This is a genomic window from Burkholderia pyrrocinia, from assembly GCF_022809715.1.
GTDB classification, from domain to species: Bacteria; Pseudomonadota; Gammaproteobacteria; order Burkholderiales; family Burkholderiaceae; genus Burkholderia; species Burkholderia pyrrocinia_C.
Window position 1 is genome coordinate 3,537,268 of the sequence record NZ_CP094459.1, and the last position, 56,851, is coordinate 3,594,118.

General features: G+C 67.8%; 52 protein-coding genes and 1 tRNA gene (1 of these 53 cut by a window edge). 26 read left to right on the forward strand and 27 right to left on the reverse strand.

Annotated features, from left to right (window positions below):
* Positions 1-673: the 5' portion of a methionine adenosyltransferase gene (gene metK / locus MRS60_RS16395; protein WP_006482984.1), read on the reverse strand. It extends 515 nt beyond the left edge of the window; only the first 673 of its 1,188 coding nucleotides appear in the window; it begins with the start codon at positions 671-673; the stop codon falls past the left edge of the window.
* 265 nt (positions 674-938) lie between these two features.
* Here metK and lpxL point away from each other — a divergent pair, with 265 nt between their 5' ends.
* Positions 939-1,823, forward strand: a complete 885-nt coding sequence (gene lpxL / locus MRS60_RS16400) for a lauroyl acyltransferase LpxL (RefSeq protein WP_034179321.1) — start codon at positions 939-941, stop codon at positions 1,821-1,823.
* A gap of 30 nt (positions 1,824-1,853) precedes the next feature.
* On the opposite strand, the gene MRS60_RS16405 is transcribed toward lpxL, so the two are convergent.
* Together MRS60_RS16405 and MRS60_RS16410 are read right to left on the reverse strand one after the other, a co-directional pair.
* Positions 1,854-2,156, reverse strand: coding sequence for a HigA family addiction module antitoxin (locus MRS60_RS16405; protein ID WP_105389518.1), 303 nt, complete (start codon positions 2,154-2,156; stop codon positions 1,854-1,856).
* Between the two features lie 13 nt (positions 2,157-2,169).
* Positions 2,170-2,448, reverse strand: a complete 279-nt coding sequence (locus MRS60_RS16410) for a type II toxin-antitoxin system RelE/ParE family toxin (protein WP_034179323.1) — start codon at positions 2,446-2,448, stop codon at positions 2,170-2,172.
* Positions 2,449-2,865: 417 nt separating this feature from the next.
* On the opposite strand from MRS60_RS16410, the gene dapF reads away from it, so the two are divergent.
* The 8 genes from dapF (at position 2,866) to hslU (ending at position 11,043) form a co-directional block, all read left to right on the forward strand.
* Positions 2,866-3,735 (forward strand): diaminopimelate epimerase, encoded by an 870-nt coding sequence (gene dapF / locus MRS60_RS16415; protein ID WP_105389517.1) that lies wholly within the window; start codon positions 2,866-2,868, stop codon positions 3,733-3,735.
* Between the two features lie 37 nt (positions 3,736-3,772).
* A complete protein-coding gene (locus MRS60_RS16420) occupies positions 3,773-4,498 on the forward strand; it encodes a DUF484 family protein (protein WP_072437587.1) in 726 nt (241 codons plus the stop codon).
* 11 nt (positions 4,499-4,509) lie between these two features.
* A complete protein-coding gene (gene xerC / locus MRS60_RS16425) occupies positions 4,510-5,430 on the forward strand; it encodes a tyrosine recombinase XerC (RefSeq protein WP_034179326.1) in 921 nt (306 codons plus the stop codon).
* A gap of 76 nt (positions 5,431-5,506) precedes the next feature.
* Complete coding sequence (locus MRS60_RS16430) at positions 5,507-6,721, forward strand: class I SAM-dependent rRNA methyltransferase (RefSeq protein ID WP_174421409.1); 1,215 nt, start codon at positions 5,507-5,509, stop codon at positions 6,719-6,721.
* A gap of 97 nt (positions 6,722-6,818) precedes the next feature.
* Entirely contained in the window at positions 6,819-7,994 is a 1,176-nt protein-coding gene (locus tag MRS60_RS16435; protein ID WP_175749039.1) for a CobW family GTP-binding protein, read from the forward strand.
* 507 nt (positions 7,995-8,501) lie between these two features.
* Positions 8,502-8,918: an RNA polymerase-binding protein DksA gene (gene dksA / locus MRS60_RS16440; protein WP_006477498.1), complete on the forward strand. Its 417-nt coding sequence runs from the start codon at positions 8,502-8,504 to the stop codon at positions 8,916-8,918.
* 234 nt (positions 8,919-9,152) lie between these two features.
* A complete protein-coding gene (gene hslV / locus MRS60_RS16445; protein WP_006755256.1) occupies positions 9,153-9,689 on the forward strand; it encodes an ATP-dependent protease subunit HslV in 537 nt (178 codons plus the stop codon).
* 10 nt (positions 9,690-9,699) lie between these two features.
* Positions 9,700-11,043 carry an ATP-dependent protease ATPase subunit HslU gene (hslU, locus tag MRS60_RS16450; protein ID WP_034179328.1) on the forward strand — a complete coding sequence of 448 codons (1,344 nt, stop codon included), beginning with the start codon at positions 9,700-9,702 and terminating at the stop codon, positions 11,041-11,043.
* Positions 11,044-11,135: 92 nt separating this feature from the next.
* On the opposite strand, the gene MRS60_RS16455 is transcribed toward hslU, so the two are convergent.
* Complete coding sequence (locus tag MRS60_RS16455; RefSeq protein WP_243565002.1) at positions 11,136-13,205, reverse strand: hypothetical protein; 2,070 nt, start codon at positions 13,203-13,205, stop codon at positions 11,136-11,138.
* Between the two features lie 251 nt (positions 13,206-13,456).
* On the opposite strand from MRS60_RS16455, the gene MRS60_RS16460 reads away from it, so the two are divergent.
* Positions 13,457-14,575, forward strand: a complete 1,119-nt coding sequence (locus MRS60_RS16460; protein WP_131947194.1) for a helix-turn-helix transcriptional regulator — start codon at positions 13,457-13,459, stop codon at positions 14,573-14,575.
* 172 nt (positions 14,576-14,747) lie between these two features.
* On the opposite strand, the gene MRS60_RS16465 is transcribed toward MRS60_RS16460, so the two are convergent.
* The 3 genes from MRS60_RS16465 to MRS60_RS16475 all read right to left on the reverse strand — a co-directional run bounded on the left by MRS60_RS16465 (position 14,748) and on the right by MRS60_RS16475 (position 17,050).
* Complete coding sequence (locus MRS60_RS16465) at positions 14,748-15,290, reverse strand: response regulator transcription factor (protein WP_011546464.1); 543 nt, start codon at positions 15,288-15,290, stop codon at positions 14,748-14,750.
* Between the two features lie 13 nt (positions 15,291-15,303).
* The gene (locus MRS60_RS16470) at positions 15,304-16,734 is read right to left on the reverse strand and encodes an ATP-binding protein (RefSeq protein WP_034179331.1); all 1,431 of its coding nucleotides are present in this window, start codon (positions 16,732-16,734) and stop codon (positions 15,304-15,306) included.
* Positions 16,735-16,825: 91 nt separating this feature from the next.
* A complete protein-coding gene (locus MRS60_RS16475) occupies positions 16,826-17,050 on the reverse strand; it encodes a cysteine-rich CWC family protein (RefSeq protein WP_034179332.1) in 225 nt (74 codons plus the stop codon).
* A gap of 293 nt (positions 17,051-17,343) precedes the next feature.
* Between MRS60_RS16475 and argB the strand changes: the two genes are divergently transcribed.
* The 8 genes from argB to MRS60_RS16515 all read left to right on the forward strand — a co-directional run bounded on the left by argB (position 17,344) and on the right by MRS60_RS16515 (position 27,402).
* A complete protein-coding gene (gene argB / locus MRS60_RS16480; protein ID WP_006490510.1) occupies positions 17,344-18,243 on the forward strand; it encodes an acetylglutamate kinase in 900 nt (299 codons plus the stop codon).
* Entirely contained in the window at positions 18,240-19,031 is a 792-nt protein-coding gene (locus tag MRS60_RS16485) for a pyrimidine 5'-nucleotidase (protein WP_243565003.1), read from the forward strand. Before argB ends, MRS60_RS16485 begins: the two co-directional genes overlap by 4 nt.
* Positions 18,998-19,663, forward strand: coding sequence for a nucleoid occlusion factor SlmA (gene slmA, locus MRS60_RS16490; protein ID WP_034179334.1), 666 nt, complete (start codon positions 18,998-19,000; stop codon positions 19,661-19,663). The genes MRS60_RS16485 and slmA overlap by 34 nt, the downstream gene beginning before the upstream one ends.
* A 230-nt stretch (positions 19,664-19,893) precedes the next feature.
* The gene (locus MRS60_RS16495) at positions 19,894-22,830 is read left to right on the forward strand and encodes an autotransporter outer membrane beta-barrel domain-containing protein (RefSeq protein ID WP_243565004.1); all 2,937 of its coding nucleotides are present in this window, start codon (positions 19,894-19,896) and stop codon (positions 22,828-22,830) included.
* 261 nt (positions 22,831-23,091) lie between these two features.
* On the forward strand, positions 23,092-24,237 hold the full coding sequence (gene metX, locus MRS60_RS16500; protein WP_034179336.1) for a homoserine O-succinyltransferase MetX: 1,146 nt from the start codon (positions 23,092-23,094) through the stop codon (positions 24,235-24,237).
* Positions 24,234-24,842, forward strand: coding sequence for a methionine biosynthesis protein MetW (gene metW / locus MRS60_RS16505; protein ID WP_034179337.1), 609 nt, complete (start codon positions 24,234-24,236; stop codon positions 24,840-24,842). Before metX ends, metW begins: the two co-directional genes overlap by 4 nt.
* Positions 24,843-24,938: 96 nt before the next feature.
* Positions 24,939-26,360 carry an AmpG family muropeptide MFS transporter gene (locus MRS60_RS16510; RefSeq protein ID WP_105389508.1) on the forward strand — a complete coding sequence of 474 codons (1,422 nt, stop codon included), beginning with the start codon at positions 24,939-24,941 and terminating at the stop codon, positions 26,358-26,360.
* Positions 26,350-27,402 carry a M48 family metallopeptidase gene (locus MRS60_RS16515; protein ID WP_243565005.1) on the forward strand — a complete coding sequence of 351 codons (1,053 nt, stop codon included), beginning with the start codon at positions 26,350-26,352 and terminating at the stop codon, positions 27,400-27,402. The genes MRS60_RS16510 and MRS60_RS16515 overlap by 11 nt, the downstream gene beginning before the upstream one ends.
* 21 nt (positions 27,403-27,423) lie before the next feature.
* Here the strand turns inward: MRS60_RS16515 and MRS60_RS16520 are convergent, their stop codons facing one another.
* Positions 27,424-28,392, reverse strand: a complete 969-nt coding sequence (locus MRS60_RS16520) for an AraC family transcriptional regulator (protein WP_243565006.1) — start codon at positions 28,390-28,392, stop codon at positions 27,424-27,426.
* Positions 28,393-28,621: 229 nt separating this feature from the next.
* Here MRS60_RS16520 and MRS60_RS16525 point away from each other — a divergent pair, with 229 nt between their 5' ends.
* Positions 28,622-29,674, forward strand: a complete 1,053-nt coding sequence (locus MRS60_RS16525) for an NAD(P)-dependent alcohol dehydrogenase (protein ID WP_105389505.1) — start codon at positions 28,622-28,624, stop codon at positions 29,672-29,674.
* Between the two features lie 132 nt (positions 29,675-29,806).
* Here the strand turns inward: MRS60_RS16525 and MRS60_RS16530 are convergent, their stop codons facing one another.
* The 5 genes from MRS60_RS16530 to gatC all read right to left on the reverse strand — a co-directional run bounded on the left by MRS60_RS16530 (position 29,807) and on the right by gatC (position 34,909).
* Positions 29,807-30,580: an exodeoxyribonuclease III gene (locus MRS60_RS16530; protein ID WP_034179341.1), complete on the reverse strand. Its 774-nt coding sequence runs from the start codon at positions 30,578-30,580 to the stop codon at positions 29,807-29,809.
* A gap of 40 nt (positions 30,581-30,620) precedes the next feature.
* Positions 30,621-31,460 carry a polyphosphate kinase 2 family protein gene (locus MRS60_RS16535; RefSeq protein ID WP_034179342.1) on the reverse strand — a complete coding sequence of 280 codons (840 nt, stop codon included), beginning with the start codon at positions 31,458-31,460 and terminating at the stop codon, positions 30,621-30,623.
* A gap of 118 nt (positions 31,461-31,578) precedes the next feature.
* A complete protein-coding gene (gene gatB / locus MRS60_RS16540) occupies positions 31,579-33,051 on the reverse strand; it encodes an Asp-tRNA(Asn)/Glu-tRNA(Gln) amidotransferase subunit GatB (protein WP_034179343.1) in 1,473 nt (490 codons plus the stop codon).
* The gene (gene gatA, locus MRS60_RS16545) at positions 33,048-34,544 is read right to left on the reverse strand and encodes an Asp-tRNA(Asn)/Glu-tRNA(Gln) amidotransferase subunit GatA (RefSeq protein WP_034179344.1); all 1,497 of its coding nucleotides are present in this window, start codon (positions 34,542-34,544) and stop codon (positions 33,048-33,050) included. Before gatA ends, gatB begins: the two co-directional genes overlap by 4 nt.
* A 65-nt stretch (positions 34,545-34,609) precedes the next feature.
* Entirely contained in the window at positions 34,610-34,909 is a 300-nt protein-coding gene (gatC, locus tag MRS60_RS16550; protein WP_006477478.1) for an Asp-tRNA(Asn)/Glu-tRNA(Gln) amidotransferase subunit GatC, read from the reverse strand.
* Between the two features lie 368 nt (positions 34,910-35,277).
* Between gatC and MRS60_RS16555 the strand changes: the two genes are divergently transcribed.
* The 5 genes from MRS60_RS16555 to rodA all read left to right on the forward strand — a co-directional run bounded on the left by MRS60_RS16555 (position 35,278) and on the right by rodA (position 41,888).
* Positions 35,278-36,321 carry a rod shape-determining protein gene (locus MRS60_RS16555; RefSeq protein WP_004189550.1) on the forward strand — a complete coding sequence of 348 codons (1,044 nt, stop codon included), beginning with the start codon at positions 35,278-35,280 and terminating at the stop codon, positions 36,319-36,321.
* 436 nt (positions 36,322-36,757) lie between these two features.
* Entirely contained in the window at positions 36,758-37,837 is a 1,080-nt protein-coding gene (gene mreC / locus MRS60_RS16560) for a rod shape-determining protein MreC (RefSeq protein WP_243565007.1), read from the forward strand.
* Positions 37,834-38,346: a rod shape-determining protein MreD gene (mreD, locus tag MRS60_RS16565; RefSeq protein ID WP_006482567.1), complete on the forward strand. Its 513-nt coding sequence runs from the start codon at positions 37,834-37,836 to the stop codon at positions 38,344-38,346. The genes mreC and mreD overlap by 4 nt, the downstream gene beginning before the upstream one ends.
* A 102-nt stretch (positions 38,347-38,448) precedes the next feature.
* Positions 38,449-40,728 carry a penicillin-binding protein 2 gene (mrdA, locus tag MRS60_RS16570; RefSeq protein WP_034179346.1) on the forward strand — a complete coding sequence of 760 codons (2,280 nt, stop codon included), beginning with the start codon at positions 38,449-38,451 and terminating at the stop codon, positions 40,726-40,728.
* An 11-nt stretch (positions 40,729-40,739) separates the two neighbouring features.
* Positions 40,740-41,888 carry a rod shape-determining protein RodA gene (gene rodA / locus MRS60_RS16575; RefSeq protein WP_034179347.1) on the forward strand — a complete coding sequence of 383 codons (1,149 nt, stop codon included), beginning with the start codon at positions 40,740-40,742 and terminating at the stop codon, positions 41,886-41,888.
* Positions 41,889-41,979: 91 nt separating this feature from the next.
* Here the strand turns inward: rodA and MRS60_RS16580 are convergent, their stop codons facing one another.
* The 14 genes from MRS60_RS16580 to def all read right to left on the reverse strand — a co-directional run bounded on the left by MRS60_RS16580 (position 41,980) and on the right by def (position 54,790).
* The gene (locus tag MRS60_RS16580; RefSeq protein WP_243565008.1) at positions 41,980-42,756 is read right to left on the reverse strand and encodes a tetratricopeptide repeat protein; all 777 of its coding nucleotides are present in this window, start codon (positions 42,754-42,756) and stop codon (positions 41,980-41,982) included.
* Positions 42,753-43,538, reverse strand: a complete 786-nt coding sequence (locus MRS60_RS16585; RefSeq protein WP_034179349.1) for an HpcH/HpaI aldolase family protein — start codon at positions 43,536-43,538, stop codon at positions 42,753-42,755. The genes MRS60_RS16580 and MRS60_RS16585 overlap by 4 nt, the downstream gene beginning before the upstream one ends.
* Before the next feature lie 309 nt (positions 43,539-43,847).
* Positions 43,848-44,300 carry a 6-carboxytetrahydropterin synthase QueD gene (queD, locus tag MRS60_RS16590; RefSeq protein ID WP_006477472.1) on the reverse strand — a complete coding sequence of 151 codons (453 nt, stop codon included), beginning with the start codon at positions 44,298-44,300 and terminating at the stop codon, positions 43,848-43,850.
* An 18-nt stretch (positions 44,301-44,318) separates the two neighbouring features.
* On the reverse strand, positions 44,319-44,951 hold the full coding sequence (gene queE / locus MRS60_RS16595) for a 7-carboxy-7-deazaguanine synthase (RefSeq protein ID WP_072437609.1): 633 nt from the start codon (positions 44,949-44,951) through the stop codon (positions 44,319-44,321).
* A gap of 75 nt (positions 44,952-45,026) precedes the next feature.
* The gene (queC, locus tag MRS60_RS16600) at positions 45,027-45,761 is read right to left on the reverse strand and encodes a 7-cyano-7-deazaguanine synthase QueC (RefSeq protein ID WP_034179351.1); all 735 of its coding nucleotides are present in this window, start codon (positions 45,759-45,761) and stop codon (positions 45,027-45,029) included.
* Positions 45,762-46,112: 351 nt separating this feature from the next.
* Positions 46,113-46,188 (reverse strand) — tRNA-Phe (locus tag MRS60_RS16605).
* 61 nt (positions 46,189-46,249) lie between these two features.
* Positions 46,250-46,951, reverse strand: a complete 702-nt coding sequence (gene esaR, locus MRS60_RS16610; RefSeq protein WP_034179352.1) for a response regulator transcription factor EsaR — start codon at positions 46,949-46,951, stop codon at positions 46,250-46,252.
* Positions 46,952-49,366: a sensor histidine kinase EsaS gene (gene esaS, locus MRS60_RS16615; protein ID WP_034179353.1), complete on the reverse strand. Its 2,415-nt coding sequence runs from the start codon at positions 49,364-49,366 to the stop codon at positions 46,952-46,954.
* Positions 49,356-49,946, reverse strand: coding sequence for a DUF4390 domain-containing protein (locus MRS60_RS16620; RefSeq protein WP_034179354.1), 591 nt, complete (start codon positions 49,944-49,946; stop codon positions 49,356-49,358). The genes esaS and MRS60_RS16620 overlap by 11 nt, the downstream gene beginning before the upstream one ends.
* Positions 49,943-51,334, reverse strand: a complete 1,392-nt coding sequence (gene rsmB / locus MRS60_RS16625) for a 16S rRNA (cytosine(967)-C(5))-methyltransferase RsmB (protein ID WP_105389500.1) — start codon at positions 51,332-51,334, stop codon at positions 49,943-49,945. Before rsmB ends, MRS60_RS16620 begins: the two co-directional genes overlap by 4 nt.
* A 220-nt stretch (positions 51,335-51,554) precedes the next feature.
* Complete coding sequence (gene htpX / locus MRS60_RS16630; RefSeq protein ID WP_243565009.1) at positions 51,555-52,412, reverse strand: zinc metalloprotease HtpX; 858 nt, start codon at positions 52,410-52,412, stop codon at positions 51,555-51,557.
* Positions 52,413-52,512: 100 nt separating this feature from the next.
* Entirely contained in the window at positions 52,513-53,148 is a 636-nt protein-coding gene (locus MRS60_RS16635) for a LysE family translocator (protein WP_243565010.1), read from the reverse strand.
* Between the two features lie 120 nt (positions 53,149-53,268).
* Positions 53,269-54,252, reverse strand: coding sequence for a methionyl-tRNA formyltransferase (fmt, locus tag MRS60_RS16640; RefSeq protein WP_034179357.1), 984 nt, complete (start codon positions 54,250-54,252; stop codon positions 53,269-53,271).
* A 34-nt stretch (positions 54,253-54,286) separates the two neighbouring features.
* Entirely contained in the window at positions 54,287-54,790 is a 504-nt protein-coding gene (def, locus tag MRS60_RS16645; protein WP_034179358.1) for a peptide deformylase, read from the reverse strand.
* A gap of 71 nt (positions 54,791-54,861) precedes the next feature.
* Between def and dprA the strand changes: the two genes are divergently transcribed.
* Together dprA and MRS60_RS16655 are read left to right on the forward strand one after the other, a co-directional pair.
* Positions 54,862-56,304: a DNA-processing protein DprA gene (gene dprA / locus MRS60_RS16650; RefSeq protein ID WP_432207826.1), complete on the forward strand. Its 1,443-nt coding sequence runs from the start codon at positions 54,862-54,864 to the stop codon at positions 56,302-56,304.
* 36 nt (positions 56,305-56,340) lie between these two features.
* Complete coding sequence (locus MRS60_RS16655) at positions 56,341-56,721, forward strand: thioredoxin family protein (RefSeq protein WP_034179360.1); 381 nt, start codon at positions 56,341-56,343, stop codon at positions 56,719-56,721.
* Positions 56,722-56,851: the final 130 nt, after the last annotated feature.

Consider the following 56,851-nt stretch of genomic DNA (forward strand, 5'->3'; position numbering starts at 1 on the left):
TGATGTCGCCCTTGATCAGGTCGGCCGGCAGCGTCGGCTTGATGATTTCCTCGATCACGGCTTCGCGCAGCGCGGGCAGCTCGATGTCCGGTGCGTGCTGCGTCGACAGCACGACGGTGTCGATCGAATCGGGCTTGCCGTCGACGTAGCGGACCGTCACCTGCGACTTCGCGTCCGGGCGCAGCCACTGCAGGCGGCCGTCGCGGCGCAGGCTGGCCTGGCGCTCGACGAGACGGTGCGACAGGTAGATCGGCAGCGGCATCAGTTCCGGTGTTTCGTCGCACGCATAACCGAACATCAGGCCTTGGTCGCCCGCGCCCTGGTCGAGGTTGTCGTCGTGTGCACGATCGACGCCCTGGGCGATGTCCGGCGACTGCTTGTCGTACGCGACGAGCACCGCGCAACCCTTGTAGTCGATGCCGTAGTCGGTGTTGTCGTAGCCGATGCGCTTGATCGTGTCGCGCGCGATCTGGATGTAATCGATGTTGGCCGTGGTGGTGATTTCACCGGCCAGCACGACGAGACCCGTGTTGCACAGCGTTTCCGCCGCAACGCGCGAATATTTGTCCTGCTCGAGGATGGCGTCGAGAATCGCGTCCGAGATTTGGTCCGCGACTTTGTCCGGATGGCCTTCGGAGACGGATTCGGACGTGAAGAGATAATCGTTTGCCACTTTTTCAGGCTCCTGTGTGGTTACGGTTGGTTTCACGTAGCCAGCTTCGTTGGGCCTGAAGCGGCGACGCTTTAGCGGATTACCAGGACCGGGCAGCGCGCTTCGCGCCAGCCGGCTTCGCCCCGCAAGTTGTCAGTTAACTCGGCGAAGCCCGTATTATAGCGGCTTTCCTGAATTGTCACAGAGCGCTGCCCGTGCTGTTTCTTCCACTGTCTTACCACCCTGCTCGCAACGCGCCGGCCATCCGGCCCCACGGAGGTGCCGCATGCTAGGCCGCCTCGGCACGCATCTCGCCATCGGCTTCCTGAAGCTGCTCGCCCTGTTGCCGTACGGCCTGACCGCGCGGCTCGGCGACGGTCTCGGCTGGCTGCTGTACCAGATCCCCAGCCGGCGAAAACGCATCGTACACACCAACCTGAAACTCTGCTTCCCGGACTGGAGCGACGAACGGCGCGAGGAAGTGGCCGGCCTGCATTTCCGCCATGCGATCCGCAGCTACGTCGAGCGCAGCGTGCAATGGTTCGGCTCCGCGAAGAAGCTCGAGAAGCTGATCCAGGTCGACAGCGCGGTCGACCTCACCGATCCCGACCTGCCGCCGACGCTGTTCCTCGGCCTGCACTTCGTCGGCATCGAAGCCGGTTCGATCTGGCTCAACCGGTCGCTGCAGCGCCGCTGCGGATCGCTTTACCAGCCGTTCTCGAACGCGGTGCTCGAGGAAGAAGCGAAGAAGGCGCGCGGGCGCTTCGACGCCGAGATGGTCGGCCGCGCGGACAGCGCGCGCGTCGTGCTGCGCTGGCTGCGCGACCGCAAGCCCGTGATGCTCGGCGCCGACATGGACTACGGGCTGCGCAACTCGACGTTCGTTCCGTTCTTCGGCGTGCCGGCCTGCACGCTGACGGCCGTCGGCCGGCTCGCGAAGACGGGCCGCGCGCAGGTCGTGCCGTTCATCGGCGAGGTGCTGCCGAACTACAAGGGCTACCGGCTGAAGGTATTCAAGCCGTGGGATCGGTACCCGACCGGCGACGACGATCTCGACGCGCGGCGGATGAACGAATTCCTCGAGGAACAGATCCCGCTGATGCCCGAGCAGTACTACTGGGTCCACAAGCGCTTCAAGACGCGCCCGCCCGGCGAGCCGGGCCTGTACTGACCCTGCCGGGCGAAACCCGCGGGCGCGCCGTCATGCGCGCGCCTGCGCTCTCGCCACCTTCGGCGCGCCTTTCGCGCGCGCCTGCCAGAGATCGAACGCAGCCTGCTGTGCGAGCCATAGATCCGCACGGCCGCCGCTGTCCTCGCCCAGCCACGCTTCGAGACGCAGCGCCATTTCCGGCGAGATACCGGCATGGCCGTGCAGGATCCGCGACAGCGCCGCGCGCGTCACGCCGAGTTGCGCAGCGGCCTCGGTGACGGTCAGGCCGAGCGCCGGCAGCACGTCATCGCGCAGCGCTTCGCCCGGATGGGGCGGATTGAAGATGCGTGTCATGGCTTAAATCACCTCAGTGGTAATCCTGGTAATTGACCAGGACGACATCGGAGCCGTCGAACCGGAACGTCAGGCGCCAGTTACCGCTCACGCTCACCGCGTAGTAACCGTCCAGCCCGCCGGCAAGGCCATGGAAGCGCCAGCCCGGCACGTTCATGTCGAACGGCCGGCTCGCCACGTCGAGACGGGCAAGCTGGCGCCGCAGTCTTGGAGCATGGTCCGGCAGGATGCCCGCCTTGCTCCCGTTCATGAAAAACGCTTCCAGCCCCTTGTGCTGCCATGACTTGATCATGGACCTCCCACACTCAAGTCGCGATGTCGACAGCATGGCCTACAGATGTATAGCCACACTATACGAATCGCTTGATCACCTTGTCAATTTGACCCGTACGAAAACGCTCATCCGGGTCGTCCCGTGCTTTCACCGTGCATCGGGCACGCATCGCCAAGCCTCGCCTGCGCTGCGACAACGCCCGCCACACCGCGTCAATTTGTCCCCTCGCCACTGACGCGGCCAGTCGACCGATCGACAGATACCGCCCGTCCCGTCTCCACTGGCGACGCGAAACGCCCGCCCGCGCGGGACGCCCCTGTCGGCTGCATGTATCATTTACGGCTGAGATCAGCACGACGAACGAGGCCGCCCGGCATGGCCGCGGGCCGTTCGCGTCGTGCTGGCCGCCTTGTTCGCCATGGAATCCCGGACCCAGTGAAACTCTCGTTCACCAAGATGCACGGCGCGGGCAACGACTTCGTCGTGCTCGACGGCTATTCGCGCGCGTTGCCGCCGCTCACCGAAGCGCAGGTGCGTGCGCTCGCCAACCGGCACTTCGGCATCGGCGCCGATCAGTTGCTGCTCGTCGAAAAACCGACCGTCGAAGGCGCGGATTTCAAGTACCGGATCTTCAACTGCGACGGCGGCGAGGTCGAACACTGCGGCAACGGCGCGCGCTGCTTCGTGAAATTCGTCAGCGACCGCGGCCTGACCGACCAGCGCAGCGTGCGCGTGCAGGTCATGAAGGGCCTGATCACGCTGACGCTGCAGGACAACGGCGAAGTCGTCGTCGACATGGGTGCGCCCGTGTTCGCGCCGGCACAGGTGCCGTTCGATGCGTCGGGCCTCGACGGCCGCACCGAAGGCCGCGACACGCTGTGGCCGCTCGACGTCGGCGGCGCGACGCGCTGGATCTCGACGGTGTCGATGGGCAATCCGCATGCGGTGCAGGTCGTCGACGATGCCGAAGCGTATCCCGTGCTGGAAGAAGGCCCGCTGATCGAGCGCCACGCACGCTTCCCGCAGCGCGTGAACGCCGGCTTCATGCAGATCGTGTCGCGCAATGAAGTGAAGCTGCGCGTGTACGAACGCGGCGCGGGCGAGACGCTCGCGTGCGGCACGGGTGCGTGCGCGGCGGTCGCGGCCGGCATCCGGCGCGGCCTGCTCGATTCGCCGGTGACCGTGCACACGCACGGCGGCACGCTGACGATCGGCTGGGACGGCGCGCGCGACGAAACCGCCGCGCTGATGATGGCCGGGCCCGCCACGACCGTGTTCGAAGGCGAGATCGACCTGAACGCCTGACCCTGCAACGTCCTTGATAATTGAACGCTCCAGCCACATGAACGATCGCGAAGTCGCCGACTACCTGCTCGCCAATCCCGAATTCTTCGCGCAGCACGCCGAACTGCTCGCGACGATCCGTCTCGCGAACCCGCACGGCAAGGCCGCGATCTCGCTGCAGGAGCGGCAGATGGAGATGCTGCGCGACAAGAACAAGCATCTCGAGCGCCGCCTAGCCGAGCTCGTGCGGTACGGCCACGAGAACGACAGCCTGTCCGCGAAGTTCAGCCGCTGGACCGCGCGCGTGATCGCGGAACGCGATCCGTACGCGCTGCCGCGCACGATCGCCGACGGCATCGCCGACGTGTTCGACGTGCCGCAAACCGCACTGCGCGTATGGGACGTCGCCGACACCTACGCGCAGGCCGACTTCGCGCGCCAGGTCGGCGAGGAAGTGCGCCTGTTCACGAACGGCCTGTCGACGCCGTACTGCGGCGCGAACACGGGCTTCGAGGCCGCGCAGTGGCTCGCGCCCGCGGTAGCCGCCTCGGCCGCGAATGCGGCGGAAGGCGCCGAAGCCGCGCCGGCCGGCGACGGCTCGGCCGCATCGGTCGCGCTGCTCGCGCTGCGCGCGCCGCTCGCCGGCACCGACGCGCCCGCGTTCGGCCTGCTGGTGCTCGGCTCGCCCGACCCGCGCCGCTTCCACGACGGGATGGCCACCGACTTCCTCGCGCAGATCGCGACGCTCGCGAGCGCGGCGCTCACGCGCCTGCTGCCGCACTAACCGCGCACGCGATGACAGACGATCCGGTCGCCGCCTACCTGTCGAACCTGAAGCACATCAGGCAGCTGTCGGAACATACGCTGCGCGCGTACACGCACGAACTCGACGAACTGAAGAAGCTCGCGGCCGGCCGCCCGCTCGACACGCTGACGGCCGTCGACATGCGCGGCGCGGTCGCGCGCGCGCACGCGGGCGGGCTGTCCGCGCGGTCGATCTCGCACCGCCTGTCGGCATGGCGCGCGTTCTACCGCTGGCTCGCGCAGCGCATCGAGATGCCCGCGAACCCGGTTGCCGCGGTGCGCGCGCCGAAGCGGCCGAAAACGCTGCCGAAGGCGCTGTCGGTCGACGACGCGTCGGCACTGATGGACGCGCCGCTCTCCGGCACGACCGAGAGCATCCGCGATCACGCGATCCTCGAGCTGTTCTATTCGTCGGGGCTGCGCCTGGCCGAGCTGATCGGGCTCGACGTCATGTACACGCAGGCCGACGGCTACCGCTCGGCCGGCTGGCTCGATCTCGCCGAAGCCGAAGTCACCGTGCGCGGCAAGGGCAACAAGGAGCGCAAGGTGCCGGTCGGCCGCAAGGCGATCGATGCGCTGAATGCGTGGCTCGCGGTGCGCGGCGAATTCGTGAAGCACGACCCGCATCCGCTGTTCGTGTCCGTGCGCGGCAACCGGATGTCGCCCGGGGTCGTGCGCGAGCGCGTGAAGCGCGCGGCGCTCGCTGCGGGCATTCCCGCCAACGTCCACCCGCACGTGCTGCGCCACTCGTTCGCGACCCACGTGCTGCAGTCGAGCGGCGACCTGCGCGCGGTGCAGGAACTGCTCGGCCACGCGAGCGTCGCCGCGACGCAGGTCTATACGTCGCTCGACTTCCAGCATCTCGCGAAGATTTACGACAGCGCGCATCCGCGCGCGAAGAAGCGCGACTGACGCGCGTCCCGTGTTACCCGCCGCGCGCGGCGACCGGCAACGGTCGGCGTCGGGCGCGGCCCATTTCGATCCCATCATGCAAACCGTCACACTCAAGCCGTCCAAGGAAAAATCGCTGCTGCGCCGCCATCCGTGGATCTACGCCAATGCGATCGACCGCGTCGACGGCAAGCCCGCGCCCGGCGCAACCGTGATCGTGCGCACGCACGACGGCCGCTTCCTCGCGCGCGGTGCGTACAGCCCGCAGTCGCAGATCCGCGTGCGCGTATGGAGCTTCGACGAGAACGAGCCGATCGACCACGCGTTCTTCAAGCGCCGCGTGCAGCGCGCGGTCGCGCACCGCACGACGATGGTGTCCGGCACCGGCGCGGTGCGGCTCGTGTTCGGCGAGGCCGACGGGCTGCCGGGGCTGATCGTCGACTACTACGTCGCGGACACCGCGGAAGCCGGCGCGGCGCCGCGCGGCCAGCTCGTCTGCCAGTTCATGGCCGCGGGCGTCGAAGCGTGGAAGGATGCGATCGTCGCGGCGCTCACCGGCGCGACGGGCTGCCCGAACGTGTACGAGCGCTCGGACGTGTCGATCCGCGACAAGGAAGGGCTCGAACAGACGACCGGCGTGCTGGCCGGCGATGCGCCGCCCGCGACGCTGATCGCGAACGAAAACGGCGTGCGCTATCACGTCGACGTGCCGAACGGCCACAAGACGGGCTTCTACGTCGACCAGCGCGACAACCGCGCGCTCGTCGCGCAGTACGCGGCCGACCGCGACGTGCTGAACTGCTTCTGCTACACGGGCGGCTTCTCGCTCGCGGCACTCAAGGGCGGCGCGAAACGCGTCGTGTCGATCGACTCGTCGGGCGATGCGCTCGCGCTCGCGCAGCAGAACGTCGTCGCCAACGGCTTCGACGCCGAACGCGCGACCTGGCTGGACGCGGATGCATTCAAGACGCTGCGCCGCCTCGTCGACGAAGGCGAGCGTTTCGACCTGATCGTGCTCGATCCGCCGAAGTTCGCGCCGACCCGCGACAGCGTCGATCGCGCGGCGCGCGCGTACAAGGACATCAACCTGAGCGGCTTCAAGCTGCTGCGCCCGGGCGGCCTGCTGTTCACGTACTCGTGCTCGGGCGCGATCGACATGGACCTGTTCCAGAAGATCGTCGCGGGCGCGGCAGCCGACGCGAAGGTCGACGCGCGCATCCTGAAGCGGCTCGGCGCGGGCGTCGATCACCCGCTGCTCGCCGCGTTCCCGGAAGGCGAATATCTGAAGGGCCTGCTGTTGCAAATCGTCTGATCGCCCCGATCTTGGCGGACACCCTGGTCCGCCGGCCCCGCCTGGCGGGCCAACGCTTTCGCCTGTCGTCCGGACGACGGGCGGGGGCTTGACAGGTATGTTTCAATGGATGGTTGTGCGCCCCGGCTCGCAGCGCGAGGGCGCGACGCACATCCTGGTTTTGACCCCGATTCACGAACCACAGGCGACCGACATGGCCACTCCCGTCACCATCCTTACCGGCTTTCTCGGCAGCGGCAAGACGACGCTGCTCAAGCGCATCCTGAACGAACAGCACGGCATGAAGATCGCCGTGATCGAGAACGAGTTCGGCGAAGAGAACATCGACAACGAAATCCTTGTGCAGGATTCGAACGAGCAGATCATCCAGATGAGCAACGGCTGCATCTGCTGCACGATCCGCGGCGACCTCGCACGCGCGCTCGGCGATCTGGCCGCGAAGAAGCGCGAAGGCAAGCTCGACTTCGACCGCATCGTGATCGAGACGACCGGCCTCGCGAACCCGGGCCCCGTCGCGCAAACCTTCTTCATCGACAGCGAAATCGCCGACGACTTCCTGCTCGACGCGGTCATCACGCTCGTCGACGCGAAGCACGCGGACGCGCAGCTCGACGAACACGAAGTCGTGCAGCGCCAGGTCGGTTTCGCCGACCGCCTGTTCATCACGAAGTCGGACCTCGTCGACGACCAGACCGTCGCCGACCTCAAGCACCGCCTGATGCACATGAACCCGAGGGCCGCGATCAAGGTCGTGAATTTCGGCGAAGCCGACATCAAGGAAATCTTCGACCTGCGCGGCTTCAACCTGAACGCGAAGCTCGAGATCGACCCCGATTTCCTCGCCGAGGACGATCACGCGCACCATCACCACGATCACGACCATGATCATGATCACGCCGATTGCGACCACGATCACGGCCAATGCGCGCACGATCACGACCACGGCCACCACCATCACCACCACGCGCACCACGACGACAAGATCAAGTCGTTCGTGTACCGCAACGACCGCCCGTTCGACCCGAACAAGCTGGAAGACTTCCTCGGCGGCATCCTGCAGATCTACGGCGAGCGGATGTTGCGCTACAAGGGCGTGCTGTTCATGAAGGGCGTCGACCGCAAGGTCGTGTTCCAGGGCGTACACCAGATGATGGGCAGCGACCTCGCCGCCAAGTGGCTGCCGGCCGAAAAGAAAACCAACAAGATGGTCTTCATCGGCGTCGACCTGCCGCAGGACCTGATCACCGACGGCCTCGACGCCTGCCTCGCCTGACGCGCGCGGGCGCCGCGTTTGCGGCCTTTTTTGGCCCTTTGCGCCCCGCCCGCGCCGCCGCTTTCGCGGCGGCCCCGGCGGCGGCGTGCGGGCAGGGTTTCGCCGTCATCGCTTTTTCGCGATTTGCGCGTTATATTTTCTAGATATTGGCGCAGCCGACGGGGATCGACCCGATACGGCGCCCGCTTGCGATTCAGTTACAATACGTGCCCGCTGGAGTACGGCAACAAACAGGCCCGGTTCTTGCTGAACCAGTTTTCCGGGCATCGCAACCGCGCCGGATCGCCAATCCGCCACCCGGCCGCGGCCGATGCGATCTGCCGCGCAGCACACCGGTTCGCCGCGCGCGCAAATCCGCGCCAGGCCTATCCTGGTATTTGAGAACCGGTTTTCCAGAGGCTTTCGGCCCCGCGGCGGCAAATCGCAAATGATTGCAAGCGCGGTTGCGGGTAATCCCAAAGTGCAGGCAATATCTCTTGATTTGCCGCACATTGAAGAAGCAAGCAGATGACGAAGAAACTCTTGACCGAAGCCGAAATCCTGAAGATGAGCGACAAGGATTACATGAATGAGGATCAGCTCGCCTTCTTCAAAAATCGGCTCGAACAGTTGCAGGCGGACATCCTCAAGAATGCAGGCCAGACGACCGAGAACCTGCGCGAGACGGTGATCGTCCCCGATCCCGCCGATCGCGCGACGATCGAGGAAGAGCACGCGCTCGAGCTGCGCACGCGCGATCGCGAACGCAAGCTCCTCAAGAAGGTTCAGCAGTCGCTCGCCCGCATCGATTCCGGCGATTACGGCTGGTGCGAGGAAACCGGCGAGCCGATCGGCATTCCGCGCCTGCTCGCGCGTCCGACGGCCACGCTGTCGCTCGAGGCGCAGGAGCGCCGCGAGTTGCGCCAGAAGCTGTTCGGCGACTGATCGAGCGGCGTTCCGCTCCGACACGCTGCTTCCCGAAAGCGCGCGGCCTGCCGCGCGCTTTTTGTTTTTCCGGCACCGGTTCCCCACCGGCCGATTTGCCTCCCGCCTCTTGATATCCCCGCGCCCGCCCTAAAATGAAACGGACGCGCGCCGGGCCGCTCCCCGGCGCACTGCGATTCACGCGGCGGCGCCTCGCGCCGCCCGACTCTTCCCCGTTTTTCTCAAGGAACGCAGATGGAGCAATTTCACGGCACGACCATCGTTTCGGTCCGGCGCGGCGACAAGGTCGCGCTCGGCGGCGACGGCCAGGTAACCCTCGGCAACATCGTCATGAAGGGTGGCGCGCGGAAAGTGCGGCGGATCTACAACAACCAGGTTCTGGTCGGATTCGCGGGCGGCACCGCCGATGCGTTCTCGCTGCTCGACCGCTTCGAGGCGAAGCTCGAGAAGCACCAGGGCAACCTGACCCGTGCGGCCGTCGAGCTCGCGAAGGACTGGCGCACCGACCGGATGCTGCGCCGCCTCGAGGCGATGCTGATCACGGCCGATGCGACCACCACGCTCGTGATCACCGGCAACGGCGACGTGCTCGACCCCGAAGGCGGCATCTGCGCGATCGGCTCGGGCGGCGCGTATGCGCAGGCCGCGGCCCGCGCGCTCGCCGAGAACACCGAGCTGTCGCCGCGCGAGATCGTCGAGAAGTCGCTCGGGATCGCCGGCGACATGTGCATCTACACGAACCACAACCGCATCATCGAAACGATCGAGTAAGGACCGCCCCATGAGCACCATGACCCCTGCCGAGATCGTCTCGGAACTCGACAAGCACATCATCGGCCAGAACAAGGCGAAGAAGGCCGTCGCGGTCGCGCTGCGTAACCGCTGGCGCCGCCAGCAGGTCGCCGATCCGCTGCGCACGGAAATCACGCCGAAGAACATCCTGATGATCGGGCCGACGGGCGTCGGCAAGACCGAAATCGCGCGCCGCCTCGCGAAGCTCGCCGATGCGCCGTTCATCAAGATCGAGGCGACCAAGTTCACCGAAGTCGGCTACGTCGGCCGCGACGTCGACAGCATCGTGCGCGACCTGATCGAGATCTCGGTCAAGCAGACGCGCGAATCCGAGATGCGCAAGGTGCGCAGCAAGGCGACCGACCAGGCGGAAGACCGCATCCTCGACATCCTGCTGCCGCAACCGCGCGCGGTGGGCTTCGGCGGCAATGCCGAGCACGCGAACGACGACAACAACGCGACGCGCCAGACGTTCCGCAAGCGCCTGCGCGAAGGCCAGCTCGACGACAAGGAAGTCGAGCTCGACCTCGAGCAGCCGTCGGTCGGCATGGACATCATGGCGCCGCCCGGAATGGAAGAGATGACCGAGCAGATCCGCTCGATGTTCTCGAACCTCGGCAGCGGCAAGAAACAGCGCCGCAAGGTGAAGATCAAGGAAGCGTTGAAGCTGCTGACCGACGAGGAAGCGGCGAAGATGCTCAACGACGAGGAAGTGAAGACGAAGGCCGTGCAGAACGTCGAGCAGAACGGCATCGTGTTCCTCGACGAGATCGACAAGATCACGTCGCGCAACAACGAAGGCAGCGGCGGCGAAGTGTCGCGCCAGGGCGTGCAGCGCGACCTGCTGCCGCTCGTCGAAGGCACGACGATCAACACGAAGTACGGGATGGTGAAGACCGATCACATCCTGTTCATCGCGAGCGGCGCGTTCCACCTCGCGAAGCCGAGCGACCTGATTCCGGAACTGCAGGGCCGCTTTCCGATCCGCGTCGAGCTCGAATCGCTGTCGGTGGAAGACTTCGAGGCGATCCTCGATGCGACCGACGCGAGCCTCGTCAAGCAGTACCAGGCGCTGCTCGCGACCGAGGACGTGCAGCTCGAATTCGCCCGGGACGGCATCCGCCGCCTCGCGGAAATCGCGTATTCGGTCAACGAGAAGACCGAGAACATCGGCGCGCGCCGGCTGTACACGGTGATCGAGAAACTGCTCGAGGAAGTGTCGTTCTCGGCCGGCAATCACGCCGGCGAGTGCGTGACGATCGACGCGACGTATGTCGACCGGGCGCTCGGCGAAGTGGCGCAGGACGAGGATCTGTCGCGCTACGTGCTGTAACGCGGCACCCGGCATCCGACGAAAAACGGGCGGCTCCGCTGGAGTCGCCCGTTTTTTTGGAGCGGGCGCGGCGGCCCGTCGACGCCGGCCTGTCAGCGGTCGTACTCGAGCGACACCGTAAACTGCATGTCGAACGAATCCGACCAGCTCAGATTCGCGAACGAAAAATCGGTACCGCCCGTCCAGCCGGCCACCGACGGAAACGCCACGCCCTGATCGCCCGGCACGTTGAGCGTCACCGCGGTGCCCGGCTGCGCGGGCGCGGCGTGCGCGATCCCGTTGACGAAGACCGCCGAAGCCTGCCCCGCCGGTGTCGCGCGAATCTGCACGTTGCCGCGCTTGACGAACGGCAGCCCCGCTTTCGAGGTCCAGCCGAGCGGGAAGGTCGCGCCACCCGCGAACGTGCTGGCCGTGCCCGGCGTCAGCATGTCGCGCGTCGAATGCGCGGGGTCGTGCCATTGATACTGGCGCAGCGCGTCGGGCAACGGCGACGGAGTCCGCAGCCGGACCGTATAGCTCTTCGCCGGCGCGGCCGTGCTGCCGTTCTGGTAGAGGTCGATCGTATAGGCGCTGAACGGCTTGATGTCGGCCAGCTCCGCTGCGCTCAATTGCGGCTTCGACCACGCCGTGTTGTTGCGCGGCGCGTCGCCCGGCCACGTGAACACGCCCTGGTTCGCCGGGTCCTGCGCGACGCCGGCCAGCCGATAGTTGTTGCGGCATTGGCCGCTCTTCGCGAGCGCGGCGAGCTGGGCCGGCGTCTGCCCGCTGGCGATCTGCGCGCGGATATTGAGCGTGTCGCACGTGCCGCTCGACGGCTGGAGGAACACGCCGTTGCGCAAGCCCGGGCCCTTGACGATCGCGAAATCCACGGCCTTGCCGGCAGCATCGACGATTCCGACCTGCAGGTTCAGCGAGTCGACGAACGCGTTGGTGCCGGTCGACGGATTGGCCGGATTCAGCCAGTCCCACTTCTGCGCGTTCGCATTCACCTTGCTCAGCACCGCGCGCTGGTTGCCGATCACGCGCCAGCCGGTGTCGCCGCTCGCGCGGGCGCCTTCCTTCACCGCCAGCTGCACATGCTGCTGCATGCCGTCGCGAATGCCGTCCGTGCGCGTCCACGACAGCTTGACCCACATCGTGTCGCCGGCGATCACGCGAATCACTTCCGGCAGGCTGAAGCTCGCGTTGTTCATCGCATCGTCGGCCACGATGCCCGGCGCCGTGCCGAACTCCTGTTGCGACGACATCCCGTTGTTGAGGTAGGCCGCGGGCACGCCGGCGTTCAACGCGCCGGGCGCGACGTCGTCGACGACGAGCTGGCTGCAGGCCGGCGCGCCGCCGCCGAGACGCGCGGCGGCGGTGGTGCCGGCGAAGCAGTGGTTGAACGCGGCCTGCAGCGACGCGAGATCGCTGGCGCTCGGCAGGTTCGACAGCGGCACGCCGTCGATGGTCGCGACGGCCGGCAGGCTGGCCTTGTCGCCGGCTTGCGGTGCGACGCCGGGCGCGAGCTGAAGCTGTGCGGGCGTATCGCTGGAAGTGCCCGCCACTGAGCTGATCTGCACGCCGCCGTCCGGCAGCACGTTGACCTTCAACTGGTCGAGCAGCCGGTCGAGCCCGGGCGCGCCGGCGGTCAGCGGCCCGGCGATCAGGTCGGCGCCGGTGTTGCCGGTCGCGGCCAGCACGTCGGCCAGCGCGGCGGAGTAGGCCTGCACGGTACCGGCGACGGCCTGCGCCGTCACCTTGCTCTGCAGCAGTCCGGTGTTGCCCAGCAATTTCGTGGGATTGTCGCCGACGATCGTGGCGGCGATCGCATTCGTGAGCGGCGTGATGTTGATCGTCTGCGTGCCCGCGGTGGCGCTGAGCGAGATCAGCGTCGCCTGCGAATCGGCGACATTGCCGACGGCCGACAGCGCGAAGGGCGCGGTCATGCCGGTCACCGTGCAATGGAACGCACCGGTGGTCGCGTCGGCCGGACAGTCGGCCGATTTGCCCGTCGCGTCGACGAGCGTGACGGTCGCGCCCTGCATCGCGGCACCCGCCGCCGCGACGCCGCTGACCGTCTGCGCGGCCGGCGGCGGCGAGCCGCCGGACGACGAATCGCTGCCCCCGCAAGCAGTCAGGACCAGTGCGGCGATACCGAGTACGACAGGTGTGCGTTTCATTGTTTTTCCCCGAGGACCTTCTGGTTATTGCGTGACATACGCGTCGCGCACGCACGCTGAATGGCGGGGATTCTCGCAAAACCGATTTTCCGGATCATCATCCAGGTAGATGAAAATCGCGATCGCGCATACCCCAGTTCGCAAAGGACCTGTGATAGCCTGACCAAACATTCGGGGTTCGAAGCAAATCATCAGACCAAAGACCGATGCGCCGCGATTGCCACGCGAGCCAACGGGAGCGGGGAAGAACAATGCAAAGGGACCACCTCATCGGCGACCTCTATGAGGCCGCGCTGCGCCCGGACGGCTTTCTCGAAGTCTTTCATCAGGTATCCGAATCACTCGGCGCAAACGTTTTTCACATGTTCAGCTGGGACTCCGCGCGCAATGCGCCGCAGTTCTCGATCTACTCCCCGCGCGCGGAACTGGAAAGTGTCGTCGCGCTCTACGACCAGTACTACGGCGCACTCGATCCGCGCCGCAGCTTTGTCGAGCAGGCACCGCTCGGGCAATTCGTCTGCTGTCAGGATCACCTCACCGAGCAGGATGTCGCGCGCAGCGAATTCTTCCAGGACTACCAGATTCCGTCAGGCATTCGTTATCTGATGGGCGTCCGCCTGGCGCGCCCGGGCGGCGACGACATCCTGCTCGGGCTGCTGAGGGCTTGCGGCCGCCCGCCTTACTCGCCCGAGGAACGCACGGCGCTGTCGGGCATGGCCGGGCATCTGCAACGCGCGATCAACCTCTGGCAGGATGCGAACGTGCTGCACCGCGACGCCGCGCTCGGCGCCGAACTGATGGAAGAGCTGGGTCTGGCCGTGTTCGCGCTGGACCGGCATGCGCGCGTCGTCTTCGTCAATCGGGCGGCGGAATCGATGTTGCGCGCGACGACCTGCCTCAAGCTCGAGCATGGGCACCTGAGTGCTGCGAGCGCGCCGCACAACGATGCGCTGAAGGCCGCGCTGGCACGCGTCGCGAAGACCCGCAACGGCGAGAGCCTCGCGCTGGCGGGCTCACTGGACGGCACCCACGAAATCTTTCTCGGCATCGCCGCGCTGGCCGGGCCGGCGCTCCATGCCGCGTTCGGCGGCGCGACGCTGCTCGTGACGGCCAGACGGCGAAGCGCCGCGCCGCTCGTCGTCGCGCAACAACTGCGGCAGGCGTTCGGCCTGTCGAGTGCCGAAGCCGCGGTGGCGGAGGCGTTGATCGGCGGCAAAACGCCCGAGGAATGTGCGGCGAGCGCCCGGGTGTCGCTCGCCACCATCCGCACCCAGTTGCGCGCGATCTACGAGAAAACGCATTCGCGAAACCAGGCCGAGGCGGTGGGAAGAATGCTGTGGGTGCTTCCGCAGCGCCCACGCGAAAACTGATGCAACGAATCGGCAAGTGTCGCGCACCCGGCCGCCGGTGCGCTCCCGCGGTGATCCTCGCAGCGAACCGCTACCGCCTGCGTCCGAAGCGACGGCTGCGGCAGCGGGCGCGCGGCCCGACGCCTGCGCCCTCGCGCGAACGGCCTGCCGCGCGAAACCGCGCGCGCCGGACTTACTGCCGCACCGGCTTCTTCGCGAGCTTGCGCTGCAGCGTGCGGCGGTGCATGTTCAGCGCGCGCGCGGTCGCCGAGATGTTGTTGTTGTTCTCCGCGAGCACGCGCTGGATGTGCTCCCATTCGAGCCGGTCGACCGACAGCACGACCGGGTTCTCGAGCGCCTCGTCGGCCTGCACTTCGGTCGCGTTGGTCTGCAGCGCGGCCAGGATCGATTCGACGTTCGCGGGCTTCGCGAGATAGTTGTCGGCGCCTTCCTTCACCGCCTGCACGGCGGTCGCGATGCTCGCATAGCCGGTCAGCACCAGAATCCGCGCATCGGGCTGCAGGTCGCACAGCGGCGCGATCAGGCTCAGGCCCGAATCCTCGCCGAGATGCAGGTCGACGGTGATGAACTGGAACTTGCCGCCCGCGGCGAGCCTGAGCGCCGTCTCCTTGTCGTGCGCCTGCTGGACCGCATAACCGCGGCGCTCGAGGCCGCGCGCGAGCGTGCCCGCGAACACCTCGTTGTCGTCGATCACCAGGAAATTGTTCTCGCTCATGTGGTTTCTCCGTTTACGTGTTGGTTGAGGCGGCCAGCGCCGCGACGCGCACGACCGGCAGGCGCAGCACGGCCCGCGTGCCGCGTCCGGCGGCTGCGCCAGCCGCGCGGCTGTCCGGCGTGCCGGCCGTTCGTTCTGCCATGCGTTCGCCCGCGCGTTGACTCGCGCGTTGGCCCGATACGGCAGCGGCCTGGCCATTCGCCGCACCGCCGGCCCGCCCGTTGCCGCCCGTCGCGCGCGGCGTGACATCGGACAGTTCGATCGCGCCGCCGAGCCGCGCGGCCGCACTGAACGCGAGATACAGGCCGACCCCGTGCCCGCCCTGCGTGCTGTCGACCGGCATCGCGCCGAGCGATTCGCGCAGCGCGGCCGGAATGCCGGGCCCGTCGTCGCATACCTCGAATTCGATCTCGTCGGCCGCGCGGTCGTGCGCGACCTTCGCGGCCAGCGTCACGCGCTGCGGGCTCGCGCGCGCGGCGTTGTCGAGCAGGATCGTCAGGATCTGGCCGGCCGCGACCGTGTCGTCGAGCGCGACGCCCGCCGGACGCGCGCCGAGCAGCTCGAACTGCACGTGCGGATGCCGCAGGCGCCAGTGCTCGACGAACGTGTCGAGCCAGTCGTCCACCGGCTGGCGGCTCGCGGGCGCGCTCGCGCGGCTGCGCAGGCGCGCGAGCGCCGACGTGCAGAGCGTCATCTGTTCCTCGAGCACCTTCAGGTCGGCCTCGTAGCGGGCCAGCCCCGGATCGGCGCGCGCCGCGTCGCGCAATTCCTCGGCGAGCATCGCGATCGTCGACAGCGGCGTGCCCATCTCGTGCGCGACGGTGGCGGCCTGCACGCCGAGCGCGACCGCCCGCTCGTCGCGCAGCAGGTGCTGCTGCGCTTCGCCGAGCGCCGCATCGCGCTGGCGCAGCGCATTCGACATGCGCGCGACGAACCACGCGATCAGCCCGACGCTGACCATGAAGTTCGCCCACATCCCGGTGCGGTAGTAGTCGAACAGGTTCGCGGGATTGTCCATGTTGAGCGGCACCGAATCGAAGCCGAGCGCCGCGTAGCACGCGACCGCGAACGCCGCGAGCCAGATCATCAGGTGCCACGGCAGCACGGCCGCCGCGATCGCGAGCGACGGCAGGTACAGCGACACGAACGGGTTGGTCGTGCCGCCCGACAGGAACAGCAGCGCGGACAGCGCGCCGAGGTCGACCCACAGCTGGCCGAGCAGCTCGAAATTGGTTTCCGGCCGCGCGCGCAGCACGCGCACCCAGGTCAGCGCGTTGAAAACGATTTCGAGCGCGATGACCATCAGCATCGCCGGCAGCGGCAGATGCACGCCGAAATAGGTCTGCACGACGCCGATCGTCACGAGCTGGCCGACGATCGCAAGATTGCGGAGCCAGAACAGGTGACTGAGGTTGACGCGCCCGGTGGTGGTGATTCGTTGCATCCGGGCAGTTTACCCGTTTAGCGGGCGGCGCCTCCAGCGGGGCCGGATCGGAGCGGGCGACCGGGGCGCCCCGCATGCCCGGCCGGCGCCGTCAGCCGGCCGCACCGGCCATGCGCCGCGCGATCTCGTCGGCCAGGCACTCGGGGCACCGGCAGCGTACGCCGGCCGCGGGCTGCGTGCCGCCGGGCAGCGCCGGCATCGACGCGCACCAGCAGTCGAACGGCTGCGTGTGCGCGCCGCAGTCGAAGCCGCGCCCGCAGTGCGGGCAGCGCGCGCGGCGCGGGGCGGAACGGGCGTCGGCGGCGGAATCGGTCATGGCGCAATCGCGGAAACGGGCGTGAAGTCGCCCCACGCGACAAGCATAGCGCGGCGCACGGATTTTGCGCGCCGGCCTCCCGGCCGAGGTGCGTCGCGAGCGCACGCGAACCTGCCCGCCGCCGCCGTCCGCGCATCGTCGCCCGCATCGCGCAGCGCCATAGCCGGCGGGCCGCCGCGTGCGGTGTCCGAGCCGCGCCGCCAGCGCTCCGGCCCACCCAAAAACCGATGCTGCGCTGCGCCACTCCTGTACAATTCGCCGTGTTTCAACCGTTCCCAGCCTGAGCCGCCGCCATGTCCGAGCCCATCGACCTCTCGCAGATCGCCCCGACGCTGAAAGCAGAAATCCTCGCCGAGGCGCTGCCGTACATCCGCCGCTACCACGGCAAGACCGTGGTCATCAAATACGGCGGCAACGCGATGACGGAAGAGCGGCTCAAGCAAGGCTTCGCGCGCGACGTGATCCTGCTGAAACTGGTCGGCATCAATCCGGTGATCGTCCACGGCGGCGGTCCGCAGATCGATCATGCGCTGAAGAAGATCGGCAAGGCCGGCACCTTCATCCAGGGCATGCGCGTCACCGACGAAGAGACGATGGAAGTCGTCGAATGGGTGCTGGGCGGCGAAGTGCAGCAGGACATCGTGATGCTGATCAACCACTTCGGCGGCCACGCGGTGGGCCTGACGGGCAAGGACGGCGGCCTGATCCACGCACGCAAGCTGCTGATGCCGGACCGCGACAACCCGGGCCAGTACATCGACATCGGCCAGGTCGGCGAAGTCGAGGCGATCAACCCGGCGGTCGTGAAGGCGCTGCAGGACGACGCGTTCATCCCGGTGATCTCGCCGATCGGCTTCGGCGAAGACGGCCTGTCGTACAACATCAACGCAGACCTCGTCGCGGGCAAGCTCGCCACGGTGCTGAACGCCGAGAAGCTGCTGATGATGACCAACATCCCCGGCGTGATGGACAAGGACGGCAACCTGCTGACCGATTTGTCCGCGCGCGAGATCGACGCGCTGTTCGAGGACGGCACGATCTCCGGCGGCATGCTGCCGAAAATCTCGTCGGCGCTCGACGCGGCGAAGAGCGGCGTGAAGTCGGTGCACATCGTCGACGGCCGGATCGAACACTCGGTGCTGCTGGAAATCCTGACCGAGCAGCCGTTCGGCACGATGATCCGCTCGCATTGAGCGCGCGCCGCAAGACCGCCAGCCCCGACCTGCCGGCCCCGCTGCGGCGCCGGCGCATCTCGCGCAGCCGGCCGCGCGCCGGCGCGCCCGTCTGGCTGTTCGATCTCGACAACACGCTGCACCACGCATCGCACGCGATCTTTCCCGAGATCAACCGCGCGATGACGCAATACATCATCGACACACTCAACGTCGAACGCGCCGAAGCCGACCGCCTGCGCACCGGCTACACGCAGCGCTACGGCGCCGCGCTCCTCGGCCTCACGCGCCATCATACGATCGATCCGCACGACTTCCTGCGCGCGGTCCACACGTTCACCAACCTTCCCGCCATGGTGCGCGCCGAGCGCGGCCTTGCGCGCATCGTCGCCGCACTGCCGGGCCGCAAGTTCGTGCTGACCAACGCGCCGGAGAACTACGCGCGCGCGGTGCTGCGCGAACTGCGCATCGAACGGCTGTTCGAGCGCGTGATCGCGATCGAGCATATGCGCGACCGCCGCACGTGGCGCGCGAAGCCCGACCACACGATGCTGCGCCGGACGCTGCGCGCCGCGCATGCTCGCTTTTCGGATGCGATCCTCGTCGAGGATACGCGCGACCACCTGAAGCGCTACAAGCGTCTCGGCATCGGCACGGTATGGATCACCGGCCACCTGCCCGGCCATTTGCCGGGCACCGGGCGCCCGCATTATGTCGACCAGCGGATTCGTTCGTTAAAATCGCTGCGACTGGGCACACGATCGGGGCGACAGAAATGCAGCCGACTTACCCGCAGGACCAAGCCGTAACGGAAGGCCAGGCCACACCCGCCCGCCCGCGCCCGAAGCCGGGCGAGCGCCGCGTGATGATCCTGCAGACGCTCGCGACGATGCTCGAGGCACCGAAGCGCGAGAAGATCACGACGGCCGCGCTCGCGGCCCGGCTCGACGTGTCGGAAGCCGCGCTGTACCGCCATTTCCCGAGCAAGGCGAAGATGTACGAAGGGCTGATCGAGTTCATCGAGCAGTCGCTGTTCGGCCTCGTCAACCAGATCGTCGCGAAGGAGCCGAACGGCGTGCAGCAGGCGCGCACGATCGCGCTGACGATGCTCAATTTCGCCGCGAAGAACCCGGGGATGACGCGCGTGCTGACGGGCGAGGCGCTGGTCGGCGAGGACGAGCGGCTCACCGAGCGCGTGAACCAGTTGCTCGACCGCATCGAAGCGACCGTCAAGCAGTGCCTGCGGGTCGCGCGCACCGAAGCAAATGCGCCGCCGGACGGCGCGGCGCCGTTCGCGCTGCCGGCCGATTACGATCCGGCCGCCCGCGCGAGCCTGCTCGTCAGCTACGTGATCGGCAGATGGCACCGCTTTGCGAAGGGCGGGTTCCAGAAGCCGCCCGGCGAGCAGGCCGACGCGCATTTGCGGCTGATCCTGCAGTAGCGCCGCGCCTGCCCCTGTCCGGCAACGCACACCGGTTTCGCGCATTCGACGCCGGACGGTGCGGCCGCTCCGCCCCGTCGGCTCGCACCTTCCCGCCTGCTTCTGCCGGCAGCGAATGCCCCCCGCGAATTCGAACTCGTCCAATTTCACACCGCCGTCTCACGAGTTAAATTTATCTACCATAGATAAATTCAGGTGAAATGGTGAATCGCAGATTCCGACATTCCCGGATGAGGGCAGCCCGACGCCTCGCCCATTCGGCATTGCTTGCGGGGGCGGCAATACCATGGCCGTCGGCCGCGCAGGTGACCAACGGCGGGCCGCAACAGGCTGACGGCGTCGCGCTTGAAATCGCACCGGGCGAATATTCGACGACACAACCGGGCAAGGCCGTGCTTTCCGCCGTCAATGGCGGCACGCTGGTGACGACCGACAAGACGCGCGTGTTCTCCACCGCCTATTTCGCGGCGGGCGCGGCCGCGCTAGGCGCCGGCTCGAGCGTCACGCTGAACGATACTGAAATCCGCACCCGCGGCACCTCCAGTGCCGGCATCGACATCCGATACGGCGGCAGCGCGAGCGCGGAACGCATCTCGATCGATACCGACGGCGATTATTCGCACGGTGCGTCCGTCTACAGCGCCGACAGCCGGCTCCGCATCGCCGACAGCGTCATCGTCACGCGGGGCAAGGAGGCGTATGGCATCCTGGCGAACTACGTGCCGGGCGGCGTCATCGACGTCGCCGACACGCTGATTCGCACCAGCGGCCTGTATGCCCATGGCGTGGCCATCAGCTACGACGGCGTCCGTGCGACGCTGAATCGCACGGGTATCCGGACCGATGGCGACTATGCGTCGGCGCTGTACCTGCCGAACGCGTCCGCGGTCTCATTCGCCGACAGCCGCCTCGAAACCGCTGGCGATTACGCGCTCGGCGTGGACACCCGCGAAGGGCGCGTCGAACTCGCGCGCACGCAAGTCGTCACGCACGGCCGCAGCGCACACGGGCTGTATGCGTCGATGGAATATACCGACACCCCGACCATCGACGCGATCGATACGCAGGTGACAACCACCGGCGCCCGTTCAGTCGGCGCACTGGCCCGGCTCGGCGGCCGGGTCACGATGACACGCGGCGGCATCGTGACGACCGGCGAGCGCGCGCGCGGTGCGATGTCCGCCGGCACGGGGTCGGTTGCGTCGCTCGTCGACGCAACCGTCGAGACGCACGGCAACGAGGCCGCAGCGCTCCATGCAAGCGCCGGCGGCAGCATCGACCTGCTGCGCACCGATGCCCGCGCGACCGGCGACGCCGCGCCTGCCGCGAGCGTCCACGGCGGCAGGCTGACGGCCGACGGCGGCTCGCTCTTCAGCGAACGGCATGCGGCCATCGACGCGTCCGACGCCGAGGTCACGCTGCAGAACGGCGCCCGCGCCGCCAGCGGCACCGGCACGCTGCTGTCGGTCCGGGCCCAGTCGGGCGCGCCCGTGCGCCTGACGCTCGGCACCGGCGCGCAAGCGGCGGGCGACATCGTGAACCAGCCGACCGACGACGGCAGCCCGACCTCCGCCGTGACCGACGTCGCGCTGTCCGGCGCGTCTACATGGCGCGGCGCAACGGACGCCGTCCGCACGCTGTCGCTCGATACCGACAGCCGCTGGATCGTCACCGCCGATTCGTCGGTCGGATCCGTCGCGCTGAACGACTCGACGATCGCATTCGCCGCGCCGGACGCCGGCACGCCGCCCGCGCCGCGCACGCTCGTCGTCAACGGCGACTACGCGGCCCGCAACGGCAAGCTGGTCATCCATACCGCGCTGCGCGACGACGCGTCGCCCACCGACCGGCTCGTGATCGACGGCGGCCACGCGTCCGGCCATACCGGGGTCGTCGTGAAGCGCACGAGCGGCGAAGGCGCGCAGACGACGGTCGGCATCCCGATCGTCGAAACCCGCAACGGCGGCACCACCGATGCCGCGGCCTTCGCGCTCGACGCGGCATCGGACGGCTACCGGCAGGGCTTCGGCACGCTGTCCGCCGGCGGCTACGACTACATGCTCAAGCGCGGCGGGAACGGCGGTCGGCCGGACGACTGGCATCTGGTCTCCGCCGCGAAACCCGAACCGCCTTCGCCACCCGGCCTCGTCGACCCCGATCCGCCGGTCCAGCCGGAAATCGAGCCGCCGCCGCAGCGCGCCGCCGCACCGGAGCCCGACGCGTATCTGGCGAACGCCGATGCGGCGGCCACGATGGCGATCCATACGTTGCACCAGCGCGAAGACAGCTCGCTGCGCGCGACGGAGGCGGCACCGCGCGCGCTCGACGGCGCCGTCTGGCTGCGCGCCGAGGGGCAGTTCATGTCGATGTCGGGCGGTGCGCGCAGCGTATCGGGCAACGGCCGCCTGATTCATGCGGGCGCCGACCTGTTCCGGTTCGACGACGGCCGCGGCGGCAGCGTACGCATCGGCGCGATGGGCCTGTACGGCAGCCAGACGAACTGGTCGACGCGGCCGCTGTGGAACCCGATCGAACAGCGCATGACGAACGCCACCGCGCGCGGCAGCGTATCGGGCTACAACGCGGGGCTGTACGGCACCTGGTACGGCAACCGCGACATCCTGTCGGGCCCGTACGTCGATGCGTGGGTCATGTATGGCGCGTATGCGAACCACGTCGGCGGCAGCCTCGCCGGCGATTCCTATCGCTCGCGCACCGTCACGGGTTCGCTCGAGGCCGGCCATTCGTTCCTGTTCCACCGCAGCGGCGACACGCGCTTCTTCGTCGAACCCGAAGCGCAGCTCGTCGTGACGGACTACCGCGCGGCCGCGCACGCCGCGCCGGGCGGCCGGCTCGACACGCAGCGCTCGACCGACGTGCTGACCCGCGTCGGCGTGCGCGTGCACGGCGTGACGGCAATGTCGTCCGGCCGCGAGCTTCGGCCGTTCATCGAAGCGAACTGGTGGCACGGCCCGGGGTCGCGCTCGCTGGCGCTCGACGGCAACGCATTCTCGTTCAGCGTCCCGCGCGATCGCGTGGCACTCCGGATCGGCGCCACCGGACAGATCGCCAGGCGCTTCGCCGTCTCGGCCAGCATCGGCGTGGAAGGCAACCTGTCCGACTACTCGGTGGTCAAGGGGCAACTCGCGGCGAAATACCGCTGGTGACACAGCCACCGGCAGCGGGCCGGGGAAATTCGCGCGATCCGGATTTCCGCTATACTTTGCCGACCTGCCGCCCCCTCGGCGGCAGGTCGGAAGCGCGCCGATTTGCTGACTCGATTGCGGGCGCGCGAACCGGCCGGAGCCTTGATTTTGTCTTTGCCCCGGCGGTTCACTACAAATGCGGCTAAAGAGGTCGTCAGCCGCGCATCTCCGACTCCGCGCATCGCCGACACCATTTAGCCGCCCAGTCATAAGGCGGAACGAATGGAATCGATCGGCATCGTCGCTCCACAGACCATGCACTTCGCCGAACCGCTGCGCTTGCAAAGCGGCAGCACGATCGGCAACTATCAACTCGTCGTCGAGACGTACGGCGAACTCAACGCCGCGCGCTCGAACGCGGTGCTCGTCTGCCACGCGCTCAACGCGTCGCATCACGTCGCCGGCGTCTATGCAGACGATCCGCGCAGCACCGGCTGGTGGGACAACATGGTCGGCCCCGGCAAGCCGCTCGACACCAACCGCTTCTTCGTGATCGGCGTGAACAACCTCGGCTCGTGCTTCGGCTCGACCGGCCCGATGAGCACCGATCCGTCGACCGGCAAGCCGTACGGCGCGCGCTATCCGGTCGTCACCGTCGAGGACTGGGTGCACGCGCAGGCGCGCGTCGCCGATGCGTTCGGCATCGAACGCTTCGCCGCGGTGATGGGCGGCAGCCTCGGCGGGATGCAGGCGCTCGCATGGAGCCTGATGTATCCGGAGCGCGTCGCGCACTGCATCGACATCGCGTCGACGCCGAAGCTGTCCGCGCAGAACATCGCGTTCAACGAGGTCGCGCGCTCGGCGATCCTGTCCGATCCCGACTTCCACGGCGGCGACTACTACGCGCACGGCGTGAAGCCGAAGCGCGGCCTGCGCGTCGCGCGGATGATCGGCCACATCACGTATCTCTCCGACGACGACATGGCCGAGAAATTCGGCCGCGCGCTGCGCCGCGCCGACGGCGCGCTCGACGCGTACAACTTCAGCTTCGACGTCGAGTTCGAGGTCGAGTCGTACCTGCGCTACCAGGGCGACAAGTTCGCCGACTATTTCGACGCGAACACCTACCTGCTGATCACGCGCGCGCTCGACTACTTCGATCCGGCGAAGGCGTTCGACGGCAACCTGACGGCCGCGCTCGCGCGCACGCAGGCCAAATACCTGATCGCGAGCTTCTCGACCGACTGGCGTTTCGCGCCCGCGCGTTCGCGCGAGATCGTGAAGGCGCTGCTCGACAACAAGCGCACGGTCAGCTACGCGGAGATCGACGCGCCGCACGGTCACGACGCGTTCCTGCTCGACGACGCGCGCTATCACAACCTGATTCGCGCGTATTACGAACGAATCGCCAACGAGGTGGGCGCATGAACCAGCAAGCGCTGAATTCCCTGTCCGCGCGCGCGGACTTCCGCACGATCGCACGCTGGGTCGAGCCGCGCTCGACCGTGCTCGACCTCGGCTGCGGCGACGGCTCGCTGCTCGCGCTGCTGATGGAGGAGCTGGACGTCACCGGCTACGGCATCGAGCTGAACGACGCGGGCGTGCTCGCGAGCGCGAAGAACGGCATCAACGTGATCCAGCAGAATCTCGAGGACGGCCTGCGCCTGTTCGAGGACCACAGCTTCGACATCGCGATCCTGTCGCAAACCCTGCAGACGATCCACCAGACGGCCGCGATCCTGCGCGAGACGGCGCGCGTCGGCCGCGAGTGCATCGTGTCGTTCCCGAACTTCGGCTACTGGCCGCACCGGCTGTCGGTGCTGCACGGCCGGATGCCCGTGTCGAAATCGCTGCCGTACCAGTGGCACAACACGCCGAACGTGCGCGTGCTGACGATCAAGGATTTCGAGGCGCTCGCGCCCGAAGTCGGCGTCACGATCCTCGACCGCGTCGTGCTGCACGAAGGCCAGCCGATTCGATGGGGAGCGAACTGGCGTGGTAGTCTTGCTGTCTACCGCGTCAAGCGCAGCTGAGCCGGGGGGCCGTTGACGGACGCCGGGCCCGGCCCGCGCTGCTCCCGCCACCGCGCGCTGCCGCCGCAATCAGTCAACGCTACCCAGTTCCAGTCCATGTCGAAAACGCCACACGAGGCGCCCGCACTCACCGCTCACGAGGATCACCCCGGCTGGCGAGCCTATCTGAACACGCACATGCTGATCTGCGTGTTCCTGGGCTTCACGTCGGGCCTGCCCCTGTTCACGCTCGTCTACCTCGTGCAGGCATGGCTGCGCTCCGAGGGCGTGAACCTGAAGGAAATCGGCCTGTTCGCGCTGATCCAGTTCCCGTATACGTGGAAGTTCCTGTGGGCGCCGCTGATGGACCGCTACCTGCCGCGCCTGCCCGGCTGGCAGCCGGGCCGCCGGCGCGGCTGGATGCTGCTCACGCAGGTGCTGGTCGCAGGCGCGATCGCCACGCTCGGCTTCGTGTCGCCGCGCGACTCGATCTGGACGGTCGCCGCGCTCACTACGCTCGTCGCGTTCTTCGGCGCGAGTTCCGACATCGTGATCGACGCGTACCGCCGCGAACTGCTGCGCGACACCGAGCAGGGCCTCGGCAACGCGGTGCACGTGAACGCGTATAAGCTCGCCGCGCTGATCCCCGGCTCGCTGGCGCTGATCCTGTCCGATCACATGCCGTGGGACGTCGTGTTCGCGATCACCGGCGCGTTCATGCTGCCTGGCATCCTGATGACGCTCGTCGTGCGCGAGCCCGAAGTGGTCGGCGCACCGCCGCGCAACCTGCGCGACGCGATCGTGCTGCCGTTCCGCGAATTCATCCAGCGCGACGGCTGGACCGGCGCGCTGCTCGTCATCGCGTTCATCTTCCTGTTCAAGATCGGCGACACGATGGCCACCACGCTGTCGACGTCGTTCTTCCTCGACATCGGCTTCACGCGCACCGAGATCGGCATCGTCGCGAAAACCACCGCGCTCGTCGCGAGCGTCGCCGGCGGCATCATCGGCGGCGTCTGGCTCGTGAAGATCGGCATCGGCCGCGGGCTGTGGATCTTCGGCGCGCTGCAGATGGTGTCGACGCTCGGCTTCGCGTGGCTCGCGCAGCTCGGCCCCGGTTCGCCCGTGCTCGCGGTGCTCTACGACTTCACCGTTTCGACGAGCCATGCGATCGCATCGGCGCTGTCGGTGTTCGGCATTGCCGTCGCGCCGCAATTCAGCCCGATGACGGTCGCGCTCGCGATCGTCTACGGCGTCGAAACCTTCACGACGGGCCTGACGATGGCCGCGTTCGTCGCGTATATCGCCAGCACGACCGACCCGCGCTACACGGCCACGCAGTTCGCGCTGTTCACGAGCCTCGCATCGGTGCCGCGCACGCTCGCATCGGCCGCGAGCGGCTTCATCGTCGCGAAGATCGGCTGGTTCGACTACTTCATCGTGTGCACCGCGCTCGCGATTCCCGGCATGCTGCTGCTGTTCAGGATCGCGCCGTGGAACGGTGCCGCCCGCAACGGCGAGGCCAGCCGTGCTCAGTAAGCGCCTGCACCGCGTCGCGCGCGTTGCGGCTTCGCTGAGCGTCGGTGCCGCGGCACTCGCCGCGGGGTTCGCGCACGCAGCCGACACCGGCGCGGCCGCGGCAGGCTCCGCGCCGGCCGCTGCGCAGGCAACGCCATCCACGCCGGCAACTTCGGCCGCGCCCGTCGCGCCGTCCGCCGCCGAAGCCGCGCAGCCGACCGGCGGCGCCGTGTCGACGAAGGCGTATACGCCGACGCCGCAGCAGGTCCGCTACGGCAACGAGATCGCGTTCCGCACGCTGCTTCCGTCACCGCTGCTCGAGCAGCTCACCGGGAACGAATACGCGCAGATCGTGCAGGCGGCCGCCGACAGCAACCGCCTGCTGCCCGCGACCCAGCCGCGCGTGAAGCGCCTGCGCGCGATCGTCGCGAAGCTCGCGCCGTATTCGGTGAAGTGGAACGATCGCGTGAAGAACTGGGCGTGGGACGTCAACGCGATCCGCTCGCGCGACATCCGCCTGACCTGCCTGCCGGGCGGCAAGGTGCTCGTGTACGGCGGCTTGCTCGACCGCATCCGCCTGAACGACGACGAGTTCGGCGTGCTGCTCGCGCACGGCATCGCGCACGCGCTGCGCGAACACGCGCGCAGCAACTTCAGCGCGACCTCGCAGACGTCGCTGCGCGCGGCTACGCTGCCGCCGCTGTTCGGCGTCGGCGATCCGCTGCCGCAGGCACTGAACCTCGGCGAGCGCCTGCAGGCGCTCCACTACGACCCGACCGACGAGACCGAAGCCGACGTGATCGGCGGCGACATCGCCGCCCGCGCGGGCTTCGATCCGCGCGCGGCGATCACGCTGTGGGACAAGCTCGCGGTCGCGACACGCGCGAACAAGGCGTCGGGCTTCATCTACACGCACCCGTACAGCACGGCCCGGCGCCAGGATCTGCTGAACCGCCTGCCGGACCTGATGCCGCTATACGCGAAGGCGATCGGCAAACGCGTCGACACGCTGCCCGACTACGCGGGCATCAGCGCGCAACGGCGCAAGGTCGCGCGGCGCTGAGCGGCGCGCGACGCCGATCGTTTATGCGCCGACGTCCGCCGCGGCCGGCTTGGCCGACGCCGCGCCCGCCGGACGGCTGCCGCTCTCGCGCATCCAGCGCACCTCGTCACCCGGGCTGCGGCCGAACAGCCGCTTGAACTCGCGGCTGAACTGCGACGCGCTCGCATAACCGACGCGCGCAGCGGCCGTGCCGGCGCCGACTCCGTCCTGCACCATCATCAGCCGCGCCTGATGCAGCCGCGCAGCTTTCACGTACTGCATCGGCGACGTCGCCGTCACGTGCTTGAACTGCGCGTGGAACACCGCGAGGCTCATTCCGGCCTCGCGCGCGAGCGTCTCGACGTCGAGGTCGGCCTTCAGGTCGACGTGGATGCGCCGCAGCGCCTTCGCGATGCGGCCGAAATGATGCTGCTGCACGAGCGCCGCGCGGATCGCGTCGCCCTGCGCGCCCGTCAGCACGCGATACGCGATCTCGCGCATGATCGCCGGCCCCAGCACGCGCGTGTCGTGCGGCGACGCAAGCGTTTCGAGCAGCCGCACCACCGCGTCGGCCAGCGGCGCGTCGAGCGGCGTCGAATAGACGCCGAGCGGCTCGCTGGCGGCCGCGCCGAGCGTCTCGTCGAGCAGGATCGCGAGTTCGGCGATCACCGCGAGATCGACGCGGATCGAGATCGCGAGAAACGGCTCCTCCATGCTCGCGAAGGTCTCGCATTCGAACGGCAGCGGCACCGACAGCACGAGATACTGCTGCGCGTCGTAGACGAACGAGCGGTCGCCGAGATAGCCGAGCTTGCGCCCCTGGCACACGACGATGATGCTCGGTTCGTACAGCACGGGCATGCGCGGCACGGGACGGCTCACGCGGATGAAGCGCACGCCGTCGAGCGCCGCGAGCGTGTCGCCCTCGTCTGGAGCCAGGCGCGTGTGCAGTTCGATCATGCGGCGCCGCACGCGCTCGCCCGTGTCGGCGAAAAGGGGCTGGAAGCTCATCGGCGTGGTCCTGTCCGGCAAGAGAATCTGGCTCGAAATGTAGCACCTTGAATGTGTTTTGACGGCCGTTCGCGTGCAATTCGAGAGGAATAGGCAAATCTTCCAGACCTTCGTGTATTTCGCCGCGGCGCCGTGCTCCTTACGATGACGTCCTGCCTCGCCGCATCGCCACATGGTGCGACGGCAGTCTGTTTCGCCGGATGTCTTTCCCGGACAAGGAGCCCCCTGCATGAGCACCACCTACGCTTACGCGGCGACCGATTCGCAATCGCCGCTCGCCCCGTTCGAATTCCAGCGTCGCGCGCTGCGCGATCTCGACGTCCAGATCGACGTCCTCTACTGCGGCGTCTGCCACTCGGACCTGCACCAGGCCCGCAACGAATGGCGCAACACGATCTATCCGGTCGTGCCGGGCCATGAAATCGTCGGCCGCGTGACCGCGACCGGCCCGCAGGTATCGCGCTTCAAGGTCGGCGAGCTGGTCGGCGTCGGCTGCCTCGTCGATTCGTGCCGCACCTGCGCGAGCTGCGCCGAGGGCCTCGAGCAGTATTGCGAGAACGGCTTCGTCGGCACCTACAACGGCCAGGATCGCGTGACGGGCGACGTCACGTACGGCGGCTATTCGACGCAGCTCGTCGTCGACGAGGCGTTCGTGCTGCGCGTGCCGGAGACGCTCGACCCGGCCGGCGCCGCGCCGCTGCTGTGCGCGGGGATCACGACCTACTCGCCGCTGCGGCAGTGGAACGTCGGCCCCGGCAAGAAGGTCGGCATCGTCGGCCTCGGCGGGCTCGGCCACATGGGCGTGAAGCTGGCGCGTGCGATGGGCGCGCACGTCGTGCTGTTCACGACGTCGCCGTCGAAGATCGACGACGGCAAGCGCGTCGGCGCGCACGAAGTCGTGATCTCGAAGGACGAAGCGCAGATGAACGCGCACCTGAACAGCTTCGACTTCATCCTGAATACGGTCGCCGCGCAGCACGACCTGAACCCGTTCCTGAACCTGCTGAAGCGCGACGGCACGATGACGCTGGTCGGCGCGCCGGAGCACGACCATCCGTCGCCGCAGGTGTTCAACCTGATCTTCAAGCGCCGCCGCCTCGCGGGCTCGCTGATCGGCGGGATCGCGGAAACGCAGGAAATGCTCGACTTCTGCGCGCAGCACGGGATCACGTCGGATATCGAAACGATTCCGATGCAGCAGATCAACACGGCCTACGAGCGGATGCTGAAGAGCGACGTGAAGTATCGGTTCGTGATCGACATGGCGTCGATCAAGCAGTGAGCGTCGCCGGGCGGCATGCACGATCGCCGCACCGGAGCAGAAACGAAACGGGCCGCATGTTCGACATGCGGCCCGTTTTGCATCCGGCGGCCGGATGGTTCGACCGCTACGCGCGCTGCGTAGCGCCGGCGGTTACTTCTTGTAGTCGTAGTCCACCGTCAGCGGCGCATGATCGCTGAACTTGATGTCCTTGAAGATCGACGTGCTCTTCGCGGTGCCGGCCACGCCCGGCGTCGCGATCTGGTAGTCGATCCGCCACCCGACGTTCTTCGCGTACGCCTGGCCGCGGTTGCTCCACCACGTGTACTGCTCGGGGCGCTGGTCGAGCGTGCGGAACACGTCGACATAACCGACGTCGTCGAACAGCTTCGTGAGCCACTCGCGCTCTTCCGGCAGGCAGCCCGAGTTCTTCTGGTTGCTCTTCCAGTTCTTGATGTCGATTTCCTTATGGACGATGTTCACGTCGCCGCACAGGATCACTTCGCGCTTCTTCTTGAGCTGCGCGAGGTGCGGCATGAATTCGTCCATGAAGCGGTACTTCGCCTGCTGGCGCTCTTCGCCGCTCGAGCCGGACGGCACGTACACCGACACGACCGACAGCTTGCCGTAGCGCGCCTCGACGTAGCGCCCCTCGGAATCGAATTCGCTGCTGCCGAAGCCGATGATCACGTCGTCGGGCTCGTGGCGGCTGTACACGCCCGCGCCGCTGTAGCCCTTCTTCTCGGCGTGGTGGAAATAACTCCTGAAGCCGTGCGGCTCGACGAATTCGGCCGGCAGGTCGTCGGCCGATACCTTGATTTCCTGCACGCACACGCAATCGGCGTTCTGCTCGCCGAGCCAGTCGAAGAAGCCCTTCTTCGCGGCGGAGCGGATGCCGTTCAGGTTGGCGGTAATCACTCGCATCATGTCGGGTTCCGTTCAGTTCGATGTTTTACAGGGTGGCAGCTTAACGGATCTTCACGCCTTCGAGCTCGGGCTTCGGCGGCGGGAATTCCAGCTTCATGTCGGTCATCGTGCGCAGCAGCAGCTCGGCGATCATCACGTTGCGGTGCGTCTTCGAGTCCGCCGGGATCACGTACCACGGCGCATGCTCGGCCGACGTCGCGGCGAGCGCGTCGCGGTACGCTGACTGGTACGCGTCCCAGTGCTTGCGCGCGTCGAGATCGGAGATGTCGAACTTCCAGTGCTTGGTCGGATCGTCGATGCGCGCCTGCAGCCGCGCACGCTGCTCGTCCTTCGAGATGTGCAGGAAGCACTTGACGATCGTCGTGCCGTTCTCGACCAGCATCGTCTCGAAATCGCGGATCTGCCGGTAGCGGCGCTCGCATTCCTTGCTGTCGATCGTATCGAGCACGCGCGGCACCAGCACGTCTTCATAGTGGCTGCGATTGAAGATCGCGAGCTCGCCCGCGGCCGGCACCTGCGCGTGTACGCGCCACAGGAAATCGTGCACGGCTTCGATCGGCGTCGGCGCCTTGAACGACACGACGCGCAGGCCGAGCGGATCGACCTCGCGGAACACCGCGCGCACGGTGCCGTCCTTGCCGCTGGTATCCATCCCCTGCAGCACGAGCAGCACGCGCTTCTTCTGCTGCGTGTGCAGGCGCTCCTGCTGCGTGTCGAGTTCGATCGACACGGCCGACAGCCGTTCGCGGTCGGCATCCTTCGAACCGGACGAGAACGGCTTCGCGGCCGGGTCGAACGCATCGAGCTTGAATGCGGCGGCTTCCTTCTCGCGCGTGCTGTACGGCACGCGGAAATCGTCGAGCGACGGTTGTTTCGCCATGCGTTCCTCCGTTGGGCGGTGTGGTGCATACGATAACGCACCCACCAAACGCGACGGGCCGCCCGGAACAAGTTCGGGGCGGCCCGTCGTCAAGCGCGGTTCAGGCGCGCAATCATGTTCAGCCGAGCTTTTTCTTCAGCAGTTCGTTGACCTGCTGCGGATTGGCCTTGCCCTTCGTCGCCTTCATCGCCTGGCCGATCAGCGCGTTGAACGCCTTTTCCTTGCCCGCGCGGAATTCCTCGACCGACTTCGCATTCGCTGCGAGCACCTCGTCGATGATCGCTTCCAGCGCGCCGGTGTCGGAGATCTGCTTCAGCCCCTTCGCGTCGATGATGCGGTCGGCCGCGCCTTCGTCGTCCGCCTTCTCGTCCCAGATCGTCGAGAAGATTTCCTTCGCGATCTTGTTCGAGATCGTGCCGTCGGCGATACGCTGCAGCACGAGTGCAAGCTGGGCCGCCGACACCGGAATCGCGTCGATCTCGATGCCGTCGCGGTTCAGCTGCGACGACACGTCGCCCATCAACCAGTTCGCGGCGATCTTCGCGTTCGCGGCGCCGGCCTTCGCGACCACGGCCTCGAAATACGCGGCCATCGCCTTGCTCGACGTCAGCACGCCCGCGTCGTACGCGGACACGCCGTACTGCTCGACGAAGCGCTGCTGCATCGCGGCCGGCAGCTCGGGCATCCCGGACTGCACGCGCTCGATCCAGTCCTGGCCGATCACGAGCGGCATCAGGTCGGGGTCGGGGAAGTAGCGGTAGTCGTGCGCGTCTTCCTTGCTGCGCATCGAACGCGTCTCGCGCTTGTCCGGATCGTAGAGGCGCGTTTCCTGCACGACTTCGCCGCCGTCCTCGATCAGCTCGATCTGGCGACGCACTTCGTAGTTGATCGCTTCCTCGAGGAACCGGAACGAGTTCAGGTTCTTGATTTCCGCGCGCGTGCCGAACTTCTCCTGGCCGACCGGTCGCACCGACACGTTCGCATCGCAGCGGAACGAGCCTTCCTGCATGTTGCCGTCGCAGATGCCGAGCCACACGACGAGGCCGTGCAGCGCCTTCGCATAGGCCACGGCTTCGGCCGCGCTGCGCATTTCCGGCTCGGTGACGATCTCGAGCAGCGGCGTGCCCGCGCGGTTCAGGTCGATCCCCGTCATCCCGGCGAAGTCTTCATGCAGCGACTTGCCCGCATCTTCCTCGAGGTGCGCGCGGGTCAGGTTGACCGTCTTCTCGTACGCTTCCTTGCCGGCCTTTTCGTTGGCGGGCACCTGGATCGTGATCTGGCCGCCCTGCACGACCGGAATCTCGTACTGGCTGATCTGATAGCCCTTCGGCAGATCGGGGTAGAAATAATTCTTGCGCGCGAAGATGCTGCGCGGCGCGATGGTCGAGCCGATCGCGAGGCCGAAGCGGATCGCGCGTTCGACCGCGCCGCGGTTCAGCACCGGCAGCACGCCCGGCAGCGCCAGGTCGACCGGGCATGCCTGCGTGTTCGGCTCGGCGCCGAACTGCGTCGGCGCGCCCGAGAAAATCTTCGAGACGGTCGACAGTTGCGCGTGCGTCTCGAGGCCGATAACGACTTCCCATTGGGTCATGCTTGCACTCCTGCCGGAACTTGCTTGTGCCAGTCGGTCGCGCGCTGGAACGCGTCGGCAACCTGCAGCATCCGGGCTTCGTTGAAATAGTTGCCGATGATCTGCAGGCCGACCGGGCGCTTCGCATTCGCGCCCGCGCCGAAGCCGCACGGCACGCTCATGCCGGGCAGGCCGGCGAGGCTCACCGACAGCGTATAGATATCCGCGAGATACATCTGCACCGGATCGTCGCCCTTCGCGCCGAGATCCCATGCGACCGTCGGCGATGCCGGGCCCATGATCACGTCGCAGGACTTGAACGCTTCCTGGAAATCCTGCGCGATGATGCGGCGGATCTTCTGCGCCTGCAGGTAGTACGCGTCGTAGTAGCCGTGCGACAGCACGTACGCGCCGACCAGAATCCGGCGCTTCACCTCGGGGCCGAAGCCTTCGGCGCGCGACTTCTTGTACATGTCGAGCAGGTCGCCGTACTGCGCGGCGCGATGGCCGAAGCGCACGCCGTCGAAACGCGACAGGTTCGACGACGCCTCGGCCGGCGCGATCACGTAGTACACGGGGATCGACAGTTCCGTCTTCGGCAGCGACACCGGCACGAGCGTCGCGCCGAGCGCTTCGTAAGCTTTAAGCGCCGCGTCGATCGTCGCGCGCACGTCGTCGGCGAGGCCGTCGCCGAAATACTCGTTCGGCAAGCCGATGCGCAGGCCCGCGAGCGGCTTGCCCGCATCGTTGCCGGCCGCCCACGGCTGGCCGAGGTGGCGCGTGAAATCCTCGTCGTCGCGCTCGAGGCTCGTCGAGTCGCGCTCGTCGAAGCCGGCCATCGCATTGAGCAGCAGCGCGCAGTCGGACGCGCTCTGCGCCATCGGGCCGCCCTGGTCGAGCGACGACGCGAACGCGATCATCCCGTAGCGCGACACGCGGCCGTAGGTCGGCTTGATGCCCGTCACGCCCGCGAACGACGCGGGCTGGCGGATCGAGCCGCCGGTGTCGGTGCCGGTCGCGGCCGGCGCGAGGCGCGCGGCGACGGCGGCCGAGCTGCCGCCCGAGCTGCCGCCCGGCACCGCGTTGGTGTCCCACGGGTTCTTCACCGCGCCGAACGCGGAGTTCTCGTTCGACGAGCCCATCGCGAACTCGTCCATGTTGGTCTTGCCGAGCGTGACCATGCCGGCCGCCTGCAGGCGGGCGACGACGGTCGCGTCGAACGGGCTCTCGTAGTTCGCGAGCATCTTCGAGCCGGCGGTCGAGCGCCAGCCGCGCGTGACGAAGACATCCTTGTGCGCGATCGGCAGGCCGGTCAGCGCGCCGCCCGCGCCGCGCGCGAGCTCAGCGTCGGCGGCTTTCGCCTGCGCGAGGGTCAGATCGGCGTCGACGTGGACGAACGCGTTCAGGTCGCGCGCGGCGTCGATCCGTTTCAGGTAGAGCTGCGCGAGCTCGACGGCCGAGCATTCCTTGGCGGCGAGCGCGGCGCGCAGTTCGGTCAGGCTTTTTGCGTGCATTGAGTGGTTTTCCTGGGAATTCTGGGTGGCGCGCGGCGCTGGCCGGCGCGCTTGTCGTCGAATGCTTACTCGATCACCTTCGGCACGAGATAGAGGCCGTCCTGGACGGCCGGCGCCGGACGCTGGTTGTCGTCGCGATTGACGACTTCCGTCACGGCGTCGTCGCGCAGGCGCTGCGCGACTTCCTGGATCTGTTCGATCGGGTGGGCGAGCGGCGCGATGCCGGCGGTGTCGACCGCCTGCATCTGCTCGACGAGGCCGAAGAATTCATTGAGCTGGCCGAGCATGTGCTCGGCGTCGGCGTCGGCCATTTCGAGTCGCGCCAGGTGCGCGATGCGTTTCACATCGGTCAGGGTCAGGGCCATGCGATCACCGGAAAAACAAGGCTGCGCAGCGCATCGAAAGCAGCGCCGCGGCGGGGGGTTGGAGGGTGCGATCCCACCCTCAAAAATCGGGACCGAAGCGGCAAAAATACCGCCCGTTTCGATTCAAATACCGTGAAATTATAAGGTATCATTACGCGTTCGACCCAAACCCGGCAGCCTTTTCCCGCACCGTTTCGCCCCGCTTCGGCAAGCCGTGCGTGCTTCGTGCGATCCCCGGTAGACATCACTCGCAGCTTCGTGCGCCGCGGCGGCCGCTTCCGCCACGCTTCCCGAGGCTGTTATTTTTTCCGCTGCCGCCCCCCAGCGCTCGCTATACAGGGCCGGCCCAGAGCGAAACAGGATTCTGAATGTTCGGTTTTTTGCGCAGCTACTTCTCCAACGATCTCGCGATCGATCTCGGCACCGCAAACACCCTGATCTACATGCGCGGCAAGGGCATCGTGCTCGATGAACCGTCCGTCGTGTCGATTCGCCAGGAAGGCGGCCCCAACGGCAAGAAGACGATCCAGGCGGTCGGCAAGGAAGCCAAGCAGATGCTCGGCAAGGTGCCGGGCAACATCGAGGCGATCCGCCCGATGAAGGACGGCGTGATCGCCGACTTCACCGTCACCGAGCAGATGATCAAGCAGTTCATCAAGACGGCGCACGAGTCGCGCATGTTCTCGCCGTCGCCGCGCATCATCATCTGCGTGCCGTGCGGCTCGACCCAGGTCGAGCGCCGCGCGATCAAGGAAGCCGCGCACGGCGCCGGCGCATCGCAGGTCTACCTGATCGAGGAGCCGATGGCGGCCGCGATCGGCGCGGGCCTGCCGGTGTCGGAAGCCACCGGCTCGATGGTCGTCGACATCGGCGGCGGCACGACGGAAGTCGGCGTGATCTCGCTCGGCGGCATCGTGTACAAGGGCTCGGTGCGCGTCGGCGGCGACAAGTTCGACGAGGCGATCGTCAACTACATCCGCCGCAACTACGGGATGCTGATCGGCGAACAAACGGCCGAGGCGATCAAGAAGGAAATCGGCTCCGCGTTCCCTGGCTCCGAAGTCAAGGAAATGGAAGTGAAGGGCCGCAACCTGTCGGAAGGTATTCCGCGCAGCTTCACGATCTCCAGCAACGAAATCCTCGAAGCGCTGACCGATCCGCTGAACCAGATCGTGTCGTCGGTGAAGATCGCGCTCGAACAGACGCCGCCGGAACTCGGCGCCGACATCGCCGAACGCGGGATGATGCTGACGGGCGGCGGCGCGCTGCTGCGCGACCTCGACCGCCTGCTCGCGGAAGAAACCGGCCTGCCGGTGCTCGTCGCCGAAGATCCGCTCACCTGCGTCGTGCGCGGTTCGGGCATGGCGCTCGAGCGCATGGACAAGCTGGGCAGCATCTTCTCGTACGAGTGATCGTCTAGGGGGCTGTTTTCCCATGAAACGTACGTGCGAATGCCCGAAATCGGTCGTCCCCCAAGGGGACTTCCTTGCGGGGCGCAAGCAAGAAGTGAGGAGCGCCGTTTTGCCGCGCCAAACAAGCGACGAACGACGCCGCCATGCGGCCGATTTCGGGCATTCCCGTGGAATGAATTTTAAATTTGGGGTTGCCCCGAAACGGGCCGCTCGCTGCGTCATGCTCCTTGCGAATACGTTCAGTATTCGCGGCGTCGCGATCCTTGCGAGCGGCCCGTTTCGGGGCAACGCACGCACGTTTCATGGAAAAACAGCCCCCCAGTTTCGTTGATATGACGCACCTGCGGCGTGGCCGGATCGCTCGTTTAGAACGAACCGCCGCGCCGTTTGCGCGTCTGAGCATCATTTAACCGATCACACGCGCCCGGCGCCGACCATGGAATACAGTCCGCCGCCCCTCTTCAAGCAAGGTCCGCCCGCGCTCGCGCGGCTCATCTTCTTCGTTGCCCTCGCCATCGCGCTCCTCGTGTCGGACGCGCGCTTCAGCACGCTCGAAATCCTGCGCGGCGTGCTCGGCACCGTGCTCTATCCGCTGCAGCGCGCGGCGCTCGTGCCCCGCGACCTGTTCATGGGCGCGGCCGACATCGCCGTCACCGGCGCATCGCTGCGCCACGAGAACGACGACCTCCGCAAGCGCAACCTGCAACTGTCGACGCAGGCCAACCAGGCCGCCGTGCTCGCGCAGGAAAACATGCACCTGCGCGCGGTGCTCGAACTGCGCCAGCACATCGCGACGCAATCGACGCCGGTCGAGATCCAGTACGACACGAGCGATCCGTTCACGCAGAAGATCGTGGTCGGGCAAGGTTCGCAGCAGGGCATCCAGAACGGCGCGCCCGTGGTCAGCGAGGACGGCGTGGTCGGCCAGATTACGCGCGTGTTCCCGCTGCAGTCCGAAGTCACGCTGGTCACCGACCGCGATCTCGCGATTCCGGTGCAGGTGCTGCGCACCGGCCTGCGCAGCGTGATCTACGGCACGCCGAAGGGCGATTCGCTCGACCTGCGCTTCGTGCCGACGAGCGCGGATCTCGTGGTCGGCGACGAACTCGTCACGAGCGGCCTCGACGGCGTCTATCCGCCCGGCCTGCCGGTCGCGAAGGTCGCGCGCGTCGACAAGCTCGCCGACACCGCATTCGCGCGCGTGACCTGCGCGCCGGTCGCGGCCGTGCGCGGCGCGCGCCAGATGCTCGTGCTGCATTACCAGAACGACATCCCGCCGCGCCCGGTCGAGCTCGAACCGGCCGCCGACAAGAACGCGAAGGGCGGCAAGAAGGGCGCGAAAGCCGCCGCAAAGGGCGAGAAAGCCGACAAGGCCGACGCGAACGCAAAGCCGGCCACCGCCGCCCAGCCCGGCGCGAAGCCCGCGCCGGCCGCGCCGGCCGCGCCCGCCGCTCCGGCCAAGCCCGCCGCCGCACCCGCGAAGCCCGCGGCCGGGCAACCAGGAGCCCAGCGATGAACCGCCCGCAATACATCCTGCAGCCGGTCAATCCGTACTTCATCGTCTTCAGCCTCGCCGCCGCGTTCCTGCTGAACCTGATGCCGTGGGGCCGCCTGCCCGGCGTGCCCGACTTCGTCGCGCTCGTGCTGCTGTTCTGGAACATCCACCAGCCGCGCAAGGTCGGGATGGGCGTCGCGTTCGCGCTCGGCATCCTGATGGACGTGCATGACGCGGGGCTGCTCGGCGAGCACGCGCTCGCCTATACGCTGCTGTCGTACGGCGCGATCACGATCCACCGCCGCGTGCTGTGGATGCCGATCGGCGTGCAGGTGCTGTATGTCACGCCGCTGCTCGTCGTCGCGCAGCTCGTGCCGTTCGTGATCCGTCTCTTGATGGGCGCCGCGTTCCCCGGCTGGCGCTACCTGGTCGACGGCTTCGTCGAGGCCGCGCTGTGGCCGATCGCGAGCCACCTGCTGCTGATGCCGCAACGCCGTCCGGTCGATCCGGACGATACGCGCCCCATCTGAGCCGGACGACCTTTGAATACCCGCCGCCCCCAATCCCGCCGCGCGCCGCGCTCCGGGGCGGCACCTCGCCCGCCCGCGCGGGTCGGATAGACGCTCAACCGCATGACCGAATTCAACGACACCCAACAGCAGCTCTCGAAGTTCCGCCTGCGCGTCGCGGCGGCGGGCGTGTTCGTGTTCGTCTGCTTCGGGCTGCTCGCGAGCCGCTTCTTCTACCTGCAGCTGATGCAGCACGGCAAATACGCGCTGCAGGCCGAGGAAAACCGCATCTCGGTCGCGCCGATCGTGCCGAACCGCGGGATCATCACCGACCGCAACGGCGTGATCCTCGCGAAGAACTATTCGGCGTACACGCTCGAGATCACGCCATCGAAGCTCGACGACACGCTCGACAACACGATCGACAAGCTGTCCGAGATCATCCCGATCGACGCACGCGACCGCCGCCGCTTCAAGAAGCTGCAGGAAGACTCGAAGAACTTCGAGAGCCTGCCGATCCGCACGCGGCTCACCGACGCGGAAGTCGCGCGCTTCACCGCGCAGCGCTTCCGCTTTCCCGGCGTCGACGTGCGCGCGCGGCTGTTCCGCCAATATCCGCTCGGCACGACGGCCGCACACGTGATCGGCTACATCGGCCGGATCTCGAAGCGCGATCAGGATCGGATCGACGCGATCAGCGACGACAACGACAGCGACCAGGAAAACTACGATCCGCGACGCGACGCGAACAACTACAAGGGCACCGACTACATCGGCAAGATCGGCGTCGAGCAGAGCTACGAGACCGAGCTGCACGGGTTGACCGGCTTCGAGGAAGTCGAGGTGACGGCCGGCGGCCGGCCCGTGCGCACGCTGTCGCGCACGCAGGCGACGCCCGGCAACAACCTCGTGCTGTCGCTCGACATCGGGTTGCAGCAGGTTGCCGAGCAGGCGTTCGCCGGCAAGCGCGGCGCGCTCGTCGCGATCGAGCCGAAGACGGGCGACGTGCTCGCGTTCGTGTCGTCGCCGAGCTTCGACCCGAATTCGTTCGTCGACGGCATCGACCAGCAGACCTGGGACGAGCTGAACAACTCGACCGACAAGCCGCTGCTGAACCGTCCGCTGCACGGCACCTACCCGCCCGGCTCGACGTACAAGCCGTTCATGGCGCTCGCGGGCCTGACGCTCGGCAAGCGCTCGCCGGGCTGGGGGTTCCAGGATCCCGGCTACTTCACGTTCGGCGGCCACACGTTCCGCAACGACGTGCGCTCGGGCCAGGGCTGGGTCGACATGAACAAGGCGATCATGGTGTCGAACGACACCTACTTCTACATGCTCGCGCGCGACCTCGGCGTGAACGCGATCGCGAACTTCATGAAGCCGTTCGGCTTCGGCCAGATCACCGGGATCGACATCCAGGGCGAAGCGCGCGGGATCCTGCCGTCGACCGACTGGAAGAAGAAGGCGTTCAAGAAGGCCGCGCAGCAGAAGTGGTTCGACGGCGAGACGATCAGCCTCGGGATCGGCCAGGGCTACAACTCGTTCACGATCCTGCAGCTCGCGCACGCAACCGCGACGCTCGCGAACAACGGCATCGTGATGAAGCCCCACCTCGTGAAGGAAGTCGAGGATCCGATCTCGCGCGGGCGCCGCCTGACCGTGCCGAAGGAAAGCGAAACGATCCCGCTCAAGCAGGCCGACATCGACGTCGTGAAGCGCGGGATGGAGAACGTGATCGAGAACCCGTCCGGCACCGCGTACAAGGTGTTCCGCGGCGCGCCGTATCTCGCCGCCGGCAAGACCGGTACCGCTCAGGTGTTCTCGCTGCAGGGCTCCAACTACAAGGGCCACCTGCTCGCCGAGCATCTGCGCGACCACGCGCTGTTCATCGCGTACGCGCCGGTCGACCATCCGCAGATCGCGTTGGCGCTGGTCGTCGAGAACGGCGGCTGGGGCGCGCAGGCCGCGGGCCCGATCGCGCGCCGCGTGCTCGACTTCTTCCTCGTCGAGCGCCAGAACCCGCAGAACGAAGCCGCGGCCGTGGCTGCCGCGGCGTCGGCGACCGAACCCGTGAATGCACCGGTGATCGGCGACGCGAACAAGCCCGCCGCCGTCGCGGCCGGCTTCAAGGCGCTGCCGCAGCCCGTCGTGCCGACCGCGGCCAGCGCGGCGGATGCGGCATCGGCCGCATCGGCGCCCGATGCGTCGGGTGCGGCCGGTGCAAACGCTGCGCAGCCGGCGAGCGCCGCGGCGCCGATGGCCGCGAGCCTGCCGCCGATCCGGCGCCCGCACCGGCCGCGCCGGCCCGCCAGCGACGCGCAGCCGCTCGTCGCCGCGCCGCGGGACGACAACCACCGTGCGACGGCCCCCGCGAAAGCGGCGGACGCCGGCACCGCTCATTAACGGAGAAAGGCATGCAATTCGACAAGCGCGCCTGGCTCGACAAGATCAAGCAGATGTTCGCGGGCTTCGACCGCCCGCTCGCCCTCATCGTGTTCCTGCTGCTGTGCGTCGGCATCGTCACGCTGTACAGCGCGGCGATCGACATGCCGGGCCGCGTCGAGGACCAGTTGCGCAACATCCTGCTGACGTTCGTGCTGATGTGGGTGATCGCCAACATCCCGCCGACCACGCTGATGCGCTTCGCGGTCCCGCTCTATACGTTCGGGGTCGCGCTGCTGATCGCGGTCGCGCTGTTCGGGATGACGAAGAAGGGCGCGAAGCGCTGGCTGAACGTCGGCGTCGTGATCCAGCCGTCGGAGATCCTCAAGATCGCGACGCCGCTGATGCTCGCGTGGTACTACCAGCGCCGCGAAGGCGGGCTGCGCTGGTACGACTTCCTCGCCGCGTTCGGGATCCTGATGGTGCCGGTCGGACTGATCGCGAAGCAGCCCGACCTCGGCACGGGCCTGCTCGTGTTCGCGGCCGGCTTCTTCGTGATCTACCTCGCCGGCCTGTCGTTCAAGCTGATCGTGCCGGTGCTCGTCGCGGGCGTGATCGCGGTCGGGTCGATCGCCGTGTTCGAGGACCGCATCTGCCAGCCCGAAGTGCAGTGGCCGCTGATGCACGACTACCAGAAGCACCGCGTGTGCACGCTGCTCGACCCGACCTCCGACCCGCTCGGCAAGGGCTTCCACACGATCCAGGCCGTGATTGCGATCGGCTCGGGCGGCGTGCTCGGCAAGGGCTACCTGAAAGGCACGCAGGCGCACCTCGAATTCATTCCGGAGAAGCACACCGACTTCATCTTCGCGGTGTTCTCGGAGGAATGGGGGCTGGTCGGCGGGATCGTGCTGCTGACGCTGTACATGGCGCTGATCGCGCGCGGGCTCTATATCGCCGCGCAGGGCGCGACGCTGTTCGGCCGCCTGCTCGCGGGCTCGCTCACGCTCGCGTTCTTCGTCTATGCGTTCGTCAACATCGGGATGGTGAGCGGCGTGCTGCCGGTCGTCGGCGTGCCGTTGCCGTTCATGAGCTACGGCGGCACCGCGCTCGCGACGCTCGGCATCGCGATCGGGATGATCATGAGCGTCGGGCGACAGCGGCGGCTGATGAAGAGCTGACCGCGCGGCACGGCCGCGGCCAAGAAAAACGGCGCTCCGGCGCCGTTTTTTATCGTGCGCGTCGAACGCGGCAACGCGGCACGTCGCCCGCTCACTGCGGTGCCGCGCGCGGGCTCCCCGGCTCCGCACCGACGCCCGACGCCGGCCCCTGCGCCTTCAGCCGCGCGCTCAGCTCCTTGAATTTCAATCCGGCCGTCTCGTCGCCCTGCGCGGCCGCCGCCGCGTAATAGGCCCGCGCGATGTTCAGGTTCTGCGCAACGCCGTCGCCGCCGCGCTCGTAGAACGACGCGGTCACGTACTGCGCGGTCGGCTCGCCCGCATCGGCGGCCTGCTTGTACCACGCGAACGCCTGCCGGTTGTCGCGTGGTGTGCCGCGCCCGTCGAGGAACTGGTTCGCGAGCGACAGCTCGGCCTGCACGTGCCCCTGCTTCGCCGCCCGCAGGAACCAGCGATGCGCTTCGGCCGGATTGCGCGCGACGAACTCGCCGTCGTCGAACATCCGGCCGTACACGTACTGCGCATGCGACATGTTCGCGTCAGCCGCGCGCTTCAGCCAGCGCAGCCCTTCGTCGACGTTCGCCGTCACGCCTTCGCCCGTCAGCAGCATCATCGCGTAGTTGAATTGCGCGAGACGGTCGCCGCGCTCGGCTGCGTCGTGGAACTGCACCAGCGCCGCGCGATAGTCGCCGGCGTTGTAGTCGGCGACCGCCGATTGCGTCTCGCGCGACGGATCGGGCTTCGCTTGCGGCGCGCCCTGCGCGGCCGCCGCGACACACACGGCCCACAGGCCGAGCATCGCGCCGAACCGCCCGCGCGCACCGGCCGCACCCTGCACGCGCCCGCAAGACGCGCCGTCGCCGCCGTTCATGACCGTACCTCCTGCAGCGCTTGCCGCGTCGCACGCAGCAGCCAGCTCACGTCGGCCGACAGCGTGATCATCCGGTAGCCGGCCTCGCGGTACTGCCGCGCGCCCGCCGTGTCGCCCGCGAAGATGCCGACCGCGACGCCGGCCTGCTTGCCGGCCGCGAGCACGCGCGCCATCGCGGTTTCGACGTCCGGGTGGCGGATGTCGCCGAGATGCCCGAGGCTCGCCGCGAGATCGGCCGGGCCGATGAACAGGCAGTCGACGCCGGGCGTCGCCGCGATCCGCTCGACTTCGTCGACGCCGCGCGCCGATTCGATCTGCACGATCACCGCGACCTGCGCATTCGCCGTCAGCACGTAATCGCGGCGCATGCCGAACGCCGCCGCGCGCACCATGCCCGCGACGCCGCGCAGCCCGTCAGGCGATTCCGGCGACGGGAAGCGCGTGAGCCGCACCGCGTGCGCGGCGTCGTCTGGCGTCTCGATGCACGGAAACATCAGCGTGCGTGCGCCGGCGTCGAGCGCGCGCTTCACGAGCCACGGCTCGCGCGCCGGCACGCGCACGACGGGTTCGCTCGGCAGGTGTGCGGCGGCGATCGCGCGCAACTGCGACACGACGTCGCGACTATCGTTCGGCGCGTGCTCCATGTCGATGCAGAGCCAGTCGTAGCCGGCGTGCGCGAGCGCTTCCGCGGCCGAGTCGCTGCCGAGCGACAGCCACAGGCCATACAGCGGCTCGTCGCCGTCGCGCAGGCGTTGTTTGAGGGAATTGGTGAGCGTGCTCATCGATACGGCCTCCTGGACGGAACGGCAATCGAACGGGACAAGCATCAGGCGAAGCGGGGCGCAACACGCCGGGCGGCGCAGCGCGGCGGCGGCGCCAGACCGCGCCCTTCAACGTCAGTCGGCCGTGGGCGGCCGATCTGACAGCGCGGGCCGCGCGACCGCGCACGGGTGCGTTTTACGGTGCCACGCAACGATCATAGCGCGGCGTTACGCGGAATGTGGGAACGGACGGGGAGCAGCGCCGGCGCGGGACGAGGCCGCGGTGACGGGCAGCCCGCGCCGGCCGGCGGGGCTGCCGGGAAGGCAGGATCAGCGGCCGGGCTGGCGCTCGACGTCGGCCCAGCAGTTCGGCGTTTCGTACAGACGCACGCGCTCGAGGCGCAGGTTCACGCCGTAGTGCGCGTCGTACACGTTCGCGAGCAGGTCGAACGCGATCGCCGCGAGGTTCTCGACGGTCGGGATCCGGTCGATCACGACGGTCTTGTGGTCGGCCATCTGTTCGAGGAACGAGCGCACGACGTCGTCGCGCGCATAGACCAGGAATGCGTGGTCCCACTTGCTGACGAGGTGCTCCATCGCGAGCGCCTTCACGTCGGCGAAATCCATCACCATGCCACGGTCGGGAGCGCCCTCGGTATCGACGAGATCGCCGCGCAACGTGATTTCGAGCACGTAGCGATGGCCGTGCAGGTTCCTGCACTGGCTGCGGTGATCGGGAATGCGGTGGCCCGCGTCGAATTCGAGTTTTCGGGTAATCAGCACGATGTCAAAGGCCGTGGCTCAGGGAATGTTCAGATATTTGTGGGTCTGCATCGACAGGCGCCACTGCGGATGACGCTTGCACCAGTCGATCGCGAGCTTCGTATTGAGGTCGCGCGACGGGCCGTCCATCGGCTGGACGAGGAAATACTCGAAGTCGAGCTTCGCATAGTCGGCCAGCCGCTGGTTGTCCTGCGGGATCACGACTTTCAGTTCGTTGCCCTTCGTGACCACGAGCGGCGCGTCGGCCTTCGGGCTCACACAGATCCAGTCGATCGATTCGAGCACCGGCAGCGAGCCGTTGGTCTCGATCGCGATCTCGAAGCCGGCCGCGTGCAGCGCGTCGACGAGCGGCTGGTCGAGCTGCAGCATCGGCTCGCCGCCCGTGCAGACGACGAAGCGGTGCGCTTCGCCGTCCGGCCACAGGCCGGCGATCGTCGCGACGAGCGCTTCGGCGTCCTTGAACTTGCCGCCGTTCTCGCCGTCGGTGCCGACGAAGTCCGTATCGCAGAAGCGGCACACGGCCTCCTCGCGATCCTCTTCGCGGCCCGACCACAGGTTGCAGCCGGCGAACCGGCAGAACACAGCCGGCCGGCCCGCGTTCGCGCCCTCGCCCTGCAACGTGTAGAAAATTTCCTTGACCGCGTAAGTCATCGTCCGTCGTCCGGCTCGCGCCGCTCGTTGTCGATCAGAATCCGTTATTCATCAAGCGCTGCCGGCGCAGCCGCGTCACAGCGGCGCTTCGGTCACCCGCTCGCCCTTCAGGTAGGCCTCGTAGCCGCGCTTGCGCAGCTTGCAGGCCGGGCACTCGCCGCAGCCGAAGCCCCAGTCGTGCAGTTCCGCGCGCTCGCCCACGTAGCATGTGTGCGTCTCGACGCGGATCAGTTCGACGAGCGCTTCGCCGCCGAGCTGCTCGGCGAGCTGCCACGTCTGCGCCTTGTCGAGCCACATCAGCGGCGTCTCGAGCACGATGCGCGTGTCCATCCCGAGATTCAGCGCGACCTGCAGCGCCTTCATCGTGTCGTCGCGGCAGTCGGGGTAGCCCGAAAAATCGGTCTCGCACATCCCGCCGACCAGCACGCGCAGCCCGCGGCGATACGCGATCGCCGCGGCGATCGTCATGAACAGCAGGTTGCGGCCCGGCACGAACGTGTTCGGCAGGCCGCTCGCCGTCGTCTCGATCTCGATCGTGCGCGTCATCGCGGTATCGCTGATCGCGCCGAGCACCGACAGGTCGATCATGTGATCGTCGCCGAGCCGGTCCGTCCACGCGGAAAAGTCGCGCTTCAGCGCTTCGCGTACGCCTTCGCGGCATTCGAGCTCGACACGATGGCGCTGGCCGTAATCGAAGCCGAGGGTCTCGACCGTCTGGTAGCGTTCGAGGGCCCACGCCACGCACGTGGCCGAGTCCTGCCCGCCGGAAAACAACACGAGCGCGCCGTCTTTAGCGTCTGTCCGAATCACCGTGATACTCCGTGAATGTATAGGCTCGCGTCGCGCTGCGCCGCGGGGCCGGCTGCCGCCGGGCGGCCCGACGCGTACCGGCCTGCGCCGGCTCGACCAGTATAGGCAGCGCGGTCGGCCGCGAACGCGGCGGAGCGCTTATACCGCCCATCGCGCGACATCGTTGCCGCGCATCACGGCGGCGCGTTGCTGGCGGCCTGCCGTGCATATGAAGCGATGCGCTAAGTCATTGAGCGGGCACGGATTTTATCATGCCCCCGCGAATGCTGCCGCACACGCCGCCTATGACACGCAATACCCACCACAAACGAAAAACCCCAAGAACCTTCCGATTCTTGGGGTTGGAACTGCTGGTGGCCTGGGACGGAATCGAACCATCGACACGCGGATTTTCAATCCGCTGCTCTACCAACTGAGCTACCGGGCCAACGAAGAATGAAAGTATATCGAGCTTTCCCCACCTGCTCAAGCGTTTTCGCAAAAAAATTTTATACCGCGCCTTCGGACGGCTTCTTGCCGAGCTCGACGCCCAGCTGCTTGAGCTTGCGATACAGGTGCGTGCGCTCGAGGCCCGTCTTCTCCGCGACGCGCGTCATGCTGCCGTTCTCGCGCGCGAGGTGATATTCGAAGTACGCGCGCTCGAACGCATCGCGCGCTTCGCGCAACGGGATGTCGAACGGGATCGCGGCCGTCTGCCCCGCGAGGCCGAGTGCCGCCGCCATGTCGTCGCCGAGCGTCGGCAGCGCAGCCGCGGACGCAACCGCCGCGGGCCCCGCTGCCTGTCCGGCGCCGCCCTTCGCCGCCGCGTTGGCGGACACCGGCGCCGCGCCGCGTGCGAGACCGTGCTCGACGGACTTCAGCAGCTTCTGCAGCGCGATCGGCTTCTCGAGGAAATCGAGCGCACCGATCTTCGTCGCCTCGACGGCCGTGTCGATCGTCGCGTGCCCGGACATCATGATCACGGGCATCGTCAGCAGCCCCTGCGCCGCCCATTCCTTGAGCAACGTGACGCCGTCGGTATCGGGCATCCAGATATCGAGCAGCACGAGATCGGGCGCCTGATTCAGCCGGTATTCCCGCGCGGCCTGCGCGTTCTCCGCTGCCTCGACGACATGTCCTTCATCGCTGAGGATCTCCGAGAGCAATTCCCGGATGCCCATTTCATCATCTACCACCAGGATGGTTGCCATTTACGCTGCCCTTGTCTGCTCACTTGCTTTTGTCTTAGCGGGGGTCGTCCCGTCCTGCGCGCCCGGTTCGGCGCCTGGCGCATCGCTCGCCATCTGCAGGAACAGGATCGACACCTGCGCACCCTCGACGGTCTCGCCGTGCATGCGATTGCGCAGATCGATCCGCGCACCGTGCTCGTCGACGATCTTCTTGACCGTGGCCAGCCCGAGCCCCGTGCCCTTCGCCTTCGTCGTCACGTAAGGCTCGAACGCGCGGGTCAGGATGCGTGCCGGAAAACCGGGCCCGTTGTCGGACACGGTAAGACGTACCGCGACGCGCGTTTTGCCCTCTGCGTCGGGATCGCCATATTCTACTGTCTTGGTTTCGATCAACACACGCGGATGCGCGGCTTCCGCGACCGAATCCTGCGCATTCTGCAGCAGGTTGTGGATCACCTGGCGCAATTGCGTCGCGTCGCCGCGAATCACCGGCAGCGACGGCGCGAGCTCGGCGACGATCGGGCTCTTGCCTTCGCCGACGCCGTACAGCCCGAGCACCTCGCTCGCCAGTTCGTTCAACTGCAGGTTCGCAAGCACCGCCGGCGGCGTGCGCGCGTATTCGCGGAAATCGTCGACCATCCGCTTCATCGCGGCCACCTGGTTGACGATCATCGTCGCGCCGCGCTTGAGCACATCCGCGTCGGACGGCGCGAGCTTGTCGGACAGCTTCATCTGCAGCCGCTCGGCCGACAGCTGGATCGGCGTCAGCGGATTCTTGATCTCATGCGCGAGCCGCCGCGCGACCTCGCCCCACGCAACCGAGCGCTGCGCGGAAATCACGTCGGAAATGTCGTCGAATACCACGACGTAACCTGACGTCTGCGGATCTTCGGCCTGCCCCTCGACCGTCGACACGAGGCGCGCGCCGCGCACGAGCAGTGTCAGCGGTTCGGTTTCGCCCGGCATCTCGATCGCGAACTGCTGCTGCCAGTGGCCGCGATCGCCGCTGCCGCCGTCGGATGCCGCCTCGCGATCGGCGAACGCCTTGCGCACCATCGCGCCGAATCCCGCCGCAACGCCGATCCGGTCGAGCGTCGTGCCGATCAGCGCGTTGAACGGCTGCCGGAAGATCCGCTCGGCGCCGCGGTTGGCCGTCGTCAGCCGGAACTGGCGGTCGAGCACGAACACGCCGGCCGTCAGGTTCGCGAGGATGCTCTCGAGATAGGTCTTCGAATGCTCGAGCGCGATGCGGTTCTTCTCGACCGCGAGACGCGCCTCGGACAACTGGCGCGTCATCGCGTTGAACGACTGCGTGAGGAAGCCGAGCTCGTCGCGCGTCTTGATCTCGCGCTTCGGCGTGTAGTCGCCTTCCGTGATCTCCTTGGTGCCCTGCGCGAGCAGGAACAGCGGCCGCGCGAGCTGCTGGCCGAGCGCGAGCGCGAGCATCATCGCGATGAAGGTCGCGAGGAACAGCGCGAGCGTCAGCGTGCCGATGTACATCTTGCGCAGGCCCGTGCGGCCGAGCGCCTTTTCCTGATACTCGCGATACGCGCGCTGCACGGCGTCCGCGTTGTGCGCGAGCGTCGGCGGCACCGGCTGTGTGAGCTGCAGGAAGCGTTCGGCCGGCTGCAGCAGCGACGTCGTCGCATCGGGAATCGGCCGCACGACGCGCAGCCGCAGCGCGCCCTTCGCGCCATGCGCGCGCGGGTCGCCGTCGACTTCGCCTTCGATCGCCGCGTACGCGCCGTGTTCGCGCGCCTGGCTCAGCATCAGCGGCGTCGGCAGGTCGTCCGGAATCAGCGCCGCGAAATTGCCCGATGCCTGCGCGACGATGTGCAGGTCGGGCGCCGCGCCCGAACCGCCGCGACTCGGCTCGACGATCGTCGCGTCCTGCACGCCGAACTGGTCGCGCAACCGCAGCAGCGTGAGCGTCGTGCCGTTCGTGTTCGCGTCGACGCTCGCGAGCTGGTCGGACATCAGCCGCGCCTTCGTCTGCAGATCGGACAGCGACGCATCGAGCATCCCGCGGCCGAGGTTCAGGCCGGCCGTCAGCGCCGTCTCGACGTTCACGTCGAACCACGACTCGATGCTGCGCGACACGAACTGGTACGACACGATGTAGATGATCCCGCCCGGCACCACGCCAACGAGCGCGAAGAACACCGCGAGCTTCGCGAGCAGCCGCGTGCCGAACTTGCCCTTCCTCAGGCGCACGACGATCATCCCGATCAGCCCGAGCACCACGAGCAGGAACACCAGCGCGACGACGATGTTGGTCGCGTACAGCCACGAATAGTAGCGATCGAAGAATTCGGTATTCGCGCTCGCGGCCGCGAGCAGCACGAGCAGCAGCAGCGCGGTGAACGCGACGGTCGAGACGATCACGCGAACGAGGAGGCTCTTCCCGCTGGCCGCGCGGCGCACTTTATTTAGCACGTTCGGTCACCGTGAAGTTGAAGCGCTTCCAGTCCGACCCGAGCGTCCAGTCGCGATTGTTCACGGCGTCGACCTGGAACGGCTTCGGCATCAGCGCCGTATCGAGCTGCATCCGCACCGACGCCATGTAGGTTTCCCCCAGGCGCACCTGGTTGCGGTCGATCACGTGCCACGACGTGATGTGCCTGACCACCGCGAGCGCGTCCTTCAACGACGGGAAGCCGAGCTGCAGGCCGCCCGTCGACACGCGGTATTCGCGCGTGAGCGGCTGGAACGACAGGCGGATCGTCTGCGTCACCGACACCGGCTGCTCGTCGAACCAGTACCAGCGCGCGCGGCTCAGCTCGAAGTCGGTCGTGAAGTAAAGCGGGATGCCCTTGTTGACGGCATCCTCGAGGTTCGGATTCAGCTCGAAATCGAAGCGGGCATCGAGGCTCCAGCCGCTTCCGTCGGCCTGGAGCGACGCGCGCTGCACGGCGATCGACTGCGCATGCGCCGGCCGGACGACGGCCAGGCACAGCGTCAACGCGACCATCAGGACGGCCGCGAGCCGAAGTGGAAAAAGGTGTTTGATCGTCACCGTTTCTGAAACCGCGCGTAGAAAAATCCGTCGTGATCGGTGTTCTGGTCGAGTGCGCCGGCGGCAGCCCCTCCCTGCACTCCGCCCGGCAGCAGCTGGCCGGGGGCGTCCAATCGTACCGCATCTTCACAGACCGCTTCAAACCAGCGGGCCTGCAACTCGCCTTCCTCGGGGAAGATCGAGCAGGTCACGTAAAGCAGTTCGCCGCCCGGCTTCACGAGCGGCCACAGCGCCGACAGGATGCGGCGCTGTTCCGCGACGAGCGCCGGGATGTCGGCCTCGCGGCGCAGCCAGCGGATGTCGGGATGCCGCCGCACGATGCCCGATGCCGAGCACGGCACGTCGGCCAGGATGCGGTCGAACGGGCGCCCGTCGTACCACGCGCCGGGCGCACCCGCATCGCCGACGCGCACGTCCGCTGCGAGCGACAGGCGCACGAGGTTCTCGCCGATGCGCGCCGCGCGCGTCGCGTCGCTTTCGAGCGCGACGACTTCCGCGTTGGCCAGCTCGAGAATATGGCCGGTCTTGCCGCCGGGTGCCGCGCATGCATCGAGTACGCGCATGCCGTCGCGCGCGCCGAGCCATTCGGCCGCGAGCTGCGCGCCGGCATCCTGCACCGATACCACGCCGTCGGCGAATCCCGGAATGCGCTCGACCGGCAGCGCCGATGCGAGCCGCACCGCATGCCGGCCGATCGCGGTCGCGTCGATCCCGCTCGCGCGCAGCGTGTCGAGATACGCGTCGACGCTCGCGCGACGCGCATTCACGCGCAGCGTCAGCGGCCCCTGGCGCTCGCCGGCCGCGAGGATCGCCTGCCATGCGTCGGGCCATGCACGCTTCACCGCATCGACCCACCATGCGCGGTAATTCCAGCGCGCAACGGCGTCGTCCTGCATCGCCGCGACGAGCACGTCGCGCTCGCGCAGGAAACGACGCAGCACCGCGTTGACCAACCCCTTCGCGAATGCGTATTCGCGGCGTGCGCCGATCACGGTCACGGCCTGGTCAACCACCGTGAACGCCGAATATGCGGCATCGTCCGCCGGATCGAGCAGCAGCGCGAGCGCGCCGGCGAGCACCGCGTTCACGTGCGCGGGCGGCGCCTTGCTGACGAGCCGGCCGATCAGCCAGTCCACGCTGCCGAGGCGACGCATCGTCCGGTACGCGACGTCCTGCGTCGCGCCGCGCGCGAGCGCCTGTGCACCGGACGCCATCTGCGCGAATACCGCCGACAGCGCTGCCGGCAGCGCTGTGCCGCGCCGTACCGCATCGACCGCCTGCGCGGCCGCGTCGAGTGCGAAGCCGAGCGAATCGGGCGCAAGATGCGGCGCGGACAGGCGCGCCGGGCGGCCGGAAGAAGACGGGGCGGAAGAACGGGTTCGTGTCATCGGAGCGGAATCGGCAAACAAACGCAGCAAACAAATGCGGCAAACGGCGGGATTGCTGCGGCCGCGCGGCCCTGCGATCCCAAACCGCGCATTGTAGCGTGCGACCATGCGGCCCCTTTGGCCCCTTTACGGCGCGCACAAATGAAACACCCCGCAGCGCGAAGCGTGCGGGGTGGCGGGGCGGACGCCGCGCGGCAACGGCCGCGCGATGCGCCGAGGTTTAATCGAAGCGGCCGGTACGCGCCATCTCCATCAGGCGCGCGATGCGTTCCTCGGTGGCCGGGTGCGTCGAGAACAGGTTCTGCAGGCCGCCGGCGCGGAGCGGGTTCATGATCATCATCTGCGCGGTGGCCGGATGCGCTTCGGCCGCCTGGAACGGGATGCCGGCCGCATAGCGATGGATCTTGTCGAGCGCGGTCGCGAGCGACTGCGGATCGCCGGAAATCTGCGCGCCGCCGCGGTCGGCCTCGAACTCGCGTGCCCGCGAAATCGCCATCTGGATCAGCGCGCCGGCGATCGGCGCGAGCAGCGCGACCGCGATACCCGCGATCGGGTTGGCCGGCCGGCCGTTCTCGTCGCGCCCGCCGAAGAACATCGCGAAGTTCGCAAGCGCCGAGATCGCGCCCGCCATCGTCGCGGTGATCGTCGAAATCAGGATGTCGCGGTGCTTCACGTGCGCGAGCTCGTGCGCCATCACGCCGCGCATCTCGCGCTCCGACAGCACGCGCAGGATGCCCGTCGTCGCGGCGACCGCCGCATGCTCGGGGTTGCGGCCCGTCGCGAACGCGTTCGGCGCATCCTCGTTGATCAGGTAGACGCGCGGCATCGGCAGGTTCGCGCGCGTGGCCAGCTCACGCACCATCCGGTAGAACTGCGGCGCCGTGTTCTCGTCGACTTCCTGCGCGTTGTACATGCGCAGCACCATCTTGTCGGAGAACCAGTACGAGAAGAAATTCATGCCGAGCGCGAACAGCAGCGCGATCGTCATGCCACGCGAGCCGCCGATCATTCCGCCGATCACGATGAACAGGGCCGTGATCGCGGCCATCAGCATCGCCGTTTTGACCCAATTGAACATACCCACTCCTTATCCGTCAGGGGACCCGCCGCGCATCACAGGGCGCGACGGAAAATTGTAAGCGATTTGTTAGATAAGGTCTTGCCGGAAAAATTCAATCTCAGCGTTGCGAAGCTGCAAGACGCAGGCCGAGGCCGACGAAAGCGCTGCCGACCGTGCGGTCGAGCCACTTCCTGACGCCCGGCTTGCCGGAAAAGCGCTGCGTGACGCTGCCCGCGACCCATGCGACCAGGCTGGTCCAGACCGTGCTCATCGCGACGAACACCGCACCGAGGGTCAGGAACGCCAATGCCTTGTGCGGGCTGTCGGCCGACACGAACTGCGGGAAGAACGACACGAAGAACAGCACGACCTTCGGGTTCAGCACGTTGGTCCAGAAGCCCTGCATGAACAGCTGGCGCAGCGGCTTTGCTGCCGTGGCGGCCGCCGCGCCCGACGGCGCGGCGGCCTGCTTCGCGACGATCATGCGCACGCCGAGATAAATCAGGTACGCGGCGCCGACCAGCTTGATCACCGTGAACGCGGCAGCCGACGCCGCAAGCAGCGCCGTGAGGCCGAACGCGCACGCGAGCGCGTGAACGCAGCAGCCGGCCGAAATGCCGAGCGCCGACATCACCCCCGCGCCGCGGCCCTGCGCGACGCTGCGGCCGACGATGTAGGCCGTGTCGGGACCGGGCGTGACGTTCAGCAGGAAAACTGCCAGCACGAAGAAGCCGAAATGGGTGATGCCGAACATGAAAACCTCGAAACCGGAGAGCGCAGGGAAATTCTACGCGCGCCTGCCGCGCTGCGCGACTCGACCGTTCGGCCGATTGCGCAGGGCCGGCAGGTCGTGTCGAATGGCGGTCAGGTCACGTTACGCAAGGTCGGTCAGCGCGAAACGCTGGCCCGCGGCGAGCGGCGAGCCGGCGAGGAATTCGCGCGCGGACAGCCGCTTGCCGCCCGGCTTCTGCAACTGCGTGACGCGCAGCGCGCCACTGCCGCACGCGACGACCACGCCTTCCGGCGCGGCCTCGACGATCGTGCCGGGCGCCGCGTCGCCGCGCGCCGCCACCGGCTCCGCAGCCCACAGCTTGATTGCCGCGCCGTCGAGCGTCGCGACGCCGCCGGGAAACGGATCGAACGCACGCACCTGGCGCGCGAGCACGTCGGCAGGCTTGCGCCAGTCGAGCGCCGCTTCGTGCTTGCCGATCTTTTCCGCATAGGTCACGCCGTCGGCCGGCTGCGGGGTCGCCGGCAGCGTACCGTCGCGCTCGAGCCGCACGAGCGCGTCGACGATCAGCCGCGCGCCGTCGGCGGCCAGCCGGTCGTGCAGCGTCGCGGTCGTGTCGTCGGGCGCGATCGCGATGCGCGCCTCTTCGATCATCGCGCCGGTGTCGAGGCCGACGTCCATCTGCATCAGCGTGACGCCGGTCTCGGCGTCGCCGGCCTCGATCGCGCGGTGAATCGGCGCGGCGCCGCGCCAGCGCGGCAGCAGCGACGCATGGATGTTGATGCAGCCGCTGCGCGGAATGTCGAGCACCTCCTGCGGCAGCAGCAGGCCGTACGCGGCGACCACCATCACGTCGTGCGGCGTCGTGCGCAGCAGCTCGATCGCGTCGGCCGCCTCCGCGGGGTACTTGCCCGCGCGGCGCAGCGACGGCGGCTGCGCGACGGGCATGCCATGCTCGACGGCGTAGCGCTTCACGGCGCTCGCCTGCAGTTTCATCCCGCGGCCGGCCGGGCGATCGGGCTGGGTGAGCACGAGCGGCACCGGAAAACCTGCCTCATGGATCGCGGCGAGCGCAGCCGCGGCAAATTCCGGCGTGCCGGCAAAAATCACGCGCAACGTATGGGTCATGACAGCGTTCTGGGTCGGGCAGGATGAACGCGCGTCACATCGCGCGTTCGAGTTTCTTCATCTTCGTCTTGATGCGCGTCTGCTTGAGCGGCGACAGGTATTCGACGAACACGCGCCCCATCAGGTGATCCATCTCGTGCTGGACGCACACGGCAAGCAGGCCCTCGCAGTCGAGCTCGAAGGCCTCGCCCTGCTCGTTGAGCGCGCGCACGCGCACGTGGTCGGGACGCTCGACTTCGTCATAGATGCCGGGTACCGACAGGCAGCCCTCTTCATAGATCTGCTTCACGTCGCTCGACCAGACGATCTCGGGGTTGATGAACGCGCGCAACTCGTTCTTTTCCTCGGAAACGTCGATCACGATCACGCGCTCGTGCACGTCGACCTGCGTGGCTGCAAGGCCGATGCCGGGCGCCGCGTACATGGTCTCGGCCATGTCGGCGACGAGCTTGCGGATCCGGTCGTCGACCTTGTCGACGGGCTTGGCGACCTTGTGCAGCCGCTTGTCGGGGTAATGAAGAATGTTGAGCAAAGCCATGGTGTTCGGTATTCGGTGGCGCGGCGTGCCGCATCGGCCATCCGGCCGGCTGGCGCCGCCGCCGCGATGCAATGAAGATGAGGCGGATGCGCGGCGTATCAATGCCGCGGATCGCGCCTCCTGCAATTGGCCGGGCGCCTGCGCGCACGGCCCTGTCGAGTATTTCGGATGATGAAAATTTTATCATGGCGCCACGCGGTCCGCTGGCCGTCGCGTTCGAGGGCAGCCTCATGTCGCCTCAAGCGCTGACCACCTCCGCGTTGCGCGCGTGGCTGCAGCTCGGGCACGCGCCCGGCCTCGCACCCGCCGTACTGCAGGCGCTGCTCGACGCGTTCGGCTCGCCGGCGGCGCTGCTGCGCGCATCCGACCAGGCCATTGCCGCCGTGAGCAGCCCCGCCGCCGCGCAGGCCGTGCGCGCAAGTGAACGCGACGATCTCGATGCGCGCACCGACGCCGCGCTGGCTTGGCTCGATGCGCCGGGCAACGCGCTCGTCACGCTCAACGATCCGGCCTACCCGCCGCGGCTGCGCGACCTGCACGACCCGCCGCCGCTGCTATATGTAAAGGGCCGGCTCGACCTGCTGCACGCACGCAGCGTCGCCGTGGTCGGCAGCCGCCACGCGACGCCGCAGGGGCTCGCCGACGCGACGCGCTTCGCACGCGAGTTGTCCGACGCGGGGCTCCCGATCGTGTCGGGCCTCGCGCTCGGGATCGACGGCGCCGCGCATCGCGGCGGGCTCGACGGCCGGTCGGGCACGGTCGCGGTGATCGCGACGGGCGCCGATCTCGTCTATCCGGCGCGGCACCGCGCACTCGCCCACGAGATCGCCGCGCACGGTGCGATCCTGTCGGAATGGCCGCTCGGCACACCGGCACGCGCAGCGCATTTCCCGCAGCGCAACCGGCTGATCGCGGCGCTCGCGATCGGCGCGCTCGTCGTCGAAGCCGCCCCGCGCTCCGGCTCGCTGATCACCGCGCGGCTCGCGAACGAACTGGGGCGCGATGTGTTCGCGATGCCGGGCTCGATCCACGCCCCGCTCGCGCAGGGCTGCCACGCGCTGATCCGCGACGGCGCGAAGCTCACGGCGGCGCCGCTCGACATTCTCGAGGAATACGGGCTGGGCGAACCGACGACCGATGCGGCGTGCCCCGGAATTCGGCGCGCGAATCCCGACGAGGTTCGAGAAACCGAAGCTTCCGGCCAGCGCGCCTGCGCCGGCATCATGGAAGCGCCCCCTTCCGTTCCGGCCGCCGCGCCAGCCCGAATCGAAGCATCACCGCCTCCGTCGCCCTACACCCCGTCCGAGCAGGCCGTGCTCGCCGCACTGGGATACGGCCCCGTCACATACGAATGGCTCGCCGAACACAGCGGCCTGTCCGACGACGTGCTGCACCGCGCGCTGCTCGCGCTCGAACTGGCCGGTCGCGTCGCGAGCCTCCCCGGCGGACGCTTCGTGCGGCTTGACGCGGCCCCCACCCCGCCTGCGCGCGGCGTGCTACATTTCCCCGAATAGGGGCGGCCGCGCCGCCGACGATATTCAAGGAAATCCATGCCCGCGCTGAATCTCGACACCGATGCGGATCGGATCGCCGAGCGCCTCGCCGATCCCGGCACGTTGCTCGTCGCCTGCCTGTGCGCCCAGTGGTGCGGCACGTGCCGCGACTACCGGACGGCCTTCGACCAGCTCGCCGACGCGCATCCCGACGCCTGCTTCGCCTGGATCGACATCGAAACGCATGCCGACCGCCTCGACGATCTCGACGTCGAGAACTTCCCGACGATCCTGATCGAGGACGCCAACACCGCACGCTTCTTCGGCACGGTGCTGCCGCACGCGGCGATCGTCGAACGAATGCTGTCCGACCTGAGCGCGGTACCCGGTGCGCCGCACGCACCGAAATTGCGCAACGTCCTGAACGTCGAAGCCTGAATTCGCGCGCCCGCCCGGCGGTTTTTCGCGCGTTTGCGCGCCCCGCCGCGCCGGGCGCTTGCCGCCGTTGCAGCCCCCCTCTATGATGGGCCGCTTTTTACACGCCGAGCCGCCGTCGCTTCGGCGTGTG

Excerpts from the sequence above, each read along its gene's own strand:
- metX (WP_034179336.1), top strand. The coding sequence starts at position 23,092 with ATGGAATCGATCGGCATCGTCGCTCCACAGACCATGCACTTCGCCGAA.
- MRS60_RS16475 (WP_034179332.1), bottom strand. The coding sequence starts at position 17,050 with ATGACCGATTCCGCCGCCGACGCCCGTTCCGCCCCGCGCCGCGCGCGC.
- mreD (WP_006482567.1), top strand. The coding sequence starts at position 37,834 with ATGAACCGCCCGCAATACATCCTGCAGCCGGTCAATCCGTACTTCATC.
- MRS60_RS16635 (WP_243565010.1), bottom strand. The coding sequence starts at position 53,148 with ATGTTCGGCATCACCCATTTCGGCTTCTTCGTGCTGGCAGTTTTCCTG.
- MRS60_RS16470 (WP_034179331.1), bottom strand. The coding sequence starts at position 16,734 with ATGCAACGAATCACCACCACCGGGCGCGTCAACCTCAGTCACCTGTTC.
- rodA (WP_034179347.1), top strand. The coding sequence starts at position 40,740 with ATGCAATTCGACAAGCGCGCCTGGCTCGACAAGATCAAGCAGATGTTC.
- MRS60_RS16535 (WP_034179342.1), bottom strand. The coding sequence starts at position 31,460 with ATGGCGAAACAACCGTCGCTCGACGATTTCCGCGTGCCGTACAGCACG.
- MRS60_RS16420 (WP_072437587.1), top strand. The coding sequence starts at position 3,773 with ATGAACGATCGCGAAGTCGCCGACTACCTGCTCGCCAATCCCGAATTC.
- MRS60_RS16580 (WP_243565008.1), bottom strand. The coding sequence starts at position 42,756 with ATGAACGGCGGCGACGGCGCGTCTTGCGGGCGCGTGCAGGGTGCGGCC.
- MRS60_RS16460 (WP_131947194.1), top strand. The coding sequence starts at position 13,457 with ATGCAAAGGGACCACCTCATCGGCGACCTCTATGAGGCCGCGCTGCGC.
- MRS60_RS16495 (WP_243565004.1), top strand. The coding sequence starts at position 19,894 with ATGAGGGCAGCCCGACGCCTCGCCCATTCGGCATTGCTTGCGGGGGCG.
- rsmB (WP_105389500.1), bottom strand. The coding sequence starts at position 51,334 with ATGACACGAACCCGTTCTTCCGCCCCGTCTTCTTCCGGCCGCCCGGCG.
- metW (WP_034179337.1), top strand. The coding sequence starts at position 24,234 with ATGAACCAGCAAGCGCTGAATTCCCTGTCCGCGCGCGCGGACTTCCGC.
- gatC (WP_006477478.1), bottom strand. The coding sequence starts at position 34,909 with ATGGCCCTGACCCTGACCGATGTGAAACGCATCGCGCACCTGGCGCGA.
- MRS60_RS16655 (WP_034179360.1), top strand. The coding sequence starts at position 56,341 with ATGCCCGCGCTGAATCTCGACACCGATGCGGATCGGATCGCCGAGCGC.
- MRS60_RS16585 (WP_034179349.1), bottom strand. The coding sequence starts at position 43,538 with ATGAGCACGCTCACCAATTCCCTCAAACAACGCCTGCGCGACGGCGAC.
- MRS60_RS16510 (WP_105389508.1), top strand. The coding sequence starts at position 24,939 with ATGTCGAAAACGCCACACGAGGCGCCCGCACTCACCGCTCACGAGGAT.
- MRS60_RS16410 (WP_034179323.1), bottom strand. The coding sequence starts at position 2,448 with ATGATCAAGTCATGGCAGCACAAGGGGCTGGAAGCGTTTTTCATGAAC.
- MRS60_RS16465 (WP_011546464.1), bottom strand. The coding sequence starts at position 15,290 with ATGAGCGAGAACAATTTCCTGGTGATCGACGACAACGAGGTGTTCGCG.
- fmt (WP_034179357.1), bottom strand. The coding sequence starts at position 54,252 with ATGACCCATACGTTGCGCGTGATTTTTGCCGGCACGCCGGAATTTGCC.
- MRS60_RS16455 (WP_243565002.1), bottom strand. The coding sequence starts at position 13,205 with ATGAAACGCACACCTGTCGTACTCGGTATCGCCGCACTGGTCCTGACT.
- mrdA (WP_034179346.1), top strand. The coding sequence starts at position 38,449 with ATGACCGAATTCAACGACACCCAACAGCAGCTCTCGAAGTTCCGCCTG.
- dksA (WP_006477498.1), top strand. The coding sequence starts at position 8,502 with ATGACGAAGAAACTCTTGACCGAAGCCGAAATCCTGAAGATGAGCGAC.
- MRS60_RS16430 (WP_174421409.1), top strand. The coding sequence starts at position 5,507 with ATGCAAACCGTCACACTCAAGCCGTCCAAGGAAAAATCGCTGCTGCGC.
- htpX (WP_243565009.1), bottom strand. The coding sequence starts at position 52,412 with ATGTTCAATTGGGTCAAAACGGCGATGCTGATGGCCGCGATCACGGCC.
- def (WP_034179358.1), bottom strand. The coding sequence starts at position 54,790 with ATGGCTTTGCTCAACATTCTTCATTACCCCGACAAGCGGCTGCACAAG.
- hslV (WP_006755256.1), top strand. The coding sequence starts at position 9,153 with ATGGAGCAATTTCACGGCACGACCATCGTTTCGGTCCGGCGCGGCGAC.
- MRS60_RS16525 (WP_105389505.1), top strand. The coding sequence starts at position 28,622 with ATGAGCACCACCTACGCTTACGCGGCGACCGATTCGCAATCGCCGCTC.
- xerC (WP_034179326.1), top strand. The coding sequence starts at position 4,510 with ATGACAGACGATCCGGTCGCCGCCTACCTGTCGAACCTGAAGCACATC.
- esaR (WP_034179352.1), bottom strand. The coding sequence starts at position 46,951 with ATGGCAACCATCCTGGTGGTAGATGATGAAATGGGCATCCGGGAATTG.
- MRS60_RS16555 (WP_004189550.1), top strand. The coding sequence starts at position 35,278 with ATGTTCGGTTTTTTGCGCAGCTACTTCTCCAACGATCTCGCGATCGAT.
- gatB (WP_034179343.1), bottom strand. The coding sequence starts at position 33,051 with ATGACCCAATGGGAAGTCGTTATCGGCCTCGAGACGCACGCGCAACTG.
- argB (WP_006490510.1), top strand. The coding sequence starts at position 17,344 with ATGTCCGAGCCCATCGACCTCTCGCAGATCGCCCCGACGCTGAAAGCA.
- MRS60_RS16520 (WP_243565006.1), bottom strand. The coding sequence starts at position 28,392 with ATGAGCTTCCAGCCCCTTTTCGCCGACACGGGCGAGCGCGTGCGGCGC.
- dprA (WP_432207826.1), top strand. The coding sequence starts at position 54,862 with ATGAAGATGAGGCGGATGCGCGGCGTATCAATGCCGCGGATCGCGCCT.
- queE (WP_072437609.1), bottom strand. The coding sequence starts at position 44,951 with ATGACTTACGCGGTCAAGGAAATTTTCTACACGTTGCAGGGCGAGGGC.
- slmA (WP_034179334.1), top strand. The coding sequence starts at position 18,998 with ATGCAGCCGACTTACCCGCAGGACCAAGCCGTAACGGAAGGCCAGGCC.
- gatA (WP_034179344.1), bottom strand. The coding sequence starts at position 34,544 with ATGCACGCAAAAAGCCTGACCGAACTGCGCGCCGCGCTCGCCGCCAAG.
- lpxL (WP_034179321.1), top strand. The coding sequence starts at position 939 with ATGCTAGGCCGCCTCGGCACGCATCTCGCCATCGGCTTCCTGAAGCTG.
- MRS60_RS16435 (WP_175749039.1), top strand. The coding sequence starts at position 6,819 with ATGTTTCAATGGATGGTTGTGCGCCCCGGCTCGCAGCGCGAGGGCGCG.
- mreC (WP_243565007.1), top strand. The coding sequence starts at position 36,758 with ATGGAATACAGTCCGCCGCCCCTCTTCAAGCAAGGTCCGCCCGCGCTC.
- MRS60_RS16530 (WP_034179341.1), bottom strand. The coding sequence starts at position 30,580 with ATGATGCGAGTGATTACCGCCAACCTGAACGGCATCCGCTCCGCCGCG.
- MRS60_RS16405 (WP_105389518.1), bottom strand. The coding sequence starts at position 2,156 with ATGACACGCATCTTCAATCCGCCCCATCCGGGCGAAGCGCTGCGCGAT.
- hslU (WP_034179328.1), top strand. The coding sequence starts at position 9,700 with ATGAGCACCATGACCCCTGCCGAGATCGTCTCGGAACTCGACAAGCAC.